Consider the following 56,540-nt stretch of genomic DNA (forward strand, 5'->3'; position numbering starts at 1 on the left):
ACAATCCCCCAAGCCCCACACTGATCACTCTCGGCCGCCTCGTCCGGCGTTACCGCGACGCGTCAAGCATCCTCCAGGCCGACCTCGCGAAAAGGCTCGGCTACTCCGATGGATGGCTGAGCAACATCGAGACCGGCCAGCGACGCCTCCGCCGTGACCAGGTCACCGCCATCGAGCAGGAGCTGGGCGTCCCGCCCGGTGTGCTCATGGAGGTGTACGACCTGCTGGAAGGCGAGAGCCTGCCTGGCTGGATGCGCGACTGGCTCGACGAGGAACGGCGCGCGTCGGCGCTCCGGGCGTTCGAACTGTCACTCGTACCGGGTCTACTGCAGACGCCCGACTACGCCCGCGCCGTCCTCGACAGCGACGAGGCTGCCGTCAATGCGCGCCTCGAACGCCAGGCCATTCTCAAAAGGGAAAATCCACCTACACTCAGGTGTGTACTGGACGAAACGGTCCTCACTCGCGGCTTCGGCGATGCGAAGGTGATGCACGACCAATTAGAGCACCTGGTGAATTCCGTGTCCCCCCGGCTCGCGGTCCAGATCATCCCGTCCGGCGTTCGGCATGAGGGTCTGCAAGGCGCATTCACGATCGCGACCGTCGACGGCAGCGAGGTGGCCTATATCGAGACCGCCGTTCGCGGTCTGGTCACGAGTAACCGGGACGACATCGCGTGCCTCATCGACGTCTGGGAGTCGATCCGGACGTCCACTCTGTCCCAGCGCGAATCGATCGAACTCATCGAGAGAACGGCAACGGAACGATGGACCTGAACCACGCCGACTGGCGCAAGTCCCGGCGCAGCGGCACCAACGGTGGAAACTGCGTCGAGGTGTGTGTCACGGAGCAGGCGAACTAGCCCCGTCTCGTTCGATGCCCCCTGGCCGCGAACGGCCCGGTCAGGAGGCATCGAACGGAGATAGCTCAGTCGACCACTGCTTTCAAACGGATGAGGCTTTCCGCGGTTTCGACGATGGTGCTCTCGGGGTCGCGGGGCGCCCACCCGAGCATGTCACGCGCTTTCTCCGTGTGCAGGACGGGAATTTCACCCAGGCGGCCGACCACTTCCTGCAGTGCGGGATTGGACCGGGCGGCCTCGCGTACCTGATCGGCTGTGAGCTCCTGCGCCGGCACCTTGGCCGCCGATGCGCCCAGGTGCTTGGCGAGTATCTGAGCGACCTGGAGAAAGCTGATCGCCTCGCCGCTGCTGGCCAGGAACCGCTCGCCGGCGGCGGCGGGATGCCTCATGGCCCGTACGTGAAGGTCCGCGACGTCGCGCACGTCCACCACGCCGAAGTAGACCGGAGGCACCGCCGGCATGCCGCCTTCCAGCATCGCCTTGACCAAGCCGGTGGATGTGGAAAGGTGCGGTCCGAGAAGTGGGCCGAAGATCCCGCTGGGGTTGATCACCGTGAGTTCGAGGTCGCCTCCTTCCGCCTGGACGAAGTCCCAGGCCGCCCGTTCGGCGATCGCCTTTGACCTGATGTATGGCGGGTTATCGTCAGCGGGGTCCGTCCAGTCGGTCTCGTCGTACTCATTGCCGGGCTTGTGGCTGTATCCCACCGCAGCAAACGACGACGTCATCACCACGCGCTTGACCTCGGCGTCGCGCGCGGCCCGCAGGACGCGAAGCGCGCCGTCACGCGCGGGAACGATGACTTCGTCGGGATTCTGCGGCTGAGCGGCCGGAAACGGCGACGCGACGTGCAGGACGTAAGTGCACCCGGCCACGGCCTCCGCCCAGCCCTCGTCCTCGGACAGATCGGCGCTGACGATCTCCAGCCGGCCGCTGGGATCTGCCACCATCGCCCGAAGCTCGGTCGCCCGACCGAGGGAACGGACGGTCGCGCGTACCGTGTGCCCGTTCGCGAGCAGGCGGCCGACGACGTGCGACCCGAGGTAGCCGCTGCCGCCCGTCACCAGCACAAGACCGTCGTCGTGCGTGGACTCCAGTGTCATGTCGTTCCTTGTCGTCAACGCTTTTCGAGCCACCTGCGAAACAGCTCACTTTCACCGCAACTCAGGCACGACGTGCACGAGCTCCGCGATGACCTGGCGCTCGGTCTCGGTGTCGCCACGCTCGCGCGCGTCCCACAACTCGGCCTTGAGCCGCAGGTACCGCAGGCGGACGCGCATGCGTTCCATCTCCTCGGCGACCCGCTCGGCGTTGCGCTGGAACAGCTCGCGCATCTGCCCGGCCTCCCGGTGCCCCTCGGCCAGGTGCCGCAGATAGGCACGCATGTCCTGCACGCTCACCCCGGCACCCCGCAAACAGCTCAGCGCCTCGATCCTGTCCACCACGACGGCGCTGTAGCGCCGGTGACCGCTGCTCTCATCCCGGTCCACCGGGTCGATGAGGCCGATCTTCTCGTAGTAGCGCAACGTCGGCTCCGACAGACCGCTGAGCCGGGAGACCTCCTGAATCGTCAGGGGGCAGGCGCCTCGGACCTTCTGTGCCGCTGTCATGCACCGAGTGTCGGATACTTAAAGCGCTTTAAGTCAAGAGCGATCACGCTCCGGCCGCTGACGCCGCCTACCTTGCGGTTCGTCGTGGGAACGCGAACGCCCGGCTCGAATGTGACGGTCAGGCGGCTGCGGGGACCGTGCGCGCCGCCAGGAGACGGCTGCGGATCAGGATGCCCAGGCGGGTCGCGATGACCATGCTCAGGGTGAAGAAGAGGATCGAGTCGCCGAAGGCGGCCGGGCTAATGCGGTTCTCGACGAGGAACCGGCCCAGGTCCCGGGTGAACCAGTGCTGGCAGCCGTACACGAACAGCTGGCGAAGCACGCTGATCAGGACCCAGACGACGACGTACGCGTAACCGGCGTCGTACCAGCCCTTGCCCTCCTCGTCCACGCTCACGCGCAGCATCGCGCAGGCCAGCGCCCCGACCGCGATCCCGGCGACGACCGATGCTGCTTCCATCGTCAGGCCGCCACCGGCGGCGTCGAACTTCGGCAGGACGAACGGCACGATCGCGACGCTGAGCAGGAGCGGCCGGACGATGGGGAAGAGCGTCACCCGGTTGTGCCCCCAGTCCTTGATCAGGATGGCGGCGAGGATCACCAGATTGACGATCGTTATCGCGGACAACGCCTTCTCCTCGCACTGCCCCGGCGCGCCCTGGCCGGTCGTGTCCGTCACCGTACGAGGAGAGCCGGTTGGAGATCGTCCGCCTCCTGGTTGGATATCTGGGTGGAAACCGCCGCATCACCGTGGTGGGGAGGGTGTGGATGGTGCGAAGGTCGTTTCGCGGCCGGTTGAGCGGTCAGTGGCCGGTCCGCGCGGCGATGCTCGCCGGGCTCGCGTTCATGGTGTGGGGAGAGACCACCCACAGGGGCGCCGCCGGGCTGCACGGCACGCAGCTGCGGACCTCGATCGCGCTGACGCTCGCGTCGGCCGCGTGGTTTGCCTGGGCGGTCATCGGACCGCGTGGGAACGGCCCGGCGCTGCGAGCGGCGATCGCCTGCACCGGCCTGGCAGGCAGCGCGCTGCTGTTCGTGCATCCGCAGCCCGCCGTGTACTGGTTCACCTTCTGGGCCTGTATCGACGCCGGCACCATGTTCCCTCGCCGCGAGGGCGCGATGCTGATGGGCGGCTGCTGCGGCGTCCTCCTCACCGGCTACCTCCTCGGGCACGGCGACGCGCTCGCCACCTTCGCGGCGGTCACGTTCGTCGCCTACCTGGTCGGGCGCAACCACCGCCTCCACACCGACCGCGCCGAGCAGGCGCGGCTGCTGGCCGAGCAGACCGTACTGGCGAGCGAACGCCAGGCACAGGCGGCGACCCTCGCCGAGCGCGGCCGGATCGCCCGTGAGCTGCACGACGTCCTCGGGCATTCGCTGACCGCCCTGTCCCTCCAGCTCGAGGCCGCCGACGCCGCGCTGGAGTTCGCCGACGACCGGGACCAGGCCCGCCGGCACCTCGCGCGTGCCCGGACGCTCACCCGGTCGGGCCAGGAAGAGGCCGTCGCCGCCGTACGGACGCTGGGCGAAGGCGAGGTCGCCGTCCAGGAGCTGATCGAGGGGCTGGTCGAGGCGTTCCGCCATGACACGGGGGTGTCCGTCGAGTGGTCGCTGCGGGGTGACGCCCGGCCGCTACCCGCCGACTCGGCGCTGGCGATCTACCGCACCGTCCAGGAGTCCCTCACCAATGCCCGGAAGCACGCTCCCGGCGCCGACGTACGCGTCAGCCTCCACTACCTCGACGACGGTCTGGCGGTCGAGGTGACCAACGGCCCGGCGCGAACGCGCGGCGCCGACACCGTCGACGGCGGGTACGGGCTGTCCGCGATGCGGGAGCGCGTCCGGCTGGCGGGCGGCACGGTCACCAGCGGATCGACCGAGGACGGCTGGCGAGTGCGCGCCCGGGTCGGCCGGTGAGCGAGCCCGCCGTCCGCGTGGTCGTCGCGGACGACCAGGCCACCGTACGGGAGGGGCTGGCCGCGCTCCTCGAACTACTCCCGGGCATCGAGGTCGTCGCCCAGGCCGAGGACGGTCATACGGCGCTCGCGGCGGTCGCCGCCCACCGGCCGGACGTCGTGCTGATGGATCTGCGCATGCCGGGGATGGACGGAACAGAGGCGACCCGGCGGATCGTCGCGGACCATCCCGAGGTCGCCGTCGTCGTGCTCACCTCGTACGCCGACGACGACTCGGTCCTGGCCGCCCTGGCCGCCGGCGCCCGCGGGTTCCTCACCAAGAACGCGGGCCACCGGGAGATCCGGCAGGCGGTCACCGCCGCCGCGGCGGGCCTGGCTCCCGTCGACCCGGCCGTCCAGGCACGCCTGGTGGCGACCGCCCGTACGGGGCGTGTTCCCGAACGCACGCGACTCCCCGACGGGCTCACCGTGCGGGAGGCCGAGGTGCTCACACTGATCAGCGCCGGGCTCTCGAACGGGCAGATCGCCGCCCGGCTGCACATCGAGACGGTGACCGTGAAGTCGCACATCAACCGGGCGTTCGCCAAGGCGGGGATCGCCACCCGAGCCGAGGTCGCCGCCTACACTGCCCGCCACGGCCTGACCGGCTGACCCCGCCTTCCCCGGAAAGGACGATCAATGGTGGAAGCTCGTGCCGTCCTCGGGGCCCATCATCGGCCGGGGCTGCTTTCGCAACCACGGCAGTAGGCTCTCCAGGTCCTCGACCAGCCTGTCGGCGAGGTCCAGCGAGAATCCGTTCCGAACCACGACCCGGAGTACTGCCAGGTCCTGGCGGTCGGCCGGGAAGGTGTAGGCCGGAACCAGCCAGCCGAACTCCCGCAGCCGTCGAGAGACATCGAAGACGTCGAACTCGGTCACCTCATCGGTGGTGGTGAAGGCGAGCACCGGTAGTTGGTCGCCGCGAGTGAGCAACCGGAAGCAGCCCATCGCCTCGATCCGCGCGGCCAGGTGCGTCGCGACGTCCCGGCTCGCCTGCTGGACGGCGCGATAGCCCTCGAAACCGAGCCGCAGGAAGTTGTAGTACTGCGCGACCACCTGCGAACCGGGCCTGGAGAAATTAAGCGAGAATGTGGGCATGTCGCCGCCCAGATAGTTCACGCGCTCCACCAGTTCTTCGGGCAGCGCCTCGCGGTCGCGCCACAAAGCCCAGCCGACTCCCGGGTACACCAGCCCGTACTTGTGGCCGGAGGTGTTGATCGAGGCGACGCGGGGAAGCCGGAAGTCCCATACCAGGTCGGGATCCAGGAACGGCGCGATCATGCCCCCGGATGCGCCGTCCACGTGGACGGGCACCTTCCACCCTGTACGCTCCTCCAGCGCGTCGAGGGCGGCGCAGATCTCGGCGACCGGCTCGTAGCTGCCGTCCATCGTCGAGCCGAGGATGGCCACCACGCCGATGGTGTTCTCATCACACCGCGCGGCGGCTTCTTCCGCACCGAGATGGAACCGGTCACCGGCCATCGGCACCTGACGCGCCTCCACCTCCCAGAAATTGCAGAACTTCTCCCAGCACACCTGCACGTTGGTGCCCATCACCAGGTTGGGCCGAGCCCCGGCGGCGTACCGATCGGCATTGCGGTGCATCCATCGACGCTTGAGCGCCATCCCGGCGAGCATGCATGCCTCACTCGATCCGGTCGTGGAGCAGCCGACCGCGGTGTCGGGGTCGGGAGCGTTCCATAGGTCGGCCAGCATCGCGACGCAGCGGCGCTCCAGTTCGGCCGCCTGAGGGTACTCGTCCTTGTCGATGATGTTCTTGTCGGCGGTCTCGGCCATGAGCGTGGCCGCCTGTGGTTCCATCCAGGTGGTCACGAACGTGGCGAGGTTCTGGCGGGAGTTACCATCCAGCATCATCTCGTCGCGGACGAGCTGATAGGCGGTCGCCGGGGCCATCGGACGCTCGGGAAGCCGATGCCGCGGGAGGACGGCCTCGACACCGGATACCGGGTCCGCCTCCCCGAACAGCGGATTCACGTGTAGCGGTCGTTGACGGCCGTCCTCGCCCTTGTGCAACGCCATCGGTCGTGACCTCCTTCGTCGGCTCATGCGAACCTGACAGGCGGCGCTTTAAGAAGAGGTATGTGCGCCTTCTCGCCTGTAGCCCAGCAGATCCCCCGGTGGCTCAGCCACCCGACCCCCCGCCGGCCGGGGCCCCGGTGATGGCCTGCATCTCCTGCCCGATCATCTCCGGCAGCGGCACGCCGTCGCAGTTGCCGAGGATGACACCGACCCAGCCGGTGTACGGGTAGATGTCCCAGTTGGCGCTGACACCGGGGTTGCCACCGGCGCGCTGGTACATCCACTGGCCGTTGACGATGGAGACCGGAATCCCGTACGCGCCGAACGTCCTCGGGCTTTGGGGGATCTTGGCGGCGGTGAGCACGTCGGCCCAGGGCCGGTCCAGCACCGTGCCGTCGCCCAGCGCGCGGGCGAACCGGACCAGATCCGGCGCGGTGGCGAAGCCGCCGTCCCCGGGAGCATCGATGAAGGCGCGGCCCGGATTCTTGCCGGGTACGTTCGGGTCCGGGCTGCTCTTGTCCAGGTTGCGGACGGCGTCCACCTGGCTGCCGTCGGCCAGCGTCATGTACGGGTGCGCGATGTGCTCGTCGGTGAGCCACTGCGGCCTGGTGTAGAACGCCGAGCCGGTCATTCCGCAGCGCGCGAAGATGTTCTCCTGCACGTAGTCCCAGTACGTCTTGCCGGTCACGGCCTCCACGATCAGCGCGGAAATGGTGACCTCCGCCTCCTCGTGGGCGGTGTCGGGAACGCCCGGGACGCCCACCAGTTTCGCCTGCCGGGCCCGCTGCTCGTAGTACTCGTGCACCTCGTCCCGGCTCTGAAAGACGCGTTGCACGTCCTCATCCGGGCTGTCCAGCCCGGAGGTGCCGGACAACAGGTGGTGGATGGTCACCTGCTCGGCGATGTCCTTGGCGAAGCCCTTCAGATGGGTGCCCACCGTGTCCGACAGCTTCACCTTGCCCTGCTGCGCCAGCTGCAAGATGGCCACCGCGTAGAACGGCTTGCCCGCCGAGCTGAGGCTGAACGCGGTGCCCTCGCCGTTGCGGATCCCCTTCTCCTTGTCGGCCATGCCGTAGCTACGGGACAGCACCGTCCGGCCCCGGTGCGACAACAGCACCACGCCGGAGAACTTGCCGTCGGCGGCCAGCTTCGCCACGTACCGGTCATAGGCCCCGCCGGGCAGGGTGTCCGGCGGGATCTGGTCGTCGTCGGCCGGGGCCGGGGCGGCGTGGCCGGGCCGGGCGCCCACCAGCGACGCGCCGCCCGCCACCACGCCGGCGGCCGCCAACCCGCCCCACCCGAGCAGCCGCCGCCGGTCGACACCACGTACGGAATCCGAGTCCATGATCACAGTCCTTTCCCGATGGACGGACGGACCGTTGATGCGCTGTGGTCCATGCCTCCACTGAAGACGCAGGACTGTTGCCGTGGCGTATGCGATTTTCGATACGTCCGCGATACACGTTTGACGCGGCGCGGCCGGCCGCCAGCCGCCGGATGCGACCAACGCGGTTCCGCTCCGCGTACGCCACGGCGGATGGCGTCAGTCGGCGAGCAGGTCGCCCATGGTGATGTCGGCCGCCCGCTGCACCGCGCCCAGCGCGACCGCCTCGTCCCCGAGCGCCGAGACCAGCACCTCCGGCATGGCCGGGACCATCGTCCGCAGGTACCGGGTGACCGGCGTGACCAGCGTGTCGCCGGCTCGGGAGAGGCCACCGCCGATGATGACCGCGCGGGGATTCAGCACGCACACCGCGGCGGCGATGCCGGCGGCGATCCGCTCCGCGATGCGCTCGACGAGGGACAGGCCGGCGGGATCGCCTTCGGCCGCCGCGGCGCAGACCAGCCGGGCGTTGACCGCGTCCGGGTCACCACCGGCGAGCGCGCGCAGCCGCTCCCCGCCCGTGCCGCGGGCGGCCTCCCGGCCGAGCCGGGCGAACGCCTGGCCACCGGCCGCCCACTCGAACGGCCCCAGACCGCTGCCGGCCGGCGGCGGTTCACCGTACGGTAGCGGGAGGTAGCCGATCTCCCCGGACGCCCCGTCGTGGCCGCGGTGGATCTGCCCGTTGATCAGGATGCTGCTGCCGATGCCGATGCCGAGGTGGACGAACACGCCGTTGTCCAGGCCGCCGGCCACGCCGTACGCGCGTTCGGCGAGGAAGGACAGGTCGGCCTCGCGCTCCACCTCGACCCGCCCGCCGATCTCACCGGTCAGGGCGTCGGCGAGGACCGTCCCGTCCCACCCCGCGATCTGCGGCGCGAGGGAGATTCGCCCGGTGGCCGGATCGACCGTGCCGGGGGTGCCGATGACCGTGCCGGCGATGGCCGTCCGCTCCACGCCCGCGACGGCCAGCGCGTGCTCGACGCAGGTACGCAGCTGCCGGAGCACCCCGGCCCGGGTCCGCGCGCCCTCGGGTACCGGACGCTTGACCGTGGCCAGCGCGGCCCCCGTCAGGTCGGACACCATGGCCAGGACCTTGTCGGCGCCCACGTCGAGCCCGAGCACCATGCCGAGGCTCGCGGACAGGCGCAGCTGCGAGGCGGGGCGGCCGGGCGCGCGGTGCTCAGCGGTGTCGGGTACCTCCTCCAGGTAGCCGAGGTCGAGGAGCGAGTCGCACACTTCCTTGATGGTGGACTTCGCCAGCCCGGTGGCGGCCATCAGTCCGCTGCGCCGGATCACGCCCCGTTTCCGGACGAGCTCCAGGACCATTCGCTGGTTGCGGCGGCGCACCTGGGACACGCTGGTCACGCGAGACGTATCCGAAGCCATGACGTTCACTCTGGCAGACTCGCCTGCCCATGCTCGCGCTTAGATCGGGGCTCGAACCAACTAGCCGAGTGCCAAGCATCCGAGCTCGCTCGTGTCAATGGGCCTACCTCCCTCATACCAGGTGGTCATGGACGTCTGGTTCGGACCGTAGCCGCGCTTTAGATTGAGTTCCGATCTAATTGAGGAGCGGCTGTGTCGAAGAGCAGAGCATGCCTGGCCACCACGACCGCCGCGGTGGTGAGCCTGTCCGTCCTGACAGCGATCATCAGGACCGGCCCGCCGGCCCAGGCCGCGGCGGTGCCGAGCGGACCGAATCCCGGAACGGCCACGCTGACCTCGGGGTGGCGGATCCAGTCCTCCGCCGTGGCCGGACACGACGGAGCGCGGATCAGCGAGCCCGGCTACGAGGCGACCGGCTGGTTGCCGCTCTCCACGCCGGAGACGCTCATGGCCGGACTGGCAGAAAATGGTCGGTATCCGAACATTTTCCACAGCGACAATCTGGCCAAGGTTCCGGCCGAGCAGTTCAACGCCAACTGGTGGTACCGGGAGCAGCTCACCGTGCACCCCCGGCCCGGCCGGCACACGTTCCTGGTGATGAACGGGGTCAACGGCGACGCGGACCTGTGGGTCAACGGCCGCAAGATCGCCGACCGGTCCCGGCTGCGGGGCTCCTACTCCCGGTTCGAATACGACGTCACCCCGTACGTCCGGAGCGGTGCCAACGCGATCGCCGTGGAGGTGGCGAAGAACGACGACGAGTTCGACTCCGATCCGTCGAAAGCGCCCGGCGGGCACCTGGCGCTGAACATGGTGGACTGGAATCCGCCCTCGCCTGACCGCTACACCGGGCTCCAGTTCGCCCCGCAGCTCGCCCAGAACGGCCCGGTGTCCGTACGGGACGCGCACGTCGTCCAGCACAACGCCAGGGATCTGAGCGCGTCGGACCTGACCGTCAAGGCGAGCCTGCGCAACAACACCGGCGAGCCGCAACGGGCCGCCTTCTCCGGAAACATCTCACGCGGCGGAACCCGGATCCCGTTCAGCAAGACGGTGACGCTGGCCCCGCATGAGACCAAGCCGGTCGCCGTGACGCCGGCGGAGAACCGCGGCCTGCACCTGGAACACCCCGACATCTGGTGGCCGTACCAGATGGGCCGCCAGCCGTTGTACCACCTCCAGGTGACGGCCGACGTGGACGGCCGGCGCTCCGATCAGGACGGGCACGACTTCGGCATCCGCACCGTCACCTCCCGGCTGACCCGGGTGGTGCCGGGCAAGACCCGTGGGGCCGGCGGCTACCGGCAGTTCCTGGTCAACGGCGTGCCGTTCGTCGTGCGGGGCGGCGGCTGGTCGCAGGACATGTTCCTGCGCTACTCGTCCGGCAACATCGCCGACCAACTGGCGTACGTCAAGAACATGGGTCTCAACACCCTCCGGTTCGAGGGCAACTTTCCGCCCGACGACATGTTCGACCAGCTGGACCGGGCCGGCATCCTCGCCATGACCGGCTGGCAGTGCTGCGGCCACTGGGAGGACGACAGCAGCACCTGGGACGCCGCCACCCGGGCGAACGCCGCCGGCCAGGCGTCGCACATGGCGGAGCGGCTGCGCAGCCACCCGAGCGTGTTCACGTTCTTCCTGGGAAGCGACTACGCCCCGGACGCCACCAAGGAGGCGATCTACCTCAACGCGTTCCGCACCGCCGACTGGGACACCCCGCTGGTGGCCGCCGCCTGGTACGAGTCCTCGGCGAAGCTCGGTCCGTCCGGTTCCAAGGAGGGCTCGTACAACTACGCGCCGCCGAGCTACTGGTGGGCCAACGGCCCGGAGACGGTCAACTCCGCCGTCCCCGGCCGGATGTTCCTGTTCAACGGCAGCGCCTGGGGCTTCGAGGCGGAGGCCAGTGCGGGGAACACGATTCCCACGCAGGACTCGCTCGACCGGTTCCTGACCGAAGAGGACCAGAAGAAGATCTGGGACCCGGCCACCGCCAACGGGCCGGGGTCCGGTGCGGATCTGTTCCACACCTCCGCCTACAACGACTACTACAAGCTGGCGCGAATGGGCGTCTACAACACCGCGCTGTGGAAGCGGTACGGGCCCTGGTCGGACGCCGCCGGTTACCAGAAGACCGTCCAGCTCGGTGAGTACGAGATAGCCCGCGCCCAGTTCGAGGCCTACATCGGCAACTCCACCGACCCGGCCAACCCGAGCACCGGCGTCATCTACTGGATGCTGAACAAGGCGTGGCCGTCACTGCAGTGGAGCCTGTACGGCTACGACTTCGACCAGCCGGGCGTGTACTTCGGCGCCAAGAAGGCGAACGAGCCGGTGCACATCATGTACTCCTACCGGGACGGTTCGATCCAGGTGGCCAACCTGACCAACACCCCGCAGGCGGGGCTGCGCGCCACGGTCGAGTTCATCGACACGAACGGTACGGTGCGGCACAAGCAGACGGTGCCGCTGTCCACACTGGCACGTCAGGAGGTCCGGACGGCGCTGCGGCCGAAGACGCCGGCGGGCATCTCCCGGACGTACTTCGCCAAGCTGACCCTCAGCCGTGGGTCCGCCCAGGTCAGCCGCAACGTCTACTGGCTGTCCACCAAGCCGGACCGGGTCGACTGGGCGTCCACCCACGCCGGTTTCCAGGGGTACGCCAACTTCGAGCCGGATGGCTACGCCGACCTCACCGGCCTGCGCGGCCTGGGCGACGCCTCGGTCCGGGTCACCGCGCACACGCGGCGCGACGGCGCGGACTCGGTCACCACGGTCACCATCCGCAATGTCGGCGGCGGCCGGACGCCTGCGCTGTTCACCCGGGCGGACGTGTTCTCCGGCGGCAGCCAGGTGCTGCCGATCCGCTGGAGCGACAACGACATCACGCTCTGGCCCGGCGAGGAGCAGACCATCACCGCGCGGTACCGCGCCGGCGCCCGGCCGGTGGTACGGCTGTCCGGCTACAACCTGAAGACGCAGGAGATCAGCACGGGTTGAACCGCGACACCTAGAGCCGACGGTGGCGCTGTCCCGGTGACCGGGCGGCGCCACCGTACGGGCTCCAGGGAGCCAACGGTTCCTCACCGACACGAACAGCCGGCACCGCCGAAGACCGGCCCTCGCAACGTACGGCCCCGGCGGATTCCGGGATCACCTGACGTTCACGCCCCGGCCGACCGCCGGTGACGAGGGGTTGATCTTCGGTCGTTTCACTCGCCCTGCTTCCTCATGATCGGGAGATGGGCGATGACGCAGGACCTGGGACGGCGGACCTTCCTGACGGCGACCGGTGCGGTGGCCACCATGGCCGCGATCGGCACGCCGGCGTACGCGACGGAGGGCGCCCGTGACGCGGCCACCGCCGACGAGTACGTGGACGTGCAGCTCCTCAACATCACCGACCTGCACGGCTACCTGCACGGGAGCAGCGTCATCACCGGCGCAGGCGGCGCCCGCTACACGGTCGGCGGCGTCGGCTACCTCGCCGCCCACCTGAACCGGCTCCGCGACGGGCACCGAAACTCGATCTTCTTCGGCCCCGGAGACATGTTCTCCGGGTGGGAGTTCGACGCCGAGAGCGTCGCCGACGAGTCGACCGTCGAGGCGCTCAACCGCATGGACTTCCGGTTCAGCTCCGCCGGCAACCACGAGTTCGACAAGTCGCCGGCGTTCCTCACCGCGCACATGGAGCGCGGGATCCCGTTCCCCGAGATCGGGTGGGACGACGAGTTCGTCGACTCGACCGGCCGCCGGTTCCGGGGCGCGAATTTCCGGTACTACAGCGCCAACGTCGTGTGGTCGGCGACCGGCCGGACGGTCGTCCCGCCGTACAACATCGAGTGGGTGGACGCCGGGCACGGGCGTCGCATCCCGATCGGGTTCATCCACCTCACGGCGTTCGGCACGGAGACCATGCCGGCGTCCTTCCAGCCCGCGCTCAAGACCCTCGACGAGGTCGAGACGGTCAACCGGTACGCCGCCCTGCTGAAGGCGCGCGGCATCAACGCGATCATCCTGAGCATGCACGACGGCGCCGTCGCGGGCAGCGACTTCAACAGCGGCAGCAACCCGTCCGGCCCCGCGTACGACCTGGCCCGGCAGGTGTCCCCGGACGTCGACGCGATCGTCACCGGGCACTGGCACTGCCGGTTCAACATGATGGTCCCCGACCCGAACGGCGTCCCGCGCCCCTTCGTCGAGGCCGGCTACAACGGCCAGCTGATCAACGAGATCAACCTGCGGCTCGACCGCCGTACGGGCAAGGTCATCCGCGAGCTCACCGTCTCCACCAACCACGCCAACACCCAGGACGTGGCACCGGACCCGGAGCTGCAGGAGGTCGCCGACTACTGGCTCGACTTCGCCACCAAGCGCGGCCAGACCTCGATCGGGCGGGTCACCGCGTCGTTCACGCGCACCCGGAACACCGCCGGCGAGAGCACGATGGGCGACCTCGCCGCCGACTGGGCGTACTGGGCTGCACGGCAGCCGATCGACCCGATCAACGACGGCAACGCCCACCGGAACGTGCCCGCCGACCTCGCGCTCATCGCCATCGCGCCCCGCGTCGGCCAGGGCGTCGTCGGCGGTGACCTGGTCTCGGCCGCGTCGGACGGGTCGGTCACCCTCGCGCAGGCGTTCAAGGCCGTGGGGTACGGCGACCCGGTCGTCACCGCGACCGTCTCCGGGCAGCAGATCCACGACGCCCTGGAGCAGCAGTGGACCACGGCCGCCGACGGCAAGGTCGTGTACGCGCCGTTCGCGGTGTCGAACAACGTCCGCTACACGTACGACGCGAGCAAGCCGGTCGGCGACCGCGTCGACCCCGCCGACGTGCTGATCGGCGGGAAGCCGCTGGACGTCAAGCGGAACTACCGGCTCGCGACGATGGCCTACACGTTCGTCCAGGGCGACGGGTACGCCGCGCTGGCCCAGTACGACCGGCCGTACCGCAGCATCCGCGACTTCGAGAGCTTCGTGAAGTTCGTCCGCAGCCGGAAGGTGCTGACCCCGGCCGCGCTCGACCGCGTCACCGCCAAGAACGCCGGCTTCGCCGCCCGCGCCGTCGAGGTCCCGCCCCCGTCCGACGAGCCCCGGACCGGCAACAACCTCACCTACGGCGACTTCCGGATTCCCTGCTGAACAGATGACCGGGTCCGCATTAGATGGACCCGGTCATCTGCCTAAGTCATCGGCTCATCGCACCTCCCGCGCGTACTGCGCGACGGTGATCCGGTCGATCAGTGGCGCGTAGCGGGAACGGAGCAGTACGCCGGGGAAGGTGTCCGAGGCGTAGGTGGTGCCGTCGAAGTTCGGCAGCTCCTCGGAGCGGAAGGCGATCGTGTTCTGCCCCTTCTTCAACTGAACCGGGACGGTCAGCTCCCAGAAGTTGTTCTGGTGGAAGCTGTGCGGGAAGCCGACCCGCTGCGCGGCACCACCGTTGACGCTGATGTCGGCGTGGCGGGCGAGCGGGTCCGGGTTGTAGTGGGTGGCCTCGGACTGCTCGGGGTTGGAGTAGCGGATGCGCAGCGCGTACAGGCCGCTCCGGTCGGCGTCGACGGTGAACGTCGCGGTGTTGCCGTTGCCCGGATCGCCGCCGACACCGGTGATCGCCTTGCCGCCGGTGGCCAGGGAGAGCGGGGTCAGCGTGGCCGAGCCAGCGAGCCTGGCGTCCTGCGCCTCGTACGTACGCGCCGGGAGCGCGCCCGCCGTGGGCGTGACCGTGAGGCGGTCGACGAGGGTGGCGGACGAACCTCCGGTCAGTGTCACCTTGTTGACGCCGCCGGAGAGGGAGACCGCCACGCTGCTCCTGCCCCTGGCCGGGCGCAGGACGTCGTGCCCGTTGACGGAAAGCCGGGCGCTCCCGCCGCCCAGGGTGTCGACCGTGAGGGTGGCCTCGCGGTCGGCGGGCGAGTAGACCCAGAACGTGGCGGTCCCGTTCTTCGGGAGCCGGGCCGCGCCCGAGCCGGTGGCGGGGGTCCCGGCGTGCTTCGGCAGGTCGTACACGGGCCGCGCCCCGCCGGCCAGCCAGGCCAGTTCGCCCTCGTACACCTGGGTGCTCGCCGAAGCCTCGGGGAGGGTGAGAGTGAGGCGGTCGACGATGGCGTCGCCCTTGGTGGCGCGCTTGCCGTCGGCGCTCTTCGCGGCGAGTGTCAGGGTGTGCTTGCCCTTGGTGAGCTTGACCCTGGTGTCCGTGTGGTCCCAGACCACCCACTTGTAGCCCAGGGGCAGGTACAGCTCCTGCTCGCCGTCCGCCTTGCCGTCCACCCGGAGGAAGACGTTGGTGGGGCCCTGCTCCTTCACCTTGTCGAAGGTGTTGAGGGAGTTGGCGAAGACGCTCAGGTCGTACGTGCCGTCCTCAGGCACGTCCACGGTGAAGTCGAGCGTGACGTCCGAGCCGGTGCGCAGGCCGCCCACGTCGTAGCCGCCGGAGGTGTAGAACTTCGACACGTCACGCGTCGAGCCCTCCGGGCCGTTCTTCGAGTAGCCGGACCCGGTGTGGGCGGCGTCCTCCGCCTCGTACGAACCCTGCCAGCGCACGGGCGGGGCCTGCGCGCCCGCCGCCTTCCCGGCCGGGCTGAGGACGACCTCGTAGGCCGAGGACTCCTTCAGCTTCGGCAGCCCGCCGTCGCCGAAGTCGACGGCGACCGTGCCGTCGTCACCGACCGTCAGGTTCTTCTCGGTGAGCAGCTGCGGGCCTGAGGAGTCGCCCACCTGCCCGCTCCACCCGATCTCCCGCACCCAGGCGTGCACGCGATCCCCGAAGAGTTTCTTCGGGACGTTGCCGAAGGTGATGTGGCCGTTGCCGGTCGAACCGCCGAAGATCAGCCGCGCCTGCCGCTTCTTCTCGTCGAGCGTGGCGACGCCCTGCATGGTGTAGTTCTCGCCGGGGAACGGCGGGGTCACCGTCACCGTGTGCCCGCTCATCGAGGCGTACGAGTGCAGCAGCCACCACTGGCCGTTGCCGCGGTTGGACTGCACCGCGGAGTCGGAAAGGTTGCCGTCGATGTTCCAGTACGCGATGTCGGCGTCCACCTTGGACTCCTCGATCGCGGACACCCACTGAATCATCTGCCCGGGAACGGAGGTGTGGTAGTTGAAGGCGTACTCGTCGACGTTGATCGGAAGCCGAGTGCCCTCCTTGGAAGTGCCCTTGAACAGCTCCTTCTCCCACGTCCGGTACTTGGCGACGTTCTGACGCACCGCCTCGGGGTGGCTCAGCTCGTGCCAGGTGATGACGTCCGGGAGGGTGCCGGCGGCCAGGGCGTGGGTGAGGAAGCCCTTCACCTGGTCGTAGAGGATGCTCGTGTTGGGGCCGGCGATGCGGGCGCTCGGCATCTTGCCCTTGATGAGCTTGTAGACGTCGTCCCAGGCGGCGAAGTAGTCGTGCGGGTCGTTGAGCCAGCTGACCTTGTTGTAGCTCCACTCGCCGGTGCCGAACATGTTGCCCTCGGGCTCGTTGAACGGCACGAAGACGATGTTGTCCCGGTACTTCGCGGGCAGTTGCAGGACCTGGTCGACCTGCTTGGCGATCTTCTCCTTGTAGAGCTTGAGCTTCTCCTCGGGCGTGTCGCCCGGCCACTCGTACGGGAAGCCGCGATGGATGTCCGTCATGTAGATGTACACGTCACCGTTGGTCGAGTCGGCCAGCGGCTTCACCACGTCCAGCGCGTCGGCACCGGGGTGCTGCGGGCCGTCCTGCGCCTTCGTGGAGACCGTGCGCAGGCCCATGCCCTCGAGGAGGTTGTTGGTGGGGACGTCCGGTCCGTACACCCCGTAGAGGGTGCCGGAGGCGCCGCCGTGGAACGCGCCGGTGTCCGAGCCGAGGTCGACGGTGAGCTGCCCCTCGCGGACCACGGTGACGGTCGCCGTCACCGCGCGCCCGGCCGCCGTTCCCGCCACCGTGAACGTCCCTGGCTGGGCGTACTTCGCGGGCGGTACGGCGTCCCAGGCGATCGGCGTGTCGCGGTCGTAGCCGTCGGAGAAGGACGAGCGGACGGCGGCGGGGAGGGACGGGGCGGTCCCGGTCGTGGTACGGGCCTCGAAGGAGGTCTTGGAGAGCTGCTGAAGAGTGGGCACGGTCCCTCCGACCGTCCCGGCCACCTGCTCCGGGCTGAGCGCCGAGTGCCACACGGTGAAGTCGTCGATCGCGCCCTTGAGCAGCGGATCGGGGTAGAGGGACTTGCCGATGTAACCGGCGGCCGTCGCCGAAGCGTCCAGCAGGTCCTTGGCCTTGACAGTGGTCTCGGCGGAGGAGACCGCCACGCCGTCGAGGTAGGTGGTGACCCGGTGAGCGGAGCTGTCGAGGGTGACGGTGACGGTCCGCCACTCGTTCGCGGGCAGCATCGCGTAGCCGTTGACCTGCGCCTCCGCGCCCCCTCCGCCGATGGTCACGGCGGTGCGCAGCGTCCCGTCCCCGCTGTACGGGGTGGTGAAGAGGTACTTGGTGGTGTTGGTGCCCAGGTCGAAGAGCCGCTGCCAGGACGACTTGTCACCGCTCCACTTCACGCGGGCTGAGACCGTCAGGTCGGCTGCGTCGCCGAGCACTTCACGGGGCAGGCGGACGTACGCGCCATCGGAAGTGGACGCGCCACCGGGCAGGGCGAGCGCCTTGCCTCCGTCCCTGCCCGCGACGGATTGGGCGGTGGAGCCGTTCACCAGGTCGGCCGTCAGGCCGTTGCCCGAACTGTCGGTGATCTTGCCGGAGCCGAGGTCGTCCTGGTCGAAGGTGTAATGGGCGGCGGGCTGCAGCGTGTCGGCCGCCTGCGCGGAGGCGATGGGGGCGGTCAGCAGGCCCGCGCCTAGGGCCAGCGCCACGGCGGCCGGGGCTCTGCGCCGCGCGGTTCTGTACGCGGATGGCATGGATGGCGTCCTTTCAGGTCGTTGTCGAACCGGTTCGACAACAAGCTGCGACGACCCTTACCGGTTGGCGGGGGCCGACCGGATGGTCAGGCGTTACAGGTGGTCAGGAGGCGTTACGGGGGTCAGGCTGTCGGGGAACACGGCGCGCGACTGCGCCGGCTCTTCGGCGGTGACGGGTGGTACGGCGGGACCGTGCGGGCTGGCGGGAGTCGGACGGGTCGTGTCTGAAACGGCCGACGAGCGTGGACAGAAGCCTCCGTCGGCGCCTACGACGCTGTACGCGGCACGGTTCGGCTCGGTTTTCCGGCTGCGGGAGGCTGGGCGTCCTCCTTTCAACTCGACCCGAATGTTCGACATCTCGAACACAGTTCGCAGTGTGGGCCCAGACCGTAGGCGCAGGCGGGCGTGATGGTCAAGACCTTGCGCCGGCCCGTGGAGAGGTGCCGGCCAGGTTGACCGGTCGCGGATGGAACCCTTTTCGAGACCGTTACTGCCGCCTACCTTCGACTCGCTCCGGCGGCTGGATTCGAACCAGCATGGCGCGGTTAACAGCCGCGCATCCTGCCATTGGATGACACCGGAATGGTGGCGCAGGTGGGATTTGAACCCACGATCTCTAGCTTATGAGACTAGCGGGGACGGCCGAACTCCCCTACTGCGCTCCGCGCGACCCCTGCGGGACTCGAACCCGCTTCCTGGAATTGAAAGTCCCAGAACCTAACCCATGGTCGAAGGGGCCATGCTTCGTAGCCCGTGCCGGAATCGAACCGGCGCCGCCCGGTCGAGAGCCGGGAGTCCCCACCACTGGACCAACGGGCCTTGCCGCGGAGAAGAAGAGGATCGAACTCTTACGAGGCCGAATGGCCTCACTCGGTTTTCGAGACCGGTGCCGTCGCCTGCCGTCGGCTGGCTTCTCCATACGTGCCGCCCCAGGGATTCGAACCCTGAACCTTCCGGTCCTGAACCGGACGCCTCTGCCGTTGGGCCAGAGCGGCGTGGAACATGAAATTGTCAAGGAGCGTCCCGTCGACGCGACGGTAGTCCCGCATGGGCGGCAGGAGTCGAACCTGCTTTTCACCGCCTTTGGAGGACGGTCGCCTATCCGTTGGCTCACCCACAAGAAAAGGCCGCCGGGATATCCTCCGGGCGGCCTCTGGACAGAGATTGTGGTCTCCCTATCCGGAGCGTTCCCCGAGGATGCCGCGCAGATTACCCGGCTCGGACCGCCATTCCCAGGAGGCGGTGAGCGTCGAGCGCATCATGATGGACATCCTTCCTCGTTCCGTTCTGCTTCAATGATAAGAATTCCGGCTGCGGGCACAACATGTTTTCCGCTGCCCCGGAGCGGAGAGAGGCCGCCGCCACCGCCCTCGGCGCCCGGTCACGCGCCGCTGGGATATGGTCAAGGAAGCTTGCGGTTGCGCCTAGGGTTCCGTGCTGCCCCCGCCTCATCGACGACAACAAGGGGGCCGGTGGACTGGACCGAGCGGCGCCAGGGCCGATCTTCGGCCCCACACCTGATGGGATAAAAACCCCGAGGGCTTCCATTCCGCCTGCCCGCCAACCGGCTGGGCCGGACCCAGGGAGGCCCCATCCCATGAATCGTGTCACCGTCATCCACGCGTCGACCTCCAGGGCGGTCTGGTCATGACCGGCATCGGCGATCTCGCCATGCTGACCGCCGCCGGAGTGCTCGCCGGTCTGGTCGGGACTGCGGGCGGTATCACATCCTTGATCTCCTACCCGGCGCTGCTCGTGGCGGGGCTTCCCGCCCTCGCGGCGAACGTGGCCAACATCATCGCTTTGGTCGCGTGCTGGCCCGGCGCGGCCCTGGCTTCCCAACCCGAGTTGGTCGGCCAACGGGTATGGCTGCGTCGGTGGATTCCCGTCGCAGCGCTGGGCGGCGCGGTGGGATCACTGCTGTTGCTGTTCACCCCATCCGGCGTCTTCGCCCGTGTCGTGCCGATCCTGGTGGCCGTGGGTTCGCTCGCACTGCTGGCTCAGCCCCGGCTCGCCGCCCACCTCCACCAGCGCGGCCAGCTGTCAGGCGCCAGAGGCCTGATCCTGCCGCTGGGGCTGACCGCGATGTCCCTCTACAACGGATACTTCGGCGCCGGGTCCGGGGTGATGATCCTCGCCCTCCTACTGATCAGCGTCGAGCCGAGCCTGCCCACTGCCAACGCGCTGAAGAACATGCTCATCGGGGCCGCTGCCGTCACCTCCGCCGCCATCTTCGCCGCCGCCGGGCCCGTTGACTGGATGGCCGTAGCCCCTATCGGCGCGGGCATGTTCGTCGGCTCCATCCTCGGCCCCCGCATCACCAGACGCCTACCAGCAGGCCTCCTGCGCTGGCTGGTCGCCCTGATCGGCATCGCCCTGGCCATCCAGCTATGGATCAGCCCAAAAAGCTGACCCCGCGATAGAGCTCCACTCGTTTAGGAGGCACGATTACGGAGCCCGCGCGGTCAGTTCACGGCCAAGGCACGTTCGAGCGCAGCTCGGCCTGCCGGTTCCCAAGTCGGTTTGCCCCCAGGGAGACCGAGCCTGCCGTTGCGTCCGATGGGCCGGGGCGCGCTCGGTGCGCGGCAAGCGCACGGCCAGCTCCGCCCCGAGGCGCCACTGCTGGTTGTCCCAGCCACCGGCGACATCTCGGAGTTCGAGGTCTGCGAGATCCGGATGCTGTTCCCGCAGCAGCGCTCGTACCAGGTCCTGCTCGAACCCGAACTCGTCCATGGATGGGCCTCCAATTGCCAGCGTCCGCTGGCAAGCTAGCAGCGGACGAACCCAGCGGGCAGTGTTGCGCACGCGCAAGGGCCTGGCGGTAGTAGCCCAGGCAAAGCAGGCTTGACCTGGGTCGACTTGCGATCAATCGAACATCAGTTCGATGATGGCCGTATGCACGACGCCCGATCACTCGACCACTACCCGCCCGGCTCGCACCGGATCGAGGCCCGCGACTCCTGGGCCTGGATCCACCACAAGGGGGCCTGGCGCAAGGGCGCGATCCACTGCTGGTACGTCCACGGCGACACGTGGATGGCCTGGATGCAGCACGAGGATCCCACCCCGGACGTCCCGTGGTCGGCGTGGGGGCTGTACCTCTACGACGGGGTCACCATCAGGCGCCGACACGCCCCGGCCGCCAGGGCCGGCGTCGAGATCCCGACCGGCGACGAGCGCCGAGAGCGGATCACCGCGCTACTCCGCGACACCGGCTACAGCGTCGAGCCGTACCGCAGGACCTCCGGCGACGAGAGAACCCTGCTCATCTGCTGAGGTCGCTACACGACCGGACGACCACGGGCTCAGTCGAACAGTTCGTCGACCGACCGTACGGTGACGGCCAATTGGACCCACTTCTCCAGCTGCGACAGATCGGCACAGCCCTCAATGCGGGCACGCGCCCCATCGGGGACCATGATTCCGCGAGTCTCAAGCACGGCGAGAACCGCCTTGGCCTCGCCACGCGCCTCGCCGCGCGCCTCGCCCTCGGCGACGTATTTCTTGGCGAAACTACTCTGGTACTCGTACTTCCCATCGATCATCCGTGCCTCCAGATGGCTGCGGGCAAGCTTGTTCCGAAGCGCCGCAAGCACGACGTCAGCGTACAGTTCGGCGCGTCGATCGAACGCGTACGCGAATTTCACCAAAAACCCGCAGAACATAATAGCCATCTTGGATTAATAGCGCCATTTCCGACGACACGATGGCCGCAAGATCGGTGATGTGGGGTCACGGCTGCTCTGTTTGGGGGGCGACCTGTGGGTAGAACCGGCTATATGCCGATGCTCGTGGGGACGTCCGGGTGGCAGTACGCGCACTGGCGTGACGTGCTGTACCCCGCGGGGATGCCCCAACGCGTGTGGTTGGAGCGCTTCACCGAGTGCTTCGAGACGGTGGAGAACAACAACGCCTTCTACCGGCTGCCGAGCCGTGAGGTCTTCGCCGGGTGGCGGGAGCGCACGCCGCTCGGGTTCGTGATGGCCGTGAAGGCGAGCCGTTACCTGACGCACATCAAGCGGCTGAAGGAGCCGGAAGAGCCGGTGGACCGGCTGATGAACGCGGCCGGTGGCCTCGGCGACAAGCTCGGGCCGATCCTGGTCCAGCTGCCGCCGACGCTGCAGGTCGACGTCGAGCGCCTGACCCGCTGCCTGCGCCGCTTCCCGACGGGGGTGCGGGTCGCGGTGGAGCCCCGTCACCCGTCCTGGTGGACCGACGAGGTACGAGACGTGCTGGTCCGGCACGGCGCGGCGCTGTGCTGGACCGACCGGCTCGGCAGGCCACTGACCCCGCTGTGGCGGACGGCGGGCTGGGGATACCTCCGGTTCCATGAGGGCGCCGCGACGCCGTGGCCGGAGTACGGCGACCAGGCGCTGCGGTCCTGGGTCCGGCGGCTGACCGAGACCTGGGACGACGGCGCCGACGCGTATGTCTACTTCAACAATGACCCGGGTGGGGCGGCCGTACGCGACGCGGCGCGGTTCGCCGAGTTCGTGCGGCAGGCGGGCCGGCGCGTGTCCCGGACGCCCGCCCTCGCCACGCACTGACCGGTCACCGGGTCACCACGGGACGCGCGGAAGAACCCGCCGGTCGAGTGGTGACGCGTCACCAGGTCACGCGGAAGAGCCCGCCGGTCAGGTGGTGACGGGTCACCAGGTCACGGGCAGCGCGGAGAAGCCGCCGGTCAGGCGGTCGTTGCGCTGGGGAAGCTCCTCGATCGGCACGGTCAGGCGCAGATCGGGGAACCGCTGGAACAGTGTGCCGAAGACGGCCCGCAGCTCGACCCGGGCCAGGTTCGCGCCCAGGCAGTAGCGGATGGCGTAGCCGAATCCGAGGTGCGGCTGGGTCTCGCGGCCGATGTCGAACCGCTCGGGGTTGACGAAGACGGTCTCGTCCCGGTTGGCGGCCGACGTCACGAGCACGCAGAGCTCGCCGGCCTTGATCCGCACACCGTCGATCTCGACGTCCTCGCGGGCGTACCGGCCGAGGCCGTGGTCGTTCGGCGAGCCCAGGCGCATGATCTCCTCGACGGCCGCGGGCGCCAGTGCCGGGTCGCGCTTGAGCGCCTCCAGCTGTTCGGGGTTGTGCAGCAGCAGCACGACCCCGCCGTCGATGCGGTTGACGGTCGTCTCGTGCCCGGCGAACAGCAGCCCGCCCGCGATGGTGGCGACCTCGTCGTCGGGCAGGTCGGCCGTTGCCAGGTCGGAGTAGACGTCCTCGCCGGGATGGTCCCGCTTGGTCTTGACGATGCCGTGCGAGTACTCCTCCATGGCCGTACGGGCGGCGGCGGACCGGTCCGGATCGGTGAGGTCCGTCATCTCCTCGGCGAGCGCGCGGAAGTGGTCGCGATCGGCGAGCGGGACGCCGAGCAGCTCGCAGATGACCTGGATCGGCAGCGGCACCGAGAGTGACGCGTGCAGGTCCGCCGGTGGGCCCTGCTCCTCCATCCGGCCGAGCAGGCCGTCGAGCAGTTCCTGGACGTGCCCGGACAGGGCCCGCATCCGGCGGGCGGAGAACGCGGGCGCGAGCAGCCGCCGCATCCGGTCGTGCACGTCCTTCTCGGTGTCGTAGTCACCGTTCGGGCCGCCGGTCAGGGCGGAGTTCGACAGGCGGGGGGCGTTGTCGGGGTCCGGGTGGGAACGGCCGAAGCGCTCGTCGGCGAAGATCGCCCGCACCTGTTCGTACCCGGTCACGAGCCACGCCTCGTCGCCGGTCCGGGTGCGGACCCTCGTGATCGGCGCCCTGGCGCGCAGCGCGCCGTACGCGGCGGAGATGTCCAGCACGTTGGAGCGTTCGAACGGCAGTCGCGGAAGGTCAGCCATGGGGCGAACGTCCCTTTCCCCCGTGATAACAGTTAATTTCCACCGTCGCACCCGTAATGCCTTATGTCAATGCATGAAAAGTGTGAAAGGCGGCTATCCGTCGATGATCAGGCGACCTATCGTCGGCCGCCTGATCATCGGACCGACCTCGGGAAAGGGCGTTTCCTTGACTTCTCCCCCAGCCGAAACAGGGGCCGAATCCTCCTGCCTGCGCTGGCGTCATCTCAAGAACCGTTACGGCTTCTGACCGGCCCCGGCGCATCTCAGGAGCCCGCTACGGTCACTGACGCGCACCTCAGGAGCCGCTACCGCCACTGACGGCCCCGGCGCCGTACGCGACCGCGCCGGGGCCCGGATCGCCGGTCAGGGCGTCCAGGCGGGGTCGCGGCCGGCGAGGCCGAGCGCCCGGTCGAGCGGCGGGGCGGTGTCCGGCACCGCCACCTCCGGGCCGAACGCGCCGTACTGCCGGGCCGTCTCGGCCATCGCGGAGACCTGGTCGAACAGTGCCCGCGCCAGTTCGTCGTCGATCGGGGCCTTCTGGCCCGTCGCCGCGGCCAGGTCCCAGGCGTGCAGCAGGACCTCCGCGAACATCATGCCGCCGACGAACGCGGCGGGCATCGCCGCCGCCACGGAGATGCCCGTGGCGCCCTCCCAGGCGGCGGGCTCGGACCAGGCGGCCCCGGCCGCGCGCACCTCGGCGGCGTACCGCGCGGACCAGTCCGGCTCGGCCGTGAAGTCGTTATCCTCCGCCGCGGGCTCGGGCGGCGGCGTCTTGCGGGCCGCGCCCTCGGAGCGGGCTCCCGTCCAGTGGATGAGGTGGTTCAGCAGCGCGCGGACGTCGTACTCGGGGCACGGGGTCGGCAGGGCGAGCCGGTCGGGCCCGATCCCCTGGACCACCGTGATCGGCGCCTCCACGGCGCGCGTCATCAGCGGGCGAAGCTCCATCGTCGTCTCCGTGAGTCGTCTGGTGGGAGGCCCACACGGTAGGCGGGTCGCGGTCGGCCGTCTTGAACAAATGCGACACTTGACCACATGGCCGACGCAGCGCCGCAGGCCCTTCGCGCCATCCTCCACCGCTCGGCGGCGCTGGAGCGCTTCCAGGTCTCCCACCGGGCGCCGGCGGAGGATCTCGCGTGGATCGCGGACTATCACTGGATCCTGCACTGGGACCTGGGAGAGGGCGGATCCCACCGGCAGCAGGTCCTCACCCATCCGTCGGTGCACATGACGTTCCTCAGCGACGGGCAGGCCCGGGTGGTGGGCGTGGTGCGCGGCGTGTTCACCGAGACGATCGAGGGCCGGGGCCGGGTCGTCGGCGTACGCTTCCGGCCCGGCGGCTTCCGGCCGTTCCTCGGCGCCCCGGTGTCCACGATCACCGACCGGCGGATCCCCGTGGAGGACGTCTTCGGACCCGCGGCGCGGTCCACCGCCGACGCGATCATCGCCGCGCCGGATCCCGGCGACGCGATCGCCCTGGCGGAGGATCTCCTCCGTTCCCGCGCGCCGCGCCCCGACCCACTGGTGCTCGAGGTCGGCGACATCGTGGACCGGATCGCCGCCGATCCGGCGCTGACCCGGGTGGACCGGGTGGCCGCCGCGGCCGGGATGGGGACGCGGCGTCTGCAGCGCCTGTTCGCCGACTACGTCGGGATCGGTCCCAAATGGGTGATCCGCCGGTACCGCATGCAGGACGCTGCGGACCGGGCGGCGTCCGGAACGGACGTCGACTGGGCGGCCCTGGCCACCGAGCTGGGCTATGCCGACCAGGCGCACTTCACCCGGGACTTCTCCGCCACGATCGGGATGTCGCCCACCCGGTACGCGCGGGCGTGCGCGGCCCGGCGGTGATCGGCGCCGGTGGTGACCGATGCCCGCTCCGGCCGCCGCGACGGGACCGTTACCGCCTCACGTAGCATTTGAGGGACGACGACGCCTGCAGAAGGACTGTTCCCAAGGTGAGCACCGCTACTGAACCCCTGCGCGCTCTGCTGTTGGAAGGCATTCACTCCGACGCGGTCGCCTCTCTGGAGAAGAACGGCTACGCCGTCGAGACGGTGGATCGCGCCCTCGACGAGGACGAGCTCACCGCCCGCATCGCCGGTGTGCACATGCTCGGCATCCGGTCGAAGACCACGATCACCGACGCCGTGCTCGCCGCGGCTCCGGAGCTGCTCGCGATCGGGGCGTTCTGCATCGGAACCAACCAGATCGACCTGCCCGCCACCTTGCAGCGCGGCGTCGCGGTGTTCAACGCGCCGTTCTCCAACACCCGCAGTGTCGTCGAGCTCGTGGTGGCCGAGCTCATCGCGCTGACCCGCCGGCTCTTCGACAAGAACTCCCTGATGCACGCCGGGGTCTGGGACAAGTCCGCCGAAGGCGCTCACGAGGTCCGGGGCCGGCGGCTCGGCATCATCGGCTACGGCAACATCGGCAGCCAGCTGTCAGTGCTCGCCGAGAGCCTGGGCATGAGCGTGTTCTTCTACGACACGGCCGACAAGCTCGCACTGGGCAACGCCCGCCGGTGCGCCAGCATGGAGGAGCTCCTCGCGGTCTCCGACGTCGTCACGCTGCACGTCGACGGCCGGCCCGGCAACAGCGGCCTGTTCGGTGAGGCGGAGTTCGCGCGGATGCGGCCCGGCAGCCTCTTCCTGAACCTCTCGCGCGGGTTCGTCGTCGACCACGGGGCGCTGCGGAGCCACATCGAGTCCGGGCACCTGGCCGGCGCGGCCATCGACGTGTTCCCGCACGAGCCGAAGGGCCGCGGCGACGAGTTCGTCTCGGAGCTGCGCGGGCTGCCCAACGTCATCATCACGCCGCACATCGGCGGCTCGACGGAGGAGGCCCAGCAGGACATCGGGCAGTTCGTCGCGGGCAAGCTGCAGGACTTCGTGGCGACGGGCAACACCGCGCTGAGCGTCAACCTGCCGACCGTGTCGCTGCCCGCGCCGCCAGAGGGGCACCGCCTGACGCACCTGCACCGCAACACCCCGGGCGTGCTGGCCACGATCAACGGCATCCTCGCCGACCACGACGTGAACATCGAGGGCCAGCTGCTGGGCACCCGCGGGGAGATCGGCTACGTCATCACCGACATCGGCACCCGCTACACGTCCGACGTGATCGAGCAGCTGCGCGGGCTGCCGACGACGGTCCGGCTGCGCCTGCTCTCCTGACTGACCCCGGACGCACCGCAGCCCGTACGCTCGCCGACTCCGGCGAGCGTACGGGCGCCCGCGTCAGGCGATGTTGAGCTCGGGCTCGGCCGCGATCTCCGCCTCTTCGGCTGCGACGGCGGCGTTGACCTCTTCGCTGGACACGGCGATCCGTACGGCGAAGAAGTAGACGGCCAGGGAGAACGCCGCGACGGTGAGGATGTCCACCCACTCGGGGAGCACCTTGTTGCCACCGTAGCGGCCCAGGGCACCGATGACGATCATGCCGATGAGCCACGGCCAGACCCACATGCTGGCGGCCCAGTTGAGGTGCGTCCGCTCCGCCGAGGGCCTCGTCACCCGGGTCACCGTGAAGATCACCAAGCCGAGCACGATGGCGAGTCCGAGCTTCCACTCCGCCTGGAAGCTGGACCAGTAGATGATCAGGTTGGCCGCGATGAAGGCGATCGGCGCCAGGACCTGGTGCGCCGGGAGACGGTACGGCCGCACGCGCTCCGGGTCGCGCATCCGCAGGGCGCGCAGCGCGATCGGCCCGAACGCGTACATGATCGCGGTGGCGGACGTGACGAGACCGACCAGGGACTGCCAGCTCGGGAACGGCAGGAACGCGATCTCACCGACGACGAAGGCGATGAGGATCGAGACGACCGGCACGCCCTTCCTGCTGACCTGGGCCACCGGGCTCGGCACCGACCTCTCCCGGCCCAGCGCGTACGACAGCCGAGACGACGTCGCGGTGTACACCAGGCCCGTCCCGGCCGGAGAGATCACCGCGTCGGCGTAGAGCAGGACCGCCAGCCAGGAGGCGCCGGCGCCGATCGCGAGGGTGGCGTACGGGCCGAAGTCGCCCTTGCCCACGGGGTTCGCCCAGCCGTGCACGAGGTTGGCGGGGTTAAGGGCGCCGATGAACGCGATCTCCAGCAGGATGTAGACGACCGTGCCGATCGCCGTCGCCGTGATGACCGCACGTGAGACGTCCTGCTGGGGTTTTCTCGCCTCGCCGGCCATCTGGATGGCCTGTTCGAAGCCCTGCAGGGCGAAGACGACACCGGCCGGCAGCGCGGCGAAGATGCCGTGCGCGCCGAACGGCATGAACCCGCCGCCCGCCGTGAAGTTGGACGCGTGGAAGGTCAGGAGCAGGAGGACCACCACGGTCAGCAGCGGGATGGCGGTCTTCCAGAGCACGGTGATCGAGTTGGACTCCGCCAGGAGCTTCACGCCGAAGATATTGATGATCGTGAAGAGCAGCATGAAGACCGTGGCGATCGCGAGGCCGGCGCCGGTCAGCGTCCCGTCGGTGTGCAACAGGGTGATGTTGTTCTTCACCCAGCTGATGTGGTCGCAATAGGACAGCGTCGCCTCGACCTCGATCGGGGCGATCGCCACCGCCTGCACCCAGGCCATCCAGCCCGCCGTGAAGCCGGCCAGCGGCCCGAACGCGAAACTCGGGAAACGCGCGGTGCCTCCGGCGATGGGGTAGGCCGCGCCGAGCTCGGCGTGCACCAGGGCGAGGAGGGCCAGCATGACGGCGGCGAGGATCCAGGACAGGAGCGAGGCCGGGCCGGCGAGCGTCGCCGCCGTTAGCGCCCCGAGCAGCCAGCCGGAACCGATGATCGATCCGAGCGATACGAACATCAGTCCCCAGAAACCGACGTCCCTCCGTAGGTGTCGTCCCGAATCGACGGATCCGGTGGTCGTGGGCGCCATAGGGCCCCCTTTCGCGAGGTAAAACCGGCGTATGGCGGACCCGATACGACGCATGCCACGTCCCACCCATGTCGGGCCAACCGACTAAAAACGTGTTAATCGACGTTAGGGACAAGCCGCATTGCGCGTCAACGTCGCAGGCAGACTAAATCGATCCAGGTTGCAATGCAAAGAGGAGCCAGCGCATCAGCGGGACATAAGGCGATCATTGCGACCAGCGTGACATAGGCCGCCGAAAAGCCGTTGCGACCTGCAGTTACCCATCCGCCGGCCATCGCCAGGTATTGGGTAAGCAAAGAGCGATCTACCCAATTTTTACTGGATGTAAACTCGACAAGTTCGCCGTCATCGGAGAGGATGCGGGACCTTTATCGGCAGGGTCGGCGGACGCGCAGTCGCCAGAGGGAGGTCACCTCGGCGGCGCGAGCGGCGTGCAGCGGATCTGCCGGATCGGCGGCACGGGGGTGGCGCGGCCGTACGTCCGACCGGCCGATGATCTCCAGTCCCGCGCCCTCGATCGCGCCGAGCAACTCGGCGCGGGACCGCAGCCCCAGATGTTCGGCCAGGTCCGACAGCACCAGCCAGCCTTCGCCGTCCGGCTCGAGATGCCCGGCCAGGCGGTTCAGGAAGCCGAGGAGCATCCGGCCTCCGGGATCGTAGATCGCGCGCTCGAGCGGCGAACTCGGCCGCGCCGGCACCCACGGCGGATTGCACACCACCAACGGCGCGCGTCCCGGCGGGAACAGGTCGGCCTCCACGACCGTGACCCGGTCCGCCAGGCCGAGCCGCGTGAGGTTCTCGCGGGCGCACGCGAGCGCCCGCGGGTCCTGGTCGGTCGCCACGACCCGCTCGACGCCCCGCCGCGCCAGCATGGCGGCCAGCACCCCGGTGCCCGTGCCGATGTCGAACGCCGGCGCGCCGGCGGGCAGTGGCGCCTGCGCCACCAGGTCGACGTACTCGCCGCGCACCGGCGAGAACACCCCGTAATGCGGGTGGATCCGATCCCCCAGCGCCGGGATCGGCACGCCGTTCCGGCGCCACTCGTACGCGCCGATCAGCCCGAGGATCTCGCGGAGCGAGGTGACCGACGGCCCGTCACCGGGGCCGTACGTCTCTTCGCAGGCCCGTCGCACGTCGGGTGCCCGCCGCAGCGGGATCGCGTGGTCGGGTTCGAGCGGCACGAGCAGCATGCCGAGCACACGGGCCCGCTGCGACTGCGCCTGACGGTGGAGATGGAAGGCCTCGGCGGGCGACGGCGCCGGCCGATGGCGCCGTCTCCGTACGGCCCTGCGCGGGCGGCGGTCCGCGCGGCGTCCCATCGCGCCGAGCAGGTCGCGGGCGACCACGAAGTCACCGCGCCAGAGGAGGGCCGCACCCTCGCACGCCAGGTGGTAGGCGTCGTCGGCGGTCATGCCATCGTCCGCGACCACCACGCGCCGGGGCGGCGGCGCCCCGTTCTCGGACCGCCAGCGGACCGAATACGACACCCCCGCCTCGGTCCAGTGGACGACCTGGCGTGCTTCCACGCTCCGCTCCATTGCCAGGAGGTTAGGGAGAAGGCGGGTCTCCCCTCAATCGAATTACCCGCGAGAGCCCGGCGGTCACGCCGAGGCGGCGTCGAGCGGCCCTGCGCCGCCCGCCGACCGACGGCAGCCTAAAATGCACCACTTCGTCCGACGATCACCCTTAAGAAACAGTTTCGTCCGCTCTGTGGCTGGTTACCGGTAACAAACTTATTCTTTTCCGGCCGAAGGCGGAGACCGGCGGCCACCGCACGGGTTAGATTGAGTCGCACCTGGCGGGGGCTGGAGGTGCCTGTGGCGGAGCAAGCAGGGCTGCCGGGGGGCGTCGACGCCCGCACGCCGACCGACGCACGCGTGTACGACTACGCGCTCGGCGGCAAGGACAACTACGCCGTGGACCGCGTCCTGGCCCATCGGATCCTGTCCGTGGCTCCGGAGGCACGCAACCTGGCGGCAGAGAACAACCGCTTCGCGCGGCGCGCCGTCCGCCACCTGCGCGCCGCGGGCGTACGCCAGTTCCTCGACATCGGCTGCGGCCTGCCCAAGCGCGTCAACGTCCACGACCTGGCAGGTCCCGAGGCCCGGGTCGTCTACATCGACTACGACCCGGTCGCCGTGACGCACTACGAGGCGACGCTGTCCGGCGGGTCGTCCGCCGCCGTCGTCCACGCCGACGCCCGACACCCGGAACAGATCCTCCGCGACCCGGTCGTCGCCGGCATGATCGACTTCGACCGGCCGGTCGCGCTGCTGTTCACCTTCCTGCTCCACGTCATCGACGACGAGGAGCACCCGGCCCGGATCGTACGGCGGTTCCGCGACGCGGTCGTCCCGGGCAGCCATCTCGTGATCTCGCACGCCACGTTCGAGGGGAAGACACCCGAGGCCGTCGAGGCGGTGGAGGACATCTTCGCGGAGCTGCGCGAGTCGCTCACGCTGCGCGGGCGGGAGGCGATCACGGGGTTCTTCGACGGGTTCGAGCTCCTCGAGCCCGGCCTGGTCCTGGCCCCCGAGTGGCGACCCGACCGGCCGTACCGCACGCCGTCGGGCTGGCTGCTCGCGGGGGTCGGCCGCAAGTCCTGACATCGCAGAAAGGGCGGGGGCGCCGCGCGCCCCCGCCCTGTCCTCACCGCAGCCTCAGCGGATGTTCTTCGGACGGTACGCGTGGTACTGGCTGCCCTTGCTCAGCCCGTACGTGACTTTGTGGTAGTCGGTGCCGTACCCACCGTGCTGGTCAAAGGCCATATAGCCGATGATCTTGTTGTGGTGCTTCTTGTCCCTGACCCACTTGTAGAAGATCACGACGTGGCGGGTGCGGTTGTTGCCCGACGCGTCGATGACCAGGTCGCCCCTCAGCAGCGCGGACATCCTGATGGGCGTCGAGTAGGTCTTCGTCGCCAGCGCGACGGTGTTGGGCCCCGGCTTGGACAGGCCGAGCGCCATCGACGCGTACCCGGAGCAGTCCGTGCGGTAACCGCCGTGGTACTTCTTCTGGCTGTACGGGACCCGGTTCTTCTTGCCCGGGTGCCAGGTTCCGGCCCGCAGGATCACCGTGCGTCGGCTGATGGGGGCGGCGGCGGCCGAGACGTCCTGCGCGGCCGGGCGGGCGGCGGCGTGGAGGGCCGCCGGGGCGGCGGGGGCCGGGGTGGCGCCGGCGGACAGGCCGAGCGCGGCGGCGGTGCCCAGCGCGACGGCGCCCAGCGCGGCGGCGCCGATCCCGACTCGGAGCGTACGAGACGCGGTCATGAAGCTCCTTACGTGAACACTGATGGGGGTCTTCGGCCGTTCCGCGAGCGTCGCATGAGCCCCGCGGCGATCGGCCAGCGGCCACGCTAGGGAGAGAAGTCGCCGCTCCACCATCGGTATCGGCCATTAAGGGACAGAGCAGGAATCCCCGAGGCTCTGAACAGCTGAGACATCCACTTTTTGGGACATGCCCGAGACAGTGGGACAATGGATCCCGGCTCCCGACGGACGCGAACCTCCCTCACGCCCGCTTCGATCGTGGCGACTACGGTCGGCGTCCGGATGCTTCGATAACGGTGAACCGTATAGTGCCGCTCCCCGTCATAGGCACAATCGGCTTTCGACCCCAAGCCGAGGGAGAACATTGGACCGAAGACAGATGACGCGGACGCGTGTGAGCCGGACCCGGCAGCTGCGCCCGTTGCCCGAGAACCTCCCCCAGACCACCCGGACCCTGCTGGAGGAGCTGCGCGCTCTGAAGGACCGCTCCGGGTACGACCTCCGCGCGCTGGAGGGGAAGACCTACGCGAGCCGCTCGTCCTGGGGACGCTGGCTCAGCGGAGAGACCTGGATCCCCTATGAGGCCGTCGAGACCATGGCCGAACTCTGCGGCGGCGACAAGAAGCGCCTCCGAGCCCTGTGGCACCGCGCGGACGACGACCGCCGGACCCTTCCCGCCACGGAGCCCGCCGGCGGCACCCCGCCTCCCGCGGAGGAGAAGCCGGAAGGGGCGCCGCGCGACGACACCGCGTCGGCGATCGAGGCGAGTGGTGGGCGCGATGACGCCACGGGGGCGGCCCATGAGGACACCGTGGGCACGGCGCGCGATGACACCGCGCGTGTGGCCAGTGCGGACAGCTCGTTGGAACGGGCGGCGCGTGAGGACACCGCGGAGGAGGTGGCACGCGATGACACCGTGCCGGAGCGTCCCGGCGCGGCTGCTCGGCGGACCGGCGGAGCGAGGCAGCGGGTGCTCCATATCGGCACCGCGCTCGGCTGCTGTCTCGCTACGGGCGCGATCGGCCTGGCCACCGGCCTGTCGCTCCGGCCGGAACCGGCTCGGCGACCGCATCCGGCGCCCACCTACGCGCAATGGATCACCCGGTCCCAGATCCTCGCGCGCGCTTTGACGTGGCATCCCCAGAGCGAGCAGCGCGTCCCGTACGACCAGTCGAAGAGCCATGACGGCTACCGCACGGACGGCTCGGGGTACGCCTCCATGGCGCTCGGCCTCCCCGCGCCGGGTCCCAACTCGGCCGACCTCGCCTGGGGCGGCTACACCCGGCAGATCCCCCCGTCGAAGCTGCGGCCCGGTGATCTGATCATCAATGCCACCGGCTTCGCGAGCACCCGGCAGGTAGCGATCTTCGAGAAGTGGGCGAACGCCGCGCACACGGCCTACTGGGTCTACCAGCAGCGCCGCATGTACGGCACGGATCACCTGGTGCTCCGCAACGACCTGTCGGCGACCAGCCCTTACCATCCGTACCAGCCGCTGAACATCCACGAACAACCGGCGGCCACGCCCTCCTCCTGAGCCGCCCGGCCCAGGACGGGGAGCGGGCGGCCGCCGATATTGAGAGAATGACGTATGGGCTTGATCTCGACGGTCGGCATCGTCCTTCACCCCGAACGCGACTGTAAGGGCGTGATCGACCGGATCACCGGATGGGCGCGTGCCCGGAACGCCCAGGTCCTCGGCGTTCCGGGCGAGGTCGCCCGCATCGACGGTGATGTCACCGCCGTGGAGCCCGACGACCTCGCCGAGCACGCCGACCTGATCGTCAGCCTGGGCGGGGACGGCACCATGCTGCGGGCCATGCGGCTCACCTGCCGTCGGCAGACCCCCGTCCTCGGCGTCAACCTCGGCCGCCTCGGCTTCCTGGCCGAGATCGATGTTCCGGAGCTGGACGCGGCGCTCTGCGCCATCGACGAGCACCGCTTCACCATCGAGACGCGCAGCGGGCTCCGGGCGACCACGGGCGGCGTGGACTCGGTCGCCTTCAACGACGTCGCCCTGGCCCGCGTGCCCGGCCACGGCCTGATCGTCGTCGAGGTGTGCGTCGAAGGGAACCCGTTCGTCCGGTACGCCGCCGACGCCGTCGTCGTCGCGACGCCCACCGGATCCACGGCGTACAGCTTCTCCGCCGGCGGGCCCATCATCTCGCCCAGCGCCGAAGGGCTGCTCGTCACGCCGGTCGCCCCGCACTCGGCGTTCAACCGCGCGCTGTTCCTGTCCCCGCACGAGAAGCTCGCGCTGCGGGTCCTGCCGACCAGCGGCGACGTCGCCGTCGAGGCCGACGGCCGGCTCATCGGCAACGTGCACCCCGGCGACATCCTCGACCTCGCGGCGCTGCCCGCCGCCGCCAGCGTCATACGGCTCGGGCAGACGACCTTCTACCAGCGCGCGCAGCGGCGCCTCCGGCTAACGGGCTCCGCCGAGGCCGACTGACGGGCCGCAAGGGCTCTGGGAGCGCGGCGCCCAGAGCGCGCTACGAACAAGATCCACCGGACGCGCCCTAGAGTTCGGTTGTGGCCGCGGCCGAAGGGGCGTGGCCGTGGGGCCGCCGTCCTCCCAACGAACAGGAGTGCGAATCGATGATCCGTCGCTGGAACCCTGCCGGTGTCGCGCGGCCCGTCGGGCAGTACAGCCACCTGGCGGCCGTACCGGCCGACCATGAGCTGGTGTTCCTCTCCGGCCAGCTCGGCCTGTTGGAGGACGGCACCCTCGCCGGCCCGGACGCCGAAGCCCAGACGCGGCAGGCGTTCGCCAATATCGGCCGGCTCCTCGACGCGCTCGGGGCCGGGCCCGCGAACCTGGTGAAGCTGCTGACGTTCGTGTCCGGCACCGAGCACCTGCCCGGCAGCCGGACCGCGCGGGAAGAGGTCTTCGCGGACTGGTATCCCGACGGCGACTGGCCCGCCCACTCCCTCATGGTCGTCGCCGGGCTCGCCCGGCCGGACCTGACGGTCGAGGTCGAGGCCGTCGCCGCCGTACCCCGGAGCTGACGGAGCCGGGTCGACGGCGCGGCGCTGCTGGGCGTGTCCGGTGGATCTTGTTCGTGGCGACGCCGGGCGGCCGGGCAAAGATCCATCGGACGCGTCCTTAGCCCTGTCGGGGTGGTCCTGCGGATATTCTCGCGATGTGGCGACGCAGACCGGTGGCGGTTCGATCGACAAGGCGCTCACGGTGCTGGAGGCACTGGCCGAGCACAGCCGCGTGACCGACATCGCGGCCGGCACCGGGCTTCCGAAGTCGACGGTGCACCGCATCCTCCAGTCCCTGGTCGGGTGGGGGTTCGCCCGCACCGACGGCAACGGCGGATACCTCCCCGGCCCGCGGATCCTGACGCTGGCGGGCAAGGTGATGAGCCGGTTCGACCCGGCGCAGCACGCCGACTCGGCGCTCCAGACGCTGCGCGACCGTACGGGCTTCACCGTGCACTTCGCGATCCGCAGCGGTGACGAGGCCGTCTACGTGCGCAAGCTCGAAGGCCTGCGGCCGTACCAGATGGGCTCCCGGGTCGGCATGAGCCTGCCGCTGCACTCCACCTCGATCGGCAAGGCGATCCTCGCCCGGCTGTCCGATCAGGAGGTCGCCGCGATCACCGCACGGACCGGCCTGGCACCGCGCACCCAGCACACGATCGCTGACGTCGACGCGCTGATCGCCCACCTGCGCGAGGTCCGCCGGTGCGGCTACGCGGTCGACGACGAGGAGAACGAGCGCGGCATCCGCTGTGTGGGCGCGCCGGTCTTCGACCACACGGGCGTGGTGATGGGCGGGATCTCCATCTCCGGGCTCGCGTTCGAGGTCGACCTGGGCAACGACACCCTCATGGCCGAGGTGGTGACCGCCGCGCGGGACGTCTCGCTCGCGATGGGCGCGCCGCCCGACCGCGTACCCGCACCCGCGCCCGCCTGACCCGGATCGCTACCCGCGCTCAGCCTTGGGCGAGGAGCCGTTCGATCTCGGCGGCCGTGGCGATCCGGCCGGTGCCGCCCTGGCCACCGAGGCAGATCGACGCCGCCGCCGCGCCGCCGCGGACGGCGTCCACGATCGACGCGCCGCGCGCGAGGCGTGCGGTGAGTGCGCCGCCGAAGGCGTCCCCCGCACCGGTCGCGTCGACGATCTCCGTGGCGGGGAAGGCCGGCAGGTGCCGCCGCTCTCCCCGGCTCGCGAGATGGACCCCGTCGGCGCCGCAGGTGACCGCGACGGCCGCCGCGCCCAGGTCGAGGCAGGCCTCGGCGGCCTCCTCGGGATCGGTGGTGTCCAGTAGCGCCGAGGTGTCGGTGGGGCAGGACGGCAGGACCAGCGCGGCCCTGGGCGCGACCTTCACCAGGATTTCGCGCGCGTCGGCGGGCGTGGTCAGCCGGCTCCGGAAGTTGGGGTCGTAGACGACCTTGCCGCCGGCCTTCTCCGCCGCGTGCACGACGGCGGCGGCGCAGGAGTCCGACAGCGCGGCCGTGATGCCGCTGAGCAGCACCGCCCTCGCCTCCGCGACAGGCGCGCGGTCCACGTCGGAGGGGCCGAGCCGGGAGGCGGCGCTACCGGAGCGCAGGTAGGCGAAGGCGCGGGTGCCGAGCGGGTCCGCTCCGACGACGTACGCGCCCGAGTGCCCCGGTCCCCGCCACATCCAGCGGGTGTCGATGCCGTGGCGGGCGGCGAATTCGACGAGGCGGTCGCCGAACTCGTCCTCGCCGGTCCGGGTGACGAGGGCGACGTGGGCTCCGGCGGCCGACGCGGCGACCGCCGCGTTGAGCGCGTCGCCGGAGAAGGACAGGCGGAAGGTCTCCGCGTGGGTCAGCGGGTCGGCGGCCGAGAACTCGACCAGCGGCTCCCCGATGATGACGACGTCGGGCACGTCGCCGGTCATTCGGCCACCTCGATCAGCTCGCGTACGGCCTTGGCCGGATCGGGCGCCTTCACCAGGTCGGATCCGACGCCCACGGCGTACGCGCCCGCCTCGAGGTAGGCGGGGACGTCGCGCAGCGCGATGCCGCCGGTGGGCACGATGCGCGCGCCGGGCAGCACGGCCAGGACGGAGCGCAGATAGGCCGGGCCGCCCACGTGCGCGGGGAAGAGCTTGGCGATGCCGCGTCCGGCGGCAGCCGCGACCTCGGCGGGGGTGAACCCGCCTTCGAGGAAGGGCACCTCGCCGGTGACCGCGCGGACGGCCTCGGCCGGGTAGGGGCTGACGAGGAAGTCGGCGCCCGCGTCGAGCGCGCGGCGGGCGTCCTCGGCGGTGGTGACCGTGCCGGCTCCGAGGACCGCCGCCGGGTGGGAGCGGCGCAGGCCGGCCAGGGCGTCGACCCAGCCGGGAGTGGTCGCGGTCAGCTCGATGACGTCCAGGCCGGCGTCGAGCAGTGTCTCGGCCGCCTTGACGGCGCCCGCGGCGTCCGGCGTCCTGAGCACCGGCAGCACCCGCGCCGCCCCGATCGCCCGTTCGATCTCCACCCGATCCATCCGACCGCCCCTCGTTCTGTACAGCGGGACAACGTTCCATAACGAATGATAAATGAGAAGCGGATCGAGCGCCTCGTGGCTATGGTTCTGCCAGCCGGATGATCTACCGCCCCCGGGACCGCCCATGACCGAGATCCTCCTCGCCGGCATCGTCGGCTCCACCGCGTACGGCCTGGCCACGCCCGACTCCGACGTCGACCGGCTCGGTGTCTTCGCCGCCCCCACCCGGTCCCTGCTCGGACTGCGGACCCCGCGCGAGTCGATCGTGTCCACCTCCCCCGACCGGACGCTGCACGAGGCCCGGAAGTGGTGCAGCCTCGCCCTGGGCGGCAACCCGACCGCGATGGAGCTGGTCTGGCTGCCCGACGACCTGTACGAGACGCGTACCCCGTTCGGTGACGAGCTGATCGGCATCCGTTCGGCCTTCCTGTCCGCCAAGCGGGTCCGGGACGCCTATCTCGGCTACGCCACCCAGCAGTTCCGCAAACTGGAGAACCGGGGTGACGGCTCGTTCTCCGCCGATACCCGCAAGCGGACGGCAAAACACGCCCGGCACCTGGCGCGGCTGGTCCACCAGGGCCGCGAGCTGTACGCCACCGGCAACCTGCGGATCCGCCTCGACGACCCGGGCTGGTACCGCGACTTCGGGGACGGCGTGGCCGGCGGCGACGTGGAGGCCGCCCGGCGGCTGCTCGCCGAGACCGAGGCCGACTTCGACCGGATCCGCACGCCGCTCCCGGACCGTCCCGACGAGGACACCGTCGAGTCCTGGCTGCTCGCCGTGCGTCAGGCCAATTACGCGTAGGCCGCGCGACGATCAAGGTAATGTGCCGTGCCCCGGGTGCCGTCGGCCCGGTCGGCATTGATCCACGACTCCGCACGGGACGGTATTTCTCCATGGACGCTCACGACCGGTTGGTGGCCAGCCTGCGCGCCGCTCTGGACGTGCGGCCTGAGGACGTCACCCTCAGGCTGCATCTCGCGCAGGTTCTCCTCGACGCCGGCGACCTTCCCGGTGCGATGAGCGAGGCCGCCGAGGCGCTGCGCCACGACCCGGCCTGCGACCAGGCCAGAGACTTCATGGTCACCGCCCTCGGGAGCAGGCCCTCCGACGTCGCCGCGTCCGGCGACACGGAGCCGAGGCCCACGGCGTCCGATCCGCGGACGCCCGGCACCGGAGCGCCGTCGGCCGCATCACAGGGAGAGCGCTTCGACTGGACCGCGGCGGAGAAGGAGGTGGCCGGCCTGGTCGGGCCCCGCTTCGCCGACGAAGCCGCCGCCCCGGATGCCTACGAGACCGAGGCCCCGGCACTGCGACTGGCCGACATCGGCGGTATGGAGGACGTCAAGGAACGGCTCGAGGTCGCGTTCCTGGCCCCGATGCGCAACCCCGAGCTACGCGCGCTGTACGGCAAGAGCCTGCGCGGTGGCCTGCTGCTGTACGGGCCACCCGGATGCGGCAAGACGTTCCTCGCCCGGGCGGTCGCCGGGGAACTCGGCGCCTCGTTCATCGCGGTCGGCATCTCCGACGTCCTCGACATGTACATCGGACAGTCCGAGCGGAACCTGCGCGAACTGTTCGCCCAGGCCCGCAGGCAGGCTCCCTGCGTACTGTTCCTGGACGAGGTGGACGCGCTCGGCCAGAAGCGCAGTCAGTCTCGCAGCAGTGGGATGCGCACCGTCGTGAACCAGTTGCTGGAGGAGATGGACGGTGTGGCGGCCGACAACGACGGCCTGTTCATCCTCGGGGCGACCAACCAGCCGTGGGACGTCGACACGGCTCTGCGCAGGCCGGGCAGGTTCGACCGTACGATTCTCGTGCTTCCACCGGACCTGGCCGCGCGGCGCGCGGTCCTGGAGTTCCACCTGAGGAACCGTCCGGTGGAGAACATCGACCTGGCCGTCCTCGCCGACCGTACGGACGGATTCTCCGGCGCGGATCTCGAGCATCTGTGCGACACCGCGGCCGAGCAGGCGCTCATCGCGTCGTCGCGCAGCGGTACCGTCCGCATGATCGGCATGGCCGACTTCGAGACGGCCCTGAGGCAGGTGCGGCCCTCGACCGGCCCGTGGTTCGACGCGGCGAAGGGCGTCGCCATGTTCGCGAACGAGGGTGGCGCCTACGACGACCTGCTCGCCTACCTCAAGCGGCAGCGGATGCTGTGACATCGGCGCCCGGGGGCGAGGCCGCTAGCCGCCGCCCACGGCCGGGTTCCGACATTCCACCGATCTCCCTTGTCCGTTCCGAACGGTTGTGTTCACCATGAACGACAGTGAAAATGCCCTGGCGGCCGCCCGGAATTTCCTCTCCATGGGGCGCTGGCAGGACGCGCTCGATGCCCTGGGGCCGGCGATCGTCTCTGACGACACGTCCGCCGAGGCGCATTGCGTGGCCGCTCAATGCCTGCTCGGATTGGACCGGATGGAAGAGGCCCATGACACGGTGGTCTCCGCTCTCCGCATTGATCCGGGCAGCGCGTACGCGTACTACCTGCTCGCATGCATTCTTTTCAGCCTCGGCCGGCGAGGGGCCGCGCTGCGGGCGGCGACGGAAGCCGCGAGGCTGATGCCGGAGTCGGTGCAGATCCTGTACATCCTGGCCAAGTGCCGGTTGGAGGTCTTCGACCGCGAGGGGGCTCAGCAAGCCTCCGCGATGGCCGTCAAGGCCGATCCGCAGGATCCGCTCGCCCATCTCGCGGTCGCCGAGGTCGCGAAAGGTCTCCTTCCGCTCGGCGAGGTGGAAGCGGATCGCGAGCGATGGGACGCGGCCGAACGCGCGTTCCGGACCGGGCTCGCGCTCGATCCGCATCATGAGGACCTCCTTCTCGGCCTCGCGCACCTCCTCTGCCTTCGCAACCGCGTTCTCGAGGCGGCGCAGATCTACTTGATGATGGTCCGCAGCAACCCGAGCAACGAGCTGATTCATCGCGCGCTCGGCAATATCTCGGTGTCGTTCACCGGACTCGAGAACGACTGGAACAAAGCGGCCATCGGGACGATGTTCCGCAGGGATCTGGTCGAACTCAAGGCACCGCCGATCAAGGCGCTCTTGGCGGACGTCATCTCGATCCTGTCCGCGTCGCAGGACAGCGTGCGTGAGTCACTGCGCCGTGCCACGAACCTGCTGTCCACGGTGCGCCAGTCTTTCGGCGGTGGTCCGAGGCAGGCCGCGGAGCCGATGCCCGCTCCGGACTCCGAGGATGCCTTCGCCTCGGGATGGGGCGCCTCGGGGCTGCCCCCGCTCGTCCTCCCCTGGGATGCGCTGGATCTGGAAGAGAATCCCCTGCCGGTGAACCAGGTCGCGGCTCGTTCTCTCGCCACGGCCCTGCACTTTTCGGCGGATCGGGTCACGGAGTACGACGCTCGCATCAGGGCGCTGCTGGTCACGAGCCGAGGCGTGTACGCGACGGACGACAACGGCGCGAGGCTCCACGAGATCTTCGTGGAGATGAGTGCCCGGGCGGTCCGGCACGCCGACATCTATCGCGCATGCGGGGATGTGATCGCCGAATTCGCGCAGCACACGGGGCTGGCCAATGCTCAGGTGGTCAACGCGAGAAACTGGGCGGATCACGCGAGAAAGCAGCATGCGGCGGCTGTTCAAGGTTTCGGCTTTCTGCTGGCCGTTCCCTTGCCGCCGGACGGCGATGACCGGCGTGGCTTCGACGAGTCCGCAGCCGATTCCTTCGCCGAGCAGCTCTCGGACCCTTCGAACATGGCCGCCGCTCGGCGCTTCGGCCGGGAAGCGCGTGAGTGGGAAGAAGAACGCCAAGAGGCCATTTCCTCTGCGAGAGACGCGGTGAAGCTGTACCGCGAGGCGGAGGCCGGCTGTGTGCAGACCCTCCGGTCCCTGATCGACGAATACCGGTCCCTGCTCGACGAGTACCCGTCGACCGAGCCCCCCGCCGAGAATTCGGACATCGCCGCGGACCCCGCTGGGGGTTTCAACATCCAAGACCTTCTGAACGGGCCGGGCGGGTCATGACCTCAGTCTCTGCCGTGAGGGTTCAGAGCTAGAGGCGCGTCCGGCGGCCCGGGCGGAGCCGTTCGAGGCGCCACCAGGCGACGATGACGAACACCAGCCCGAGGCCGGCCAGCACTCCCATGTCGGTGGCCCAGGTCGTCGCGTCGGGGTGCCAGAGCCGGTCGTGGATCGGCTTGTGCGGCAGGCGCCCGAGGTCGACGGTCGAGGCGGCCGCCCCCAGGCCCCAGCGCGACGGCGTCACCCAGGCGACCTGCTCCAGGCCGGCCTTGCCCTCCAACGGCATGAGGGCCCCGCAGAGGATCACCTGGGCCAGGGAGAGCAGCACCAACAGCGGCATGGTTTTCTCCGACGTACTGACCGCCGCCGACACCAGGAGGCCCATCGCCATGGACACGATCGCCAGCCCGGCCATGGCCAGGATCAGCTCCGGGTACGGCGAGGTGAACGCCCCGTGCGCCGGCATCGGCCGGAACGCCAGCCCGATGAGGACGAGCAGCACCGCCTGCACCCCGGTGATCAGCCCCAGGATGAGGATCTTGGACAGCAGGTAGATCCCGGCGGACAGCCCTGCCGCGCGCTCCCGCCGGTAAATCGGGCGTTCCTTGACGAGCTCGCGCACGGAGTTGGCGGCGCCGACGAAGCAGGCGCCGATCACGAGGGTCAGCAGCACCGACGCCGCGTCGTCGTTCTCCCCCAGTCCGGTCAGCCCGTGCGGGGCCGGCATCGCCCGGATGAGCAGCCCGACGACCAGCGGCAGCACCGCCAGCACGGCCAGGTAGCTGCGATCGGAGCCGATCACCGCGAGGTACCGGCGGCAGAGCGTGCCGAGCTGCGCGAACCGGCCCTGCCGCCGGGGTGGCGGGGCCGCCGAGGTGGCCCGCTCCGCGCCGGGCGTCTCGGCGTCGCCGTCCAGCCCCGACAGGACGTAGCGGGTGTAGAGCGGCGCCATCCGGAACTCGGCGGCCCAGTCACGGTCCGGCTCCTTGTCGAACGCCTGGAACACCTCCGCCCAGCTCGCCTTACCGAAGAAGCGCAGCCCCTCCTCGGGCGGGCCGTAGAAGGCGACCCGGCCGCCGGGGACGAGGACGAGCAGGCGGTCGCAGGTGTCCAGATTGGCGACGCTGTGCGTGACGACGACGATCGTGCGGCCGTCGTGGGCGAGGTCGCGCATCATCTCCATGACGGACTTGTCCAGCCCCGGGTCCAGGCCGGAGGTGGGTTCGTCCAGGAACAGCAGCGACGGCTTGGTCAGGAGTTCGAGCGCGACGCTGACCCGCTTGCGCTGGCCGCCGGACAGGGCGTCGATCCGGGTCTGCGCGTGCGGCGTCAGCCCGAGCTCCTCGATCACCTCGTCGACCCTCCGGTCGCGTTCGGCCGCGACCGTGTCCCCGGGGAACCGCAGCTCCGCGGCGTACCGCAGCGCCCGGCGGGTGGGCAGCTGGGTGTGCAGGATGTCCTCCTGCGGCACGAGTCCGATCCGGTGCCGCAGCTCCGCGTAGTGCCGGTACAGGTCCCGGTTGTCGTACCGTACGCCGCCCTCGGTCGCCGGCCTGGTCCCGGTCACGGCGCCCAGCAGGGTCGACTTGCCCGCGCCGCTCGGGCCGATCACCCCGACCAGGCACCGCTCGGGGATGGGGAAGCTGACGTTGTCGAGCAGGACCTTGCCCTTCGAGGTCCGTACGGTGAGGTCCTGCGCGACGAGGGAGACGTCGCCGGTGTCGATGAACTCCCGAAGTTCGTCGCCGACGAGCCGGAAAGTGGCGCGCCCGATCCCGACGATGTCACTTTCGGTGAGCGCCGCCGAGGTGATCCTTTTCCCGTTGACGAACGTGCCATTATGACCGCCGAGATCGACGATCTCATGTCGCCCGTCGGCCCTTTTACGTAGCTCTGCGTGATGCCGGGAAACGATCAAATCGGAAAGCACGACGTCATTGTCCGGAGCACGCCCGATCCGCAGCGGGCGGGACGGGACGTGAATGACGGAGGTCGGCTCGCGGTCGACGCCGATGCGCGAGTCGAGTACCGGCGGGACCGAGCAGGCCACCTGCGGGCCGCTGTCGGCGTTGCCGAGCCGGAAGACGATCTCCCCCTCGATGCCGGCGCGCCGGATGCGCCGCTTCCCGGCGAATGTGCCGTTCGTGCTGTCCAGATCCTCCAGGAGCCAGCCGTTGTCGTCCGTGCGCAGAACGGCGTGCCGCCAGGAGACGCGCTGGTCGTCGATCGGGACGTCGGCCGCCGGATCCCGGCCGACGGCGTACGAACCCCCGGGCTGCAGCCTGCGAACGGCCTCCTTCGTCCGCACGACGAGAGCCGGCGGGGCCATCGACGAGACAAAGCCCTCGGCCGTCATATCTCCGCAGTGTAGATCGGATGCCATGAAACGCCCATCTTTCCGTCACGAGTTTGCCGTGAAAGCATTGACGGTTCCCTGTCGGTGAAATTTGCTGAGCGTCATGGCGACCCGTACCACGTTCAAATGAGCGCGCCCGAGAGCGATTGGACCCGCCCGGATCTCCGCCCGCCGAGGCGGCGCCGACGGCGGCCGTGGATCGTCGCTCTGGTGATCGTTCTAGTGCTGCTCGGTCTCCTCGTCGTCCTGGACCGGTTCGCGGCCGCGTACGCCGAGAGCCGCATCGCCGATGAGATCCAGAAGGAGGGCTTCGGTACCCGTCCCGACGTGACGATCCACGGCTTCCCCTTCGTGACCCAGGTCCTGGACCGCCACTTCCCGCACGCCCACATGACCGCGCGCGACGTACGCGAGGGGCCGATCTCCATCAGCCGCATCGACGGCGACGTACGCGACGTGCGCATCGACTCGGGGTTCCGCAAGGGCACCCTCGGCCGGGTGGACGGCACCGCGACCATCGCGTTCGGCGAGCTGGCCAAGGTCTCCGATGAACCTGGGGTGACGTTCTCCGCGGCCGGTCCCGACAGAGTGAAGGGCGACGTCGACTTCGGCATCGCATCCGGCACGGTCGTCTGGCAGGTCACCAAGGTCGGCAACCAGATCCGCGTCCACCCGCTGTCGGCCGAGGGCTTCTCCCTCGCCGACCTCGACCAGGACCTCGACTTCACCGTGCCGGTGGACGGGCTGCCGCTCGGCCTGACGTTCCAGAACCTGTCGGTCACCGCCAAGGGCGTCGAGCTGCACGTCACCGGTTCCCACATCGCCTTCAGCGGCTGAACCACGCCGCTACGGGGTCGCAGGCGATGCGGGCGGCGCGAGCGCGGGCGAACTGGCGGCTGAACCACGCCGCCAAGGGGTCGCGTCGCGGACGCAGGCAGCGCGGGCGAACTTGCCGCCGCTACGGGGTCGCAGCGCGGGCGCGGGCAGGCGTACTGGCGGCTGCAGCGCCGTTACGGGGTCGCGGCGCGGGCGCGGGCGGCGCGGGCGTACTGATCGTCGAAACGGCGCGGGAACGGCAGCATGCGGTGCCGTTCGCGCCAGGTGGCGAGCTGGCGTACCGCGTTGCAGCCCGCTGCGGTGATGATCCGGTCGGCCTCGGCGAACAGCGGCCAGGCCGGGTAGACGTCGCGGTGCGCGACCTCCGGCGGCAAGGCGTCCGGGCGGCTCGGCGACACGAGCGTGAGGTACGGCCGCGCGCCCTCGATCGCCGCGATGTCCTGCGCGTACGCGACGAGCTGCGTCAGCTCGGCCGCGGGACCGGAGTGGACGATCAGCCAGCCGCCCGGCTCGACGGGGACGGCGGGGCGCGGCTCCGGCGGATCGGCCAGCGCCAGGGGCGCGACCGCGGACGACACCGCGTCGAGGTACGCGCGGTGGGCGCCTCCGACCGGCTCCACCAGCCAGGTCTGGGCGAACTCCAGCGGTTCCGGCGGCAGCAGCGGCCGGTAGGCGTCCCAGCGCAGCAGGCGGGCGAGGTGGACGACGCGGGTACCGGGCGGAACGGCGGCGGCGCTCAGCTCGCCGGACAGCCCGGCCGGAAAGGCGTCCACGACCAGCTCACGCAGGCGCAGCTCGGCGAGGGTCGCGCGCACCCACCGCGTGAGGTCGTCCCGGCCCAGGCCGGCGGGCGCGGACCGGATCCGCTGCCCGGACAGGACCCGCGGATCACCGGCGAACGGGGAGCCGGTCAGGATCGTCACCGGTTCCCCCGTCAGCCCGCGGGTGTGAAGGTACGCCCGGATCCGGGTGAGATGCCCCAGCCCGCCACCGTGCGCGTAGCAGACGATCAACGCCGGACCACCGGCGCGGCCGCGAAGACGGCCCGCGGCTCCGGCGGCCGCCCGGACCGCCACGCGGGGACCTTCGCCCCCTGCGCGGGCCAGAGCCTGGGGCGCTTCACCCTGCGCATTCGGATTCAGGCCCGGGGCCGTACGGTCTCGGTCAGGACGGCCAGGTATCCGGACGTCTCGGCCTCGGGGGTGAAGTCTCGGTGGACGCGTTCACCCGCGGCCGCCCCCAGCTTGGCCAGCCGCTCGTCCGTGGCGCGGGCCGCGCGGTCCACGGCCGCGCGGCAGCCGTGGACGTCACCCGCCCGGAAGGTGAAGCCGATCTCCTCGTCCGCGAGGTCGGCCAGGCCGCCGGCGTCCGAGGCCAGCAACGGCACGCCGAGCGCCGCCGCCTCCAGGGCGACGTTCGGCAGCCCGTCGTAGAAGGACGGGAGCGCGACCAGGTCACAGGCCGCGTAGACGCCCGGCAGGTCGTACCGGTCTATGAACCCCATCCGCGTGTGGGCCACGGCGTCCAGGCGGGCCTCCACCCCATCCTCGAGCTCACCGACGAGGAGCAGGTGGAACGCCGGCGTGTGGCCGGAGGCGAGCAGCGCGTCGAGCAGGAACCCCACGCCCTTCTTGTTCTTCAGCTGCCCGATCAGCCCGATCACGCGGCGGCCGGGCTCGACGTGGGTCGCCCGCCACTCCCTCGCGCGGGCGCGCTCGGAGGGCAGGACCTCCCAGTTCGCCATGTCGACGCTGTTGGCCACCCAGGTCACGGCGGCCTCCGGGACGAGCGCGGACACCAGCGGAGCGTGGGAGCGGGCGACCACGCAGACCCGGGCGGAGCCGCGCAGCGCCGTCAGCAGCGCCTCCCGGCGGCGCAGCGAGAAGACGCCGGTGTCGAAGTCGTTGCCGCGCAGCAACGTGACCAGCGGCGCGCCGAGCCAGGCCGCCAGGACCGGCGCGCCGAGCACGGCGTACGTGCCGCCGAACGCGACGACGTGGGTGTACTCCTCGCCGACCAGCTCGGTCCACAGGCGGCGCAGCGCGTGCTCGGGATTGTCCTCAAGCGGAACGACCAGCAGCCGGCCGCCGGCCTCACGATCCACCCGCCACGGCCGCGACCGGCGCGTCAGGTGCGCCACGTCGATCTCCACGCCCGCCCGGCGCAGTCCCCGCACGATGCGGTCGCAGGACTCGGCCATGCCGCCGCGGCTCGGCGGGTAGTGCTCGGTGATCCACAGGACGCGCATCAGCTGTCGACCCAGTCGTTCCCGTCGTCGCCGCCGACGTCGAACCCGCCGTCGTCACCGGTGTCCCCGCCGACGTCGAAGCCGTCGTCCGTGTCGAACTGGTCGCGGTCGTAGGAGTCGAACTGGGAGTACCAGAGCGGGTCGCTGTACTGCCCGGAGCTCTGCTCGTAGTAGCGGCGGCGGTAGCCGCGCGCCCATCCCGGGTGGAAGGGGTCCGCGTAGGCCTGCGCGGCGGCGCACTCGGGGCACAGCCCCTGCGGGTCGACGTGTTCGGCGCACACCGGCCGGCCGCAGCGGCAGACGGTGACCGACGGCCGCCCGCACCGGCCGAGCAGGAAGAAGCCGGTCGTCACGGCACAGGGGTTCACGCCGTTCTCCTCACCGACGTCGCCGGCGGCGTCCACCGGAACGGTTCGGTCGCCACCGCCAGGATCCACTGGACCATGTCCACCTCGGCGGGCGCGGGGGCGAGCTTCATCGTCGAGCCGATCACCGTCCGCTTGCCGGACTTGACGCGCACGGCGATCCAGGGCGGCGGCGGGGTGTCCGGCTGCCGTACGTCCGTGCCGGGCGGGAGCGTCCGCCTCGCGGTGACCCGCTGCACCGTCTTGGTCTTGGTCTTCGTCTTGTGCTTCCCACGCGGGTTGACCTTGTGAACCTTGCGGTAGCGGACCCGGTCGGTGACGGTCAGCTCGAGGACGCTCCCGTCGCGCAGCACCGCCCGCACCGCGAGCCACGGGTCGAGCGCGAACCACTCGGTGATCTTCCGGATGGGCCGCCGGACCGGCAGCTCCCGGCTCGGCCCGGCCTTGCCGGGCACCTTGGGCCCGCGAAGGTCGGCGGTGACGCCGACGACGCCGTCCGGCGCGACGTCCTCGCACAACACCCGGATCAGTGGCACCAGCACGGTCACCGTCCGGTCCGGCAGGCGCCACTTGCGCCGCTTCACGGTGCCCTCATGCTGGGCGAGGCTGGCCACCACGGCGTTCCACTCGGCCGGCGGAAGCGTGACGGACGCGGTGCGCTGCCAGATGAGCCCCTGGTGGACCGGGTGGAACCGCTCGATCGCCGCCCGAGTCTTCCGCCAGAACATGGCCCGGACCCTATCAACCGGACATCCACCGCCATAGCGCCTTTGGGCGGTCACGAAACGGTGCGGGCCAGAGCGTCCGGCTTCGCACGGTCACGAAACGCCGCAGGGTGATCCTGCGGAGGATCATCCTGCGGCGGCAATCGACTCGGCTACGACCGACCCGGCTCTGCCCCTGAACCGGCCACGAGGCCGTACACGTCGGCCAGGCGGGCTCGGGCGGCGGACCAGGTGAGGTCGGCGAGGACGCGCTGCCGGCCGCGGTCGCCCATGGCGCGCGCGGCGTCCGGGTACTCCAGCAGGACGCGGAGCGCGCGGGCCAGCTCGGCGGGGCGGTCGGCGGCGACCAGCCGGCCGTGTTCGCCGTCGGTCATCAGCTCGCGTACGGCGGGCAGGTCGGAGGCGACCACGGGGACGCCGGCGGCCATCGACTCAAGGATCTTCAGCGGCGCGCAGCCCTGGTCGAGGTTGCGCGCGCAGCCGGTGAGCGGGGCGGCGGAGACGGCCGCGCCGGCCAGCCAGGCGGCGACCTCCGGGTGCGGGAGCGTGAACCGCCAGACGAGGCGGTCCGCGACGCCGAGGCGTTCGGCGAGGCGGCGCAGCGGCCGGGCGCGGCGCTCGGGTACGGACGAGCAGATGACGAGCCGCAGGTCGGTCAGGTCCGCGAGCCGCGCGAACGCCCGGAGCAGCACGTCGACGCCCTGCCACGGCTGGAGGGCCCCGACGTAGATGAGGTACCGGTCGGGTGCCCCGTCCGGGCGCGCCGCGGTGTCCCGTACGTCGGCGCCGTTCGGCACCAGGTGGAGCTTGCTCTCCGGAACGCCCCGGCGGGACAGGGCCGACGCGATGACCCGCGAGGGCACGACGACCGCGTCGGCGCGATCCAGGCAGACGCGCTCGAGATCTGCGATCTTGGCGAGCGTGGCGGGCGTCACCGACGGCCGGGTGTGCGCCAGCTCCACCGAGGGCAGGCCGTTGACCTCGTAGACAACGCGATATCCCCGGTCGGGGAGGGTGACCACGGGCAGCGCGCTCCACGGGTCGCGGACGTGGCAGATCCGCAGGGTCGCCCGGTGGGGCTCCAGGTGCGCGGCGACCCACCGGGAGAACGCCTCCGCGCGCTCGAGCAGGTTCGGGATCTGCTCGCCGAAGCGGGCGATCTCGACGCCGCCGGGCTCCCGCTGGTAGCGCGGCAGGCCCCCGCCGCCGAGCACGCCGAGCAGGCCGCCGTCGTACCGGGCGAACAGCTCGGCCGCCATGTGGCCGATGTGCACGGCCGATCCCTTGCTGGACGGGAAGCGATCGAACGCGAAGTACGCGGCGCGGACGCCCGTGGGTGCTTCCTCGGTCATGCCCCGGGCTCCGTACGCGAGGACGCCGCACGAACCACACCGTGCTCTTCATCGGCCGCCCCACGGGGCACCGTACGAACGTACGCGGCGCGGACCACCGCGGGCGCTCCATCGGTCATGCCCCGGGCTCCGTACGCGAGGACGCCACCCGGACCACACCGTGCTCTTCGACGGGAGGCCGTACGGACGTACGCGGCGCGGGCCACCGCCGGCGCTCCATCGGTCATGCCACGGGCTCCGTACGGTCGCGGTGCCAGCGGACCTGGTCGGGCAGGCCCTCGGCCAGGCCGATCCGCGCGGACCAGCCGAGCAGGCGCCCGGCCTTCGTCGTGTCGGCCCACGTACGCGCCGCGTCCCCGGCCGCCGGGGCGTGCTCGTGCACCAGCGGCCGTACGTCCAGCAGTCCGGCCAGCAGGGCGATGGCGTCCCGGACGGTGACGGACTCCGGGTGCCCGACGTTGAACACGGTTCCCGGTGGGAGGTCCGTGGTGGCCGCGGCGAGGGTCGCGGTGGTCACGTCGGCGACGTGGGTGAAGGCGCGCGACTGACCGCCGTCGCCGAAGACCGGCAGCGGCCTGCCGTCCCGCGCCGCCTCGATGAACCGGTGGAAGGCCATGTCGGGACGCTGCCGCGGGCCGTACACCGAGAAGTAGCGCAGGATCACGGTCCGCAGTCCCTCCTCCGCCGCCCGCGCGGCGAGGCGTTCGACGGCGACCTTCGTCGTCGCGTACGGGCTGGCGGGACGCGGAGGGTCGTCTTCACGGTGCGGGCGGGCATCGGCGGAGCCGTACACCGACGAGCTCGACGCGATCACCACACGCGGACGGCGGCCGGGCGCCACGGCTCGGCAGGCGTCGAGGAGACGCCGGGTCGCGGTGACGTTGTCGCGCTCGGCGACCGCTGCTCCGGCGCCCCAGGACGTGCGCACTCCGGGCCGGCCGGCCAGATGGACGACCGCGTCGGCCTCGGCGAGCTTGGTCAGGTCGTCCGTCGCCAGGTCGGTCTCGACGAGGGCGACGCCGGCCCGGTCGGCGAGGTGTGCCCAGGTGTCCCGTGCGACGTCCGGCGCGGCGGACCGGTGGAGGGCGTCGACGGCGAGCACCTCGTGGCCCGCGTCGGCCATCGCCTCCGCCACATGGCCGCCGATGAACCCGGCCGCCCCCGTCACCACCACCCGCACGGGGGCACCCTAGTCGACAGCGATCGTCCGGGAGGCGGTCCATTGTCCGATCCGGTGGATCAGCGCCGGAGTGGCGGCGCTCTCGGCGTGACCGTAGCCGGGTTCGATCCACAGCTCGCGCGGGTCGCGCGCCGCGCCGTACAGCTGTTCGGCGTGGTCGACCGGCAGGAACGGGTCTTGGTCGCCGTGCACGATGAGCAGCGGCGTCGGCGCGATGCGCCCCACGACCTCGTGCGGCGCCTCCGGCACCTTCGCCCAGGCGCCACCGGCGATCCGTGTCCTCCTGACGACGCGGGCGGCCAGGCGGCCCGATCGCTGCTCGATGGCCCAGTGGACACGGCGCATCGGCTTGGTGTCGCGGTAGTACCACCGGGCCGGGGCGCTCACCGCGACGACCGCGTCCACTCCTCCGTGCAGGGCCGCGTGGCGGACCACGACGGCCCCGCCCATCGAGAAGCCGACGAGCCCGACGCGCTCGTATCCGAGGTGACGGGCATGGCGGACCGCGGCGTCGACGTCGAGGATCTCCCGGTCGCCGACCGTGGACCGGCCGCCTGACCTCCCGTGGCCGCGAAAGTCGATCGCGATCACGCCGCCGGCCTTGTTGAGCACGGCGGCGATCCGGCGCGTGGTCGGCTGCCGCCACGCGCCGGTGAACCCGTGCGCGAGGACCAGGCACAGGCCGTCCGAGCCGGGCAGGTGACCGGCGTCGATCCGGACGCCGTCCATCGAATGCAGGGTCAAGGGCTGAACGCTCACACCGTTCATCGTGCCCGCCCCGGGCCGGCTGGGGGTGCCCGGGTGGATCTCCGTCCGGCTTCGCGGCGTCCAGACCTTGCGAGGCGCACTCTGGACGCGGCTCGCACGAACAAGATCCACCGGACACCCCAGCGCGGCCGTTCTCGGTCGGCGAGCGGCCTCGGCCCGGGAAGGACCGGTGCCCCGCCGACGGCGCCGTACGGCGGGTTCAGCGTCTGATGTAGTCGACGAGTTGTTCGCGTTCGGTCTCCAGCTCGGAGATCGTGCTCTTCACGACGTCGCCGATGCTGACGATTCCGACGAGACTCCCGTCGCGGACGACCGGGAGGTGACGGATGCGGTGCTCCGTCATCGTGACCCGCAGGCCGTCCACGTGGTCGCCGGGCGCGCACGTGCGCACCGGCGTGGTCATGATCGTCGACACCGGAGCGTCCAGCACCTCCGCGCCTCGCTCGCCCAGCCGTCGGACGATGTCACGCTCCGAGACGATGCCCTCGATCGTGTTGTGGTCGCTGGACACGACGACGGCACCGATGTTGTGCTCCGCGAGCAACGCGAGCAGCCGCCGTACGCTCTCGTTCGGAGCGATCGTGGCGACGTCCCCGCCCTTCGCGCGGAGAATCTCCGAAATTCGCATTTATCGACCTCCCGGCTGGTCGGGACTGGCATTACTACGCCAAGCATCCCCCCTCTCCGGGAAAACGTCACGGCTTCTGAGCAGCCGATCCGGCCGGCGCGGGAGTCTCGGACCCGCTCGCCGGGGGTGCGCCCTTCCGGCGGCCCGCCGCCAGATGGGCGTACACGATCGTGTTGTCGAGGTAGCTGTGACCGTCGAAGTCGCCACCGCACGTGATCAGGCGGAGCCCGGCGAACCCGAGATCGCCGTAGACGCGTTGGGTCGGAAAGTGCTTCTTGGAGACCCGCTCGACCGAGTCGACGGTGAACGCCGCGACCACGCCGTCCGTACGGGTCACCTCGACGGTGTCGCCGGGACGCAGGCTGCCGAGCCGGAAGAAAACGGCCGGACCCTTCTTGCTGTCGACGTGGCCGACGAGCACGGCGGGTCCGCGCTCGCCCGGCGACGGGCCCTTGTCGTACCAGCCGGCCAGATGCGCGCGCGACAGCGGCGGCACCCCTACGGATCCGTCGCGGTCGAGGCCGACCCGGAGCAGGCGCGCATGGACCCCGATCTTCGGGACGTCCAAGCGGACCGGTACAGAGGCCCCGAGGGCGGGCTGCGCCGACGGATCGACCGCGGCGCCCGACCGGGCGGCATGCGAATCCGGTCGCGGCGGTCCTGGGCTCTCACACGCGTCGAACCACAGGACCGCCGCGCCCGCCGCGATCAACCCGGCGGCCGCCCCGCCGCGGAGACGGCCGCCACGTGATCGTGATGATCGGCTACGAGCGGGCACCGGTCCGGATCCGCCGGCGAGCAAGCAGCCCCGTGCCGCCCAGGATCAAGGAGAGCCCGGCGACACCCAGCGGCACGTTCGATCCCTGACCACCGCCGAACCCGGCGTGCACGGCCCCGGACGGGACCCTGCCCACCTGGGCGCGCATGTGCATGGGCCGCGCGTGCTCCGGCTTCGCCTTCTCCTGCTCTTCGGAGCAGCAGCCGCCTTCCTGGTCGTCAGCGGCGACGTGGTCACCATCGCCACAGTGCTCGCCCTCACAGCCCGAGTCGCCGAACGCGAAGGGACCGATGCCGTGGCCGTGGCGGTGGCGGTGGCGGAAGCCGCCACAGAAGTCACCGTCGCAGTGGTGCTGGCGGAGATCGCCGTCGCGGTCGCCGTCGCCGTCGCCGCCACCGTCGCCATCGCCGTCACCGTCGCCGTCCCGGCGGACCAGGGACACCTTGTGCGCACCCTCAGGGATCAGCGCCTGGTGGGCTCCCGTGTTAACGGCAACGTGCTGCACCCGCTGGTGCAGCGCCTCGTGAGCACCGGTGTGAGACGCCACGCCCAGAGCGGGTGAAGCCAGCCCGATCGTCAGTGCGGCCGCTGAAGCGGTTGTCAGGGTCAGGGTTTCGACCCTCATGAGTACCCCCTTGATGTCAGCGGCAGCCCGGACTGCTCCCTGGCTGCCGGCATCGCCACCGCCCCCCTCATTCCCCCATCGCGGACACCGCGACCAATGTCTCTATGCTCTTGATCAAATGATTACGGTGAGACCAGGACGCTTAGTACGATCGACCGCCCGGCCATTTCAGGAAAGACGGCGACAGGTCACCATCGGCCGAATTCAGCGAATTTCTCCTGACCTACGGAGATGCCTGTGACCTGCCAGGATGAGCCGGATCCGGCGTTGGCCGGCGGTGGTCGCGACGGCTTCAGCCGCATCCGTGGCTTTTCGTACCCGATCGCGAGTCACGCCAGACAACGGGGCATAAGTGCCGACGGGAAGGCCGTGCCGTAATCAGTCACCGATCCGATGAGCGGGGCAGGCGGCGAATCACATACAAGGCGGCAAATCGCCCCGGATTAGCCTTCTCGGTGGATATACCGCGCCGATCGGCGACCGCCTCCCGCGTCCGCTCACGCCGAAAGGCACTCCGGCGGGCACGGCCGCGTCGGCAGGTCCACGTCGAGCCGGTCCACCTCGAGCCGGCGTCCCGCGGACTGCCGGTGTCCGAGCCGCCGTTCCCCGGACTCCGGGTCTCCGGCCTGCCGGTCTCGAGGCCTCCGGTGCCCGGCGTGCCCGTCCCCGAGCCGCCGCTCCCCGGCGTGCCGGCCCACGGCCGGCCGCTCCCCGGGCTGCCAACCCACGGCCTGTCGATTCCCGGCCGACCGGTCCACGGCCGACCGGTCCACGGCCGACTGGCCCACGAGCTGCCGGTCCTCGGACGGCCGGTCCACGAGCTGTCGCTCCCCGGCCGATCCGTCCACCAACTGCCGGTCCACGGCCGACCGGTCCACGAGCTGCCGGTCCCCAGCGTGCCGGTCCACGGCCCGCCGCTCCCCGGACGGCCGGTCCACCAGCGGCTGGTTTCCGGCGTGCCGGTCGATGGCCTGCGGCTCTCCGGCCGGCCCATCGCCAGGCCTCCGGTCAGCGGCCTTCCGCTTCCGGGGCTGCCGGTCGGCAGGCCGCCGGTCCGCAGGCCGCCGCCTGCGCCGCGACGGGCGCCGGCGCGGCCAGCGCTCGCGCTGCCGGGCCCGGTGCTCGACGCGGAGCTGGTCGATGAGCCGGTGCAGGTGGACGAGCAGGGCACCGCGGAGCGCCCACTCGACCGCGTCGTCGACGGGAAGGTTCTGGAGGATCCCCGCGATGTCGTCCCGATGCCGCTCGGCCGCCGCCAGCGCCCTCCGGAGCTCCTTCTCCGCGTAATCCGGATCGCCGGCCACCTCGCAGCGGACCATGTGACCGTAGGCCCGGATCGCGTCCGCGAGGTCGTCCAGGACGGCGGCGAGCACCTCGTGCCCGTGCTGCCCGTACACCGGGTCACCGGCCCGCATCCCGTCCACGACGGCGCGGGCGAGCCCCCGCAGGTAGACCTGGAAGTGCTCCAGCGACTCCAGGCCAGTGCTCAGCGCGACGCCGGCGTGTACGAGACCGACCGCCCGGGGGTTGAGCTTGATGCTGTCCTCGGCGTCCTCGAGGGCCCGGCGCACCCGGCCGATCTCCCGACCGAGTTCCCGGGACCGCCGGAGCCAGTCGCACGCCTGGTCGCGGGACGGTTCGCCGCGCAGTCCCACCGCCATCCGGTCGAGCACGTCGGCCATCCGCCGGCTCAGGTCCTGAACCGCCTCCTCCGCCGGCTGGACGCGTAGCGGGGACAGGATGAGGCCGGCGATCAGCCCGGTGCCCGCCCCGATGAGGGTCTCGACCACCCGGTCGGCGGCGTTGAAGTTGCTGGGCAGGGACAGGATCAGCATCGCGCTGATCGCCACCTCCAGCACTTGGTCGCCGAGGCGCAGCGCGAATCCGAGAAGCAGCGCCGACGCGATGGCCATGCCGAGGCTCCACCAGGTGAAGCCGACGACCTTGGCGAGCAGGACGGCGATCAGCACGCCGCCGACGACGCTGCCGATGCGCTGGACGGCGATGCGCACCGTCCGGTACAGCGTGACCTGCAGGACGAGGAGGGCCGTCAGCGGGGCCAGGGTCGGCCGGGCGCTCGTCATGGGGAGCACGCAGGCGACGAGGTAGGCGGCGACGGCCGTCGTCGTGAGCCGGGCGACCAGCGCCGTCTGCGGCTGTGCCTGGCGGCGGACGAGGTTGAAGGGTTGGACGACGCGTGCGGGAACGACAGTGGCGATGCTCATGAGGGAATCGACTCAGGGTGGGGGTCGAAGACAGGGGACAGACGACCGGAGGCAGCGGACCGTCGAAGGTCACAAGGGGTACCGGCCGAGAGACGACCCGGGGCCGTCGGGCGCGCCCGAGAGGCCGGGCCGCGCCTGCCCGGGGATCCCGGGCACGTAGGGTTTCATCGCGTACGGCCGTGCGGATATTCCAGGGGGTCGCCGGGTTTACCGAAGAGAGCCGTCTGATCTACCAAAGAGAGGTTCAGCGAAGAGACGCGAGCCCTGCGCGGGCGGCGGCGATCGCGTTGGTCAGACAGCGCTGCTGGCTCGCGGACCGGTCGCTGTCCGCCGGTTGCTCCTCGGTGTACTGCACCCGCAGGACGACGTTGCGGTATCGCACGGTGGCCTCGCCCACCGCGATCCGGACGTCCCGGTCGATCCAGTATCGCTCGAACGCCGCGTCGCCGAGGCCGCCGATCCGGCGCAGCGAACTCGTGTCGGCGGTCAGGTCCTTCTCCGCCTGCTTCCACTGCGCCTCGAACGACCAGATCGTCATCCCGGTGGCCTGATCGTGCATGTACTTGGGCAGGAAGGCCCGCGCGTCGACCTGCACGGCGCGGAAGGCGCGCCCCTTTGTGAATGAGTACTTGCATAGGCCGGCCGTCTCGGCGCCCATCCTGTCGATCTTCGGCGTGGTCGTAGGGACCAGCCGCCGTACGGTGTCGGCGGGCAGGATCGCGCACGCGGACGGCAGAGTCGCGAACACCGGCGGCTGCGCCACCCTGCGCGGCGTGTCGGCCGCCCGGGACCCGGTCGTGGCCGGATGCGACCGTGACGGCGACGCCTCCGGCCGGCCACCCCAGCGGCCGAACACGAAGACGGCGGCGGCCGCCAGGCCCACCGCCACCACGACGAACGCGGTGACCACGAGGCCGGTCGTACGCGGCCGGCG

At 70.5% G+C, this 56,540-nt stretch carries 49 protein-coding genes and 7 tRNA genes (2 of these 56 cut by a window edge); 22 read left to right on the forward strand and 34 right to left on the reverse strand.

The features are described 5' to 3' along the window. Both ABEA24_RS47610 and ABEA24_RS53915 read left to right on the forward strand, forming a co-directional pair. Nucleotides 1-776: the 3' portion of a helix-turn-helix domain-containing protein gene (locus ABEA24_RS47610; protein WP_345441972.1), read on the forward strand. It extends 115 nt beyond the left edge of the window; 776 of the gene's 891 nt are visible here — the last part of the coding sequence; its start codon lies off the left edge, out of view; it ends in the stop codon at nt 774-776. Then, nucleotides 767-862 (forward strand): DUF397 domain-containing protein, encoded by a 96-nt coding sequence (locus ABEA24_RS53915; protein WP_425551324.1) that lies wholly within the window; start codon nt 767-769, stop codon nt 860-862. The genes ABEA24_RS47610 and ABEA24_RS53915 overlap by 10 nt, the downstream gene beginning before the upstream one ends. A 65-nt stretch (nt 863-927) precedes the next feature. On the opposite strand, the gene ABEA24_RS47615 is transcribed toward ABEA24_RS53915, so the two are convergent. From ABEA24_RS47615 to ABEA24_RS47625, 3 genes are all read right to left on the reverse strand, one after another. Then, complete coding sequence (locus ABEA24_RS47615) at nt 928-1,962, reverse strand: SDR family oxidoreductase (protein WP_345441975.1); 1,035 nt, start codon at nt 1,960-1,962, stop codon at nt 928-930. Between the two features lie 51 nt (nt 1,963-2,013). After that, on the reverse strand, nt 2,014-2,469 hold the full coding sequence (locus ABEA24_RS47620) for a MerR family transcriptional regulator (protein ID WP_345441978.1): 456 nt from the start codon (nt 2,467-2,469) through the stop codon (nt 2,014-2,016). A 118-nt stretch (nt 2,470-2,587) separates the two neighbouring features. After that, the gene (locus ABEA24_RS47625) at nt 2,588-3,148 is read right to left on the reverse strand and encodes a hypothetical protein (RefSeq protein ID WP_345441981.1); all 561 of its coding nucleotides are present in this window, start codon (nt 3,146-3,148) and stop codon (nt 2,588-2,590) included. Nucleotides 3,149-3,237: 89 nt separating this feature from the next. On the opposite strand from ABEA24_RS47625, the gene ABEA24_RS47630 reads away from it, so the two are divergent. Together ABEA24_RS47630 and ABEA24_RS47635 are read left to right on the forward strand one after the other, a co-directional pair. After that, the gene (locus ABEA24_RS47630; RefSeq protein ID WP_345441984.1) at nt 3,238-4,386 is read left to right on the forward strand and encodes a histidine kinase; all 1,149 of its coding nucleotides are present in this window, start codon (nt 3,238-3,240) and stop codon (nt 4,384-4,386) included. Next, nucleotides 4,383-5,036, forward strand: a complete 654-nt coding sequence (locus tag ABEA24_RS47635) for a response regulator transcription factor (protein WP_345441987.1) — start codon at nt 4,383-4,385, stop codon at nt 5,034-5,036. Before ABEA24_RS47630 ends, ABEA24_RS47635 begins: the two co-directional genes overlap by 4 nt. Nucleotides 5,037-5,060: 24 nt before the next feature. Here ABEA24_RS47635 and gad read toward each other — a convergent pair whose 3' ends face one another. From gad to ABEA24_RS47650, 3 genes are all read right to left on the reverse strand, one after another. Next, on the reverse strand, nt 5,061-6,464 hold the full coding sequence (gene gad, locus ABEA24_RS47640; protein WP_345441990.1) for a glutamate decarboxylase: 1,404 nt from the start codon (nt 6,462-6,464) through the stop codon (nt 5,061-5,063). A gap of 103 nt (nt 6,465-6,567) precedes the next feature. Beyond that, a complete protein-coding gene (locus tag ABEA24_RS47645; protein WP_345441993.1) occupies nt 6,568-7,809 on the reverse strand; it encodes a serine hydrolase domain-containing protein in 1,242 nt (413 codons plus the stop codon). A gap of 198 nt (nt 7,810-8,007) precedes the next feature. Further along, nucleotides 8,008-9,234: an ROK family protein gene (locus ABEA24_RS47650; RefSeq protein ID WP_345441996.1), complete on the reverse strand. Its 1,227-nt coding sequence runs from the start codon at nt 9,232-9,234 to the stop codon at nt 8,008-8,010. Nucleotides 9,235-9,426: 192 nt separating this feature from the next. Here ABEA24_RS47650 and ABEA24_RS47655 point away from each other — a divergent pair, with 192 nt between their 5' ends. Further along, a complete protein-coding gene (locus ABEA24_RS47655; protein ID WP_345441999.1) occupies nt 9,427-12,234 on the forward strand; it encodes a glycoside hydrolase family 2 protein in 2,808 nt (935 codons plus the stop codon). 249 nt (nt 12,235-12,483) lie between these two features. Then, entirely contained in the window at nt 12,484-14,379 is a 1,896-nt protein-coding gene (locus tag ABEA24_RS47660) for a bifunctional metallophosphatase/5'-nucleotidase (RefSeq protein WP_345442002.1), read from the forward strand. Nucleotides 14,380-14,433: 54 nt separating this feature from the next. Here the strand turns inward: ABEA24_RS47660 and ABEA24_RS47665 are convergent, their stop codons facing one another. The 8 genes from ABEA24_RS47665 to ABEA24_RS47700 form a co-directional block, all read right to left on the reverse strand. Continuing rightward, on the reverse strand, nt 14,434-18,099 hold the full coding sequence (locus ABEA24_RS47665; protein ID WP_345442005.1) for a LamG-like jellyroll fold domain-containing protein: 3,666 nt from the start codon (nt 18,097-18,099) through the stop codon (nt 14,434-14,436). A gap of 511 nt (nt 18,100-18,610) precedes the next feature. Then, nucleotides 18,611-18,681, reverse strand: a tRNA-Asn gene (locus ABEA24_RS47670). A 1-nt stretch (nt 18,682) separates the two neighbouring features. After that, nucleotides 18,683-18,761: transfer RNA gene (locus ABEA24_RS47675), tRNA-Met, on the reverse strand. A gap of 5 nt (nt 18,762-18,766) precedes the next feature. Beyond that, a tRNA-Glu gene (locus tag ABEA24_RS47680) sits at nt 18,767-18,838 on the reverse strand. Between the two features lie 8 nt (nt 18,839-18,846). Next, nucleotides 18,847-18,918: transfer RNA gene (locus ABEA24_RS47685), tRNA-Glu, on the reverse strand. Between the two features lie 6 nt (nt 18,919-18,924). Then, nucleotides 18,925-19,016: transfer RNA gene (locus tag ABEA24_RS47690), tRNA-Ser, on the reverse strand. A gap of 5 nt (nt 19,017-19,021) precedes the next feature. After that, nucleotides 19,022-19,094: transfer RNA gene (locus tag ABEA24_RS47695), tRNA-Leu, on the reverse strand. Between the two features lie 51 nt (nt 19,095-19,145). Further along, nucleotides 19,146-19,217 (reverse strand) — tRNA-Trp (locus ABEA24_RS47700). A 529-nt stretch (nt 19,218-19,746) separates the two neighbouring features. On the opposite strand from ABEA24_RS47700, the gene ABEA24_RS47705 reads away from it, so the two are divergent. The 3 genes from ABEA24_RS47705 (at nt 19,747) to ABEA24_RS47715 (ending at nt 21,375) form a co-directional block, all read left to right on the forward strand. Next, entirely contained in the window at nt 19,747-20,511 is a 765-nt protein-coding gene (locus ABEA24_RS47705) for a sulfite exporter TauE/SafE family protein (protein WP_345442008.1), read from the forward strand. Between the two features lie 111 nt (nt 20,512-20,622). Then, nucleotides 20,623-20,871 carry a hypothetical protein gene (locus tag ABEA24_RS53920; protein WP_425551325.1) on the forward strand — a complete coding sequence of 83 codons (249 nt, stop codon included), beginning with the start codon at nt 20,623-20,625 and terminating at the stop codon, nt 20,869-20,871. Nucleotides 20,872-20,994: 123 nt separating this feature from the next. Further along, on the forward strand, nt 20,995-21,375 hold the full coding sequence (locus ABEA24_RS47715; RefSeq protein WP_345442010.1) for a hypothetical protein: 381 nt from the start codon (nt 20,995-20,997) through the stop codon (nt 21,373-21,375). A 29-nt stretch (nt 21,376-21,404) separates the two neighbouring features. Here ABEA24_RS47715 and ABEA24_RS47720 read toward each other — a convergent pair whose 3' ends face one another. Then, nucleotides 21,405-21,773, reverse strand: coding sequence for a hypothetical protein (locus tag ABEA24_RS47720; protein ID WP_345442013.1), 369 nt, complete (start codon nt 21,771-21,773; stop codon nt 21,405-21,407). Between the two features lie 105 nt (nt 21,774-21,878). Here ABEA24_RS47720 and ABEA24_RS47725 point away from each other — a divergent pair, with 105 nt between their 5' ends. Next, entirely contained in the window at nt 21,879-22,646 is a 768-nt protein-coding gene (locus tag ABEA24_RS47725; RefSeq protein WP_345442016.1) for a DUF72 domain-containing protein, read from the forward strand. 102 nt (nt 22,647-22,748) lie between these two features. Here ABEA24_RS47725 and ABEA24_RS47730 read toward each other — a convergent pair whose 3' ends face one another. Next, nucleotides 22,749-23,921, reverse strand: coding sequence for a cytochrome P450 (locus tag ABEA24_RS47730; RefSeq protein ID WP_345442019.1), 1,173 nt, complete (start codon nt 23,919-23,921; stop codon nt 22,749-22,751). A 363-nt stretch (nt 23,922-24,284) separates the two neighbouring features. Next, nucleotides 24,285-24,866, reverse strand: coding sequence for a TIGR03086 family metal-binding protein (locus tag ABEA24_RS47735; protein ID WP_345442022.1), 582 nt, complete (start codon nt 24,864-24,866; stop codon nt 24,285-24,287). Nucleotides 24,867-24,953: 87 nt separating this feature from the next. On the opposite strand from ABEA24_RS47735, the gene ABEA24_RS47740 reads away from it, so the two are divergent. Continuing rightward, a complete protein-coding gene (locus ABEA24_RS47740; protein WP_345442025.1) occupies nt 24,954-25,769 on the forward strand; it encodes a DUF6597 domain-containing transcriptional factor in 816 nt (271 codons plus the stop codon). 107 nt (nt 25,770-25,876) lie between these two features. Next, on the forward strand, nt 25,877-27,094 hold the full coding sequence (serA, locus tag ABEA24_RS47745; RefSeq protein ID WP_345442028.1) for a phosphoglycerate dehydrogenase: 1,218 nt from the start codon (nt 25,877-25,879) through the stop codon (nt 27,092-27,094). Nucleotides 27,095-27,157: 63 nt separating this feature from the next. On the opposite strand, the gene ABEA24_RS47750 is transcribed toward serA, so the two are convergent. Then, on the reverse strand, nt 27,158-28,855 hold the full coding sequence (locus ABEA24_RS47750) for an APC family permease (protein ID WP_345442031.1): 1,698 nt from the start codon (nt 28,853-28,855) through the stop codon (nt 27,158-27,160). A 314-nt stretch (nt 28,856-29,169) separates the two neighbouring features. Then, entirely contained in the window at nt 29,170-30,327 is a 1,158-nt protein-coding gene (locus ABEA24_RS47755; RefSeq protein ID WP_345442034.1) for a methyltransferase, read from the reverse strand. 291 nt (nt 30,328-30,618) lie between these two features. Here ABEA24_RS47755 and ABEA24_RS47760 point away from each other — a divergent pair, with 291 nt between their 5' ends. Then, nucleotides 30,619-31,407, forward strand: coding sequence for an SAM-dependent methyltransferase (locus ABEA24_RS47760; RefSeq protein WP_345442036.1), 789 nt, complete (start codon nt 30,619-30,621; stop codon nt 31,405-31,407). Between the two features lie 54 nt (nt 31,408-31,461). Here ABEA24_RS47760 and ABEA24_RS47765 read toward each other — a convergent pair whose 3' ends face one another. Then, nucleotides 31,462-32,070 (reverse strand): hypothetical protein, encoded by a 609-nt coding sequence (locus ABEA24_RS47765; RefSeq protein ID WP_345442039.1) that lies wholly within the window; start codon nt 32,068-32,070, stop codon nt 31,462-31,464. Nucleotides 32,071-32,449: 379 nt separating this feature from the next. Here ABEA24_RS47765 and ABEA24_RS47770 point away from each other — a divergent pair, with 379 nt between their 5' ends. From ABEA24_RS47770 to ABEA24_RS47785, 4 genes are all read left to right on the forward strand, one after another. Next, nucleotides 32,450-33,607 (forward strand): helix-turn-helix domain-containing protein, encoded by a 1,158-nt coding sequence (locus ABEA24_RS47770; RefSeq protein ID WP_345442042.1) that lies wholly within the window; start codon nt 32,450-32,452, stop codon nt 33,605-33,607. Nucleotides 33,608-33,661: 54 nt separating this feature from the next. Next, on the forward strand, nt 33,662-34,522 hold the full coding sequence (locus ABEA24_RS47775) for an NAD(+)/NADH kinase (protein ID WP_345442045.1): 861 nt from the start codon (nt 33,662-33,664) through the stop codon (nt 34,520-34,522). A gap of 146 nt (nt 34,523-34,668) precedes the next feature. Beyond that, nucleotides 34,669-35,079, forward strand: a complete 411-nt coding sequence (locus tag ABEA24_RS47780) for a RidA family protein (RefSeq protein WP_345442048.1) — start codon at nt 34,669-34,671, stop codon at nt 35,077-35,079. Between the two features lie 136 nt (nt 35,080-35,215). Next, nucleotides 35,216-35,995: an IclR family transcriptional regulator gene (locus tag ABEA24_RS47785; protein WP_345442051.1), complete on the forward strand. Its 780-nt coding sequence runs from the start codon at nt 35,216-35,218 to the stop codon at nt 35,993-35,995. A 19-nt stretch (nt 35,996-36,014) separates the two neighbouring features. Here ABEA24_RS47785 and ABEA24_RS47790 read toward each other — a convergent pair whose 3' ends face one another. Both ABEA24_RS47790 and ABEA24_RS47795 read right to left on the reverse strand, forming a co-directional pair. Beyond that, nucleotides 36,015-36,947 (reverse strand): sugar kinase, encoded by a 933-nt coding sequence (locus ABEA24_RS47790; RefSeq protein ID WP_345442054.1) that lies wholly within the window; start codon nt 36,945-36,947, stop codon nt 36,015-36,017. Beyond that, entirely contained in the window at nt 36,944-37,537 is a 594-nt protein-coding gene (locus ABEA24_RS47795; protein WP_345442056.1) for a bifunctional 4-hydroxy-2-oxoglutarate aldolase/2-dehydro-3-deoxy-phosphogluconate aldolase, read from the reverse strand. Before ABEA24_RS47795 ends, ABEA24_RS47790 begins: the two co-directional genes overlap by 4 nt. A 124-nt stretch (nt 37,538-37,661) precedes the next feature. Between ABEA24_RS47795 and ABEA24_RS47800 the strand changes: the two genes are divergently transcribed. From ABEA24_RS47800 to ABEA24_RS47810, 3 genes are all read left to right on the forward strand, one after another. Further along, nucleotides 37,662-38,342, forward strand: a complete 681-nt coding sequence (locus tag ABEA24_RS47800; protein WP_345442059.1) for a nucleotidyltransferase domain-containing protein — start codon at nt 37,662-37,664, stop codon at nt 38,340-38,342. Nucleotides 38,343-38,434: 92 nt separating this feature from the next. Beyond that, nucleotides 38,435-39,703, forward strand: coding sequence for an ATP-binding protein (locus ABEA24_RS47805; protein ID WP_345442062.1), 1,269 nt, complete (start codon nt 38,435-38,437; stop codon nt 39,701-39,703). A gap of 97 nt (nt 39,704-39,800) precedes the next feature. Beyond that, entirely contained in the window at nt 39,801-41,522 is a 1,722-nt protein-coding gene (locus ABEA24_RS47810; RefSeq protein WP_345442065.1) for a tetratricopeptide repeat protein, read from the forward strand. Between the two features lie 28 nt (nt 41,523-41,550). Here the strand turns inward: ABEA24_RS47810 and ABEA24_RS47815 are convergent, their stop codons facing one another. Continuing rightward, a complete protein-coding gene (locus ABEA24_RS47815; protein WP_345442068.1) occupies nt 41,551-43,875 on the reverse strand; it encodes an FHA domain-containing protein in 2,325 nt (774 codons plus the stop codon). A gap of 210 nt (nt 43,876-44,085) precedes the next feature. Between ABEA24_RS47815 and ABEA24_RS47820 the strand changes: the two genes are divergently transcribed. Next, the gene (locus ABEA24_RS47820; RefSeq protein WP_345442071.1) at nt 44,086-44,712 is read left to right on the forward strand and encodes an LmeA family phospholipid-binding protein; all 627 of its coding nucleotides are present in this window, start codon (nt 44,086-44,088) and stop codon (nt 44,710-44,712) included. A 173-nt stretch (nt 44,713-44,885) separates the two neighbouring features. Here ABEA24_RS47820 and ABEA24_RS47825 read toward each other — a convergent pair whose 3' ends face one another. The 9 genes from ABEA24_RS47825 to ABEA24_RS47865 form a co-directional block, all read right to left on the reverse strand. After that, the gene (locus ABEA24_RS47825) at nt 44,886-45,788 is read right to left on the reverse strand and encodes a hypothetical protein (RefSeq protein WP_345442074.1); all 903 of its coding nucleotides are present in this window, start codon (nt 45,786-45,788) and stop codon (nt 44,886-44,888) included. Between the two features lie 62 nt (nt 45,789-45,850). After that, complete coding sequence (locus ABEA24_RS47830; protein WP_345442077.1) at nt 45,851-46,960, reverse strand: glycosyltransferase family 4 protein; 1,110 nt, start codon at nt 46,958-46,960, stop codon at nt 45,851-45,853. Then, complete coding sequence (locus ABEA24_RS47835; protein ID WP_345442080.1) at nt 46,960-47,328, reverse strand: hypothetical protein; 369 nt, start codon at nt 47,326-47,328, stop codon at nt 46,960-46,962. The genes ABEA24_RS47830 and ABEA24_RS47835 overlap by 1 nt, the downstream gene beginning before the upstream one ends. Next, nucleotides 47,325-48,053 carry a hypothetical protein gene (locus ABEA24_RS47840; protein ID WP_345442083.1) on the reverse strand — a complete coding sequence of 243 codons (729 nt, stop codon included), beginning with the start codon at nt 48,051-48,053 and terminating at the stop codon, nt 47,325-47,327. Before ABEA24_RS47840 ends, ABEA24_RS47835 begins: the two co-directional genes overlap by 4 nt. Before the next feature lie 149 nt (nt 48,054-48,202). After that, nucleotides 48,203-49,402 (reverse strand): glycosyltransferase family 4 protein, encoded by a 1,200-nt coding sequence (locus ABEA24_RS47845; protein WP_345442086.1) that lies wholly within the window; start codon nt 49,400-49,402, stop codon nt 48,203-48,205. 223 nt (nt 49,403-49,625) lie between these two features. Beyond that, complete coding sequence (locus ABEA24_RS47850) at nt 49,626-50,582, reverse strand: NAD-dependent epimerase/dehydratase family protein (RefSeq protein WP_345442089.1); 957 nt, start codon at nt 50,580-50,582, stop codon at nt 49,626-49,628. Nucleotides 50,583-50,591: 9 nt separating this feature from the next. Next, the gene (locus tag ABEA24_RS47855; protein ID WP_425551326.1) at nt 50,592-51,341 is read right to left on the reverse strand and encodes an alpha/beta hydrolase; all 750 of its coding nucleotides are present in this window, start codon (nt 51,339-51,341) and stop codon (nt 50,592-50,594) included. Between the two features lie 208 nt (nt 51,342-51,549). Further along, complete coding sequence (locus ABEA24_RS47860) at nt 51,550-51,978, reverse strand: CBS domain-containing protein (RefSeq protein WP_345442092.1); 429 nt, start codon at nt 51,976-51,978, stop codon at nt 51,550-51,552. 67 nt (nt 51,979-52,045) lie between these two features. After that, nucleotides 52,046-52,687, reverse strand: coding sequence for a class F sortase (locus tag ABEA24_RS47865; protein WP_425551328.1), 642 nt, complete (start codon nt 52,685-52,687; stop codon nt 52,046-52,048). A gap of 232 nt (nt 52,688-52,919) precedes the next feature. Here ABEA24_RS47865 and ABEA24_RS47870 point away from each other — a divergent pair, with 232 nt between their 5' ends. Continuing rightward, complete coding sequence (locus ABEA24_RS47870; RefSeq protein WP_345442097.1) at nt 52,920-53,318, forward strand: hypothetical protein; 399 nt, start codon at nt 52,920-52,922, stop codon at nt 53,316-53,318. Nucleotides 53,319-53,878: 560 nt separating this feature from the next. Here ABEA24_RS47870 and ABEA24_RS47875 read toward each other — a convergent pair. Then, nucleotides 53,879-55,606 (reverse strand): FUSC family protein, encoded by a 1,728-nt coding sequence (locus tag ABEA24_RS47875; protein WP_345442099.1) that lies wholly within the window; start codon nt 55,604-55,606, stop codon nt 53,879-53,881. A 244-nt stretch (nt 55,607-55,850) separates the two neighbouring features. After that, nucleotides 55,851-56,540, reverse strand: the 3' portion of a protein-coding gene (locus ABEA24_RS47880) for a hypothetical protein (protein ID WP_345442101.1). Its footprint extends 72 nt past the window's final position; only the last 690 of its 762 coding nucleotides appear in the window; the start codon falls outside the window, past its right edge; it ends in the stop codon at nt 55,851-55,853.

Origin of the sequence: Actinoallomurus vinaceus, from assembly GCF_039542055.1 — a bacterium.
Taxonomy (GTDB): domain Bacteria; phylum Actinomycetota; class Actinomycetes; order Streptosporangiales; family Streptosporangiaceae; genus Actinoallomurus; species Actinoallomurus vinaceus.

Excerpts from the sequence above, each read along its gene's own strand:
- ABEA24_RS47740 (WP_345442025.1), top strand. The coding sequence starts at position 24,954 with ATGGCCGACGCAGCGCCGCAGGCCCTTCGCGCCATCCTCCACCGCTCG.
- ABEA24_RS47620 (WP_345441978.1), bottom strand. The coding sequence starts at position 2,469 with ATGACAGCGGCACAGAAGGTCCGAGGCGCCTGCCCCCTGACGATTCAG.
- ABEA24_RS47730 (WP_345442019.1), bottom strand. The coding sequence starts at position 23,921 with ATGGCTGACCTTCCGCGACTGCCGTTCGAACGCTCCAACGTGCTGGAC.
- ABEA24_RS47815 (WP_345442068.1), bottom strand. The coding sequence starts at position 43,875 with ATGACGGCCGAGGGCTTTGTCTCGTCGATGGCCCCGCCGGCTCTCGTC.
- ABEA24_RS47875 (WP_345442099.1), bottom strand. The coding sequence starts at position 55,606 with ATGAGCATCGCCACTGTCGTTCCCGCACGCGTCGTCCAACCCTTCAAC.
- ABEA24_RS47780 (WP_345442048.1), top strand. The coding sequence starts at position 34,669 with ATGATCCGTCGCTGGAACCCTGCCGGTGTCGCGCGGCCCGTCGGGCAG.
- ABEA24_RS47735 (WP_345442022.1), bottom strand. The coding sequence starts at position 24,866 with ATGGAGCTTCGCCCGCTGATGACGCGCGCCGTGGAGGCGCCGATCACG.
- ABEA24_RS47765 (WP_345442039.1), bottom strand. The coding sequence starts at position 32,070 with ATGACCGCGTCTCGTACGCTCCGAGTCGGGATCGGCGCCGCCGCGCTG.
- ABEA24_RS47750 (WP_345442031.1), bottom strand. The coding sequence starts at position 28,855 with ATGCGTCGTATCGGGTCCGCCATACGCCGGTTTTACCTCGCGAAAGGG.
- ABEA24_RS47725 (WP_345442016.1), top strand. The coding sequence starts at position 21,879 with ATGCCGATGCTCGTGGGGACGTCCGGGTGGCAGTACGCGCACTGGCGT.
- ABEA24_RS47770 (WP_345442042.1), top strand. The coding sequence starts at position 32,450 with ATGACGCGGACGCGTGTGAGCCGGACCCGGCAGCTGCGCCCGTTGCCC.
- gad (WP_345441990.1), bottom strand. The coding sequence starts at position 6,464 with ATGGCGTTGCACAAGGGCGAGGACGGCCGTCAACGACCGCTACACGTG.
- ABEA24_RS47660 (WP_345442002.1), top strand. The coding sequence starts at position 12,484 with ATGACGCAGGACCTGGGACGGCGGACCTTCCTGACGGCGACCGGTGCG.
- ABEA24_RS47645 (WP_345441993.1), bottom strand. The coding sequence starts at position 7,809 with ATGGACTCGGATTCCGTACGTGGTGTCGACCGGCGGCGGCTGCTCGGG.
- ABEA24_RS47775 (WP_345442045.1), top strand. The coding sequence starts at position 33,662 with ATGGGCTTGATCTCGACGGTCGGCATCGTCCTTCACCCCGAACGCGAC.
- ABEA24_RS47805 (WP_345442062.1), top strand. The coding sequence starts at position 38,435 with ATGGACGCTCACGACCGGTTGGTGGCCAGCCTGCGCGCCGCTCTGGAC.
- ABEA24_RS53915 (WP_425551324.1), top strand. The coding sequence starts at position 767 with ATGGACCTGAACCACGCCGACTGGCGCAAGTCCCGGCGCAGCGGCACC.
- ABEA24_RS47665 (WP_345442005.1), bottom strand. The coding sequence starts at position 18,099 with ATGCCATCCGCGTACAGAACCGCGCGGCGCAGAGCCCCGGCCGCCGTG.
- ABEA24_RS47845 (WP_345442086.1), bottom strand. The coding sequence starts at position 49,402 with ATGACCGAGGAAGCACCCACGGGCGTCCGCGCCGCGTACTTCGCGTTC.
- ABEA24_RS47705 (WP_345442008.1), top strand. The coding sequence starts at position 19,747 with ATGACCGGCATCGGCGATCTCGCCATGCTGACCGCCGCCGGAGTGCTC.
- ABEA24_RS47790 (WP_345442054.1), bottom strand. The coding sequence starts at position 36,947 with ATGACCGGCGACGTGCCCGACGTCGTCATCATCGGGGAGCCGCTGGTC.
- ABEA24_RS47795 (WP_345442056.1), bottom strand. The coding sequence starts at position 37,537 with ATGGATCGGGTGGAGATCGAACGGGCGATCGGGGCGGCGCGGGTGCTG.
- ABEA24_RS47615 (WP_345441975.1), bottom strand. The coding sequence starts at position 1,962 with ATGACACTGGAGTCCACGCACGACGACGGTCTTGTGCTGGTGACGGGC.
- ABEA24_RS47800 (WP_345442059.1), top strand. The coding sequence starts at position 37,662 with ATGACCGAGATCCTCCTCGCCGGCATCGTCGGCTCCACCGCGTACGGC.
- ABEA24_RS47630 (WP_345441984.1), top strand. The coding sequence starts at position 3,238 with ATGGTGCGAAGGTCGTTTCGCGGCCGGTTGAGCGGTCAGTGGCCGGTC.
- ABEA24_RS47720 (WP_345442013.1), bottom strand. The coding sequence starts at position 21,773 with ATGGCTATTATGTTCTGCGGGTTTTTGGTGAAATTCGCGTACGCGTTC.
- ABEA24_RS47715 (WP_345442010.1), top strand. The coding sequence starts at position 20,995 with ATGCACGACGCCCGATCACTCGACCACTACCCGCCCGGCTCGCACCGG.
- ABEA24_RS47840 (WP_345442083.1), bottom strand. The coding sequence starts at position 48,053 with ATGTTCTGGCGGAAGACTCGGGCGGCGATCGAGCGGTTCCACCCGGTC.
- ABEA24_RS47810 (WP_345442065.1), top strand. The coding sequence starts at position 39,801 with ATGAACGACAGTGAAAATGCCCTGGCGGCCGCCCGGAATTTCCTCTCC.
- ABEA24_RS47830 (WP_345442077.1), bottom strand. The coding sequence starts at position 46,960 with ATGCGCGTCCTGTGGATCACCGAGCACTACCCGCCGAGCCGCGGCGGC.
- ABEA24_RS47860 (WP_345442092.1), bottom strand. The coding sequence starts at position 51,978 with ATGCGAATTTCGGAGATTCTCCGCGCGAAGGGCGGGGACGTCGCCACG.
- ABEA24_RS47650 (WP_345441996.1), bottom strand. The coding sequence starts at position 9,234 with ATGGCTTCGGATACGTCTCGCGTGACCAGCGTGTCCCAGGTGCGCCGC.